Consider the following 44,910-nt stretch of genomic DNA (forward strand, 5'->3'; position numbering starts at 1 on the left):
AGACTCGCTTTGCTCGTCTTCTGAGCCATTCGCTCGTTCCCTGCGGTCACTCACGAAGACACCGGACGCGCCGTCGGCGCGTCCGGCTTTTTTTAGCGTAGCTTTTCCGAGGAGGGGTTCCCACAGGCTGCCTGCGGCAGCCGAGGAAACCCCGACGAGAAAAAGGTACGACATCACGTTCCGCCGCGACGAGCGGACCAAGCGCCCGCGCGTCAACAAGCCGGGCAGCCAGCTCGATCGCGAACAGAAGAAAAACGGCGAGTACTACTACTCAGCGTAACCCCGTTTTCCACTGTCTTCCCGCCCGACACCGACGTTCGAGCGGTGCCGCCGGCGCGCGTTCAGTCCAACGACGAGTGACGGCAGCGAGTGATTCGTTCCTGTCACAAGAGCGCGGTCGGCAGCGCGCGCGAGTGGTCGTGTAGAGTTTTGACACAGGTTCGAATTTATAACCCCTCGGCTATTCGCGGCAGAACCCCCGACATCACCCCCACGTTCGAAAACCGATAAGTTATGGATATTATCCGTGACGTGATTCCAAACCTACGGATATTCTATCTTGCGCACTACCCACAATACTATTATAGGGGGATAGCTTGAGATTCGGTTGTCAATGAACGCAACGCGAACACGCGGGTACGTGGTGGTTGACCGATGTTAGGACTCGAATCGCTCGGCCCGGCGGGACAGGCGATCCAGAACGTCGGCGCCGTCCTCCTGGAAGCGATGGTACTGTACGTGGTCTACGGCGCGGTCACGACGGCAGTGTCCGGGAAGCTCAAGAAATTCCTCGGAGGAAGCTGACAGTGGCGATGGAACTGTTCGGCATCGCGGCGACGCAACTCGGCCTGTTCGTCGGGTTCGGCCTGCTCATCGGAACGCTCTTTGGCTTCTTCGGGATGGGTGGATCGTTCCTGGTGACGCCAGCGCTGCTGGTCATGGGATACGACTCGACGACCGCGGTCGGGTCCGGCCTGGCGTTCGTCTTCGGGACCTCCGTCATCGCAGCGCTCCGGCACCGCGATCACGGCCAGGTCGACTACAAGCTCGGGCTGATGTTCATCGTGGGCATGACCGCCGGCATCGAGGTCGGGAAGGAGATCGTCTATCTCTTGAAGGGGCTGGGCTTCGCCGACCTCGTGGTGAGCCTCTCGTACATCGGCCTGCTGGCGACCGTCGGCCTGTTCATGCTCCGTGACGCACGGACGGAGGACACGGGCGAAAGCGGCGAAGACCCAGCGATCGCACAGAAACTCCAGGCGTTCGAGATTCCGCCGATGGTGACCATCAAGGGCGGGACGCAGGTATCGCTGTGGCTGGCGCTGGCCATGGCGCTCGTCATCGGCGTCCTCTCGGGCTTTCTCGGGGTCGGCGGCGGCTTCCTGCTCATGCCCGCGATGATGTACGGGCTGGGCGTCCCCGCCGCCGTCGCGGTCGGGACCGACGTGTTCCAGATCACCGCCTCGGGCGCGTTCGGCGCCTTCACCTACGGGATGTCCGGCGCCGTCGACCTCTCGATCGTCCTGCCGCTGCTCGCCGGAAGCGCGATGGGTGCCCGCATCGGTGCTGGTGCGACCGCCCTCGTGGACGAAGACGAGATCACGGGCTACTTCGCGGCGATGTTGCTGGCGGGTGCGGCCGCCGTCGCCAGCAAGAACCTCGGCAACACGTACAACATGGAGATCCTGAACCAGATCAGCATGGCGCTGATCTTCGGCGCCGCGCTCCTGGTCAGCAGCGCGATCATCTGGGCCAGCATCAAAAGCATCCGCGAACAGACCGACGGAGGCGAGCAGAACGACACGTCGACCGCCGCCGACTGAGTTCGGTCGCTTTTCTCACGCTTCTAAGCCGTATTCGACGTCCAGCGGGTCCTGCATGTCGCCCATCACGGCTTCGAGCGCGTCGGTCGCCGTGAGCGAGCCGACGACCTCGCCGTCCGCGAAGACGAGCGCGAGTTCCTGCCGCTCGGCCTGGAACTGGTCGATGGCGTCGCTGATAGTCGTGTCCGCGGCCATAGTCATCGGCGGTGCCGCGATCTCCTCGAACGTCGTGTCGCCGGCCCGGAGCCGATCGATCGCGTCGATCACCTTCGGAGCGTACACGATGCCCCGGAAGTCCTCCACGTCCTCACTGACGAGCGGGAACCGGGTGTGCGGACTCGATCCGATACGGTCGAGGTTCTCGTCGACGGACGCGTCGGTCGAGAGGAAGACCACGTTCTCGGCATCGGTCATGACGGCGCTGATCGGTTCCTCGCCGATGCGGAAGGCGTTGCGGATCTCCTCGCGGCGTTCCTCGGGAAGTTCTCCCTGTTCGAGGAGGTAATCCAGGCGCTTGCGCAGATCAGCGCGGGTTTCGATCACGTCCGTCTCGGTTTCGAGCCACGCGCCGGTCATCTCGACGCCGAACAGCTTGAGCGTCCACTTGGCGACGCCGTCGCCGATCTTGATGGCCGGCGAGACGAGCCACGCGAACCAGTACAGCGGCGTCGCGCCGTAGCGGGCGACGAACTTCGTCCGCTCGACGCCGAGGTACGTCGGCGTCTGCTCGCCGTGGGTCAGGTGGAGGAGGTTGATGATGAGGAAGGCGATGAGCCCGCCGGCCCCCACGGACGCGAGCGTCGTGTCGCGGAAGACCGGCTCGAACAGCGCCGCCAGCGCCGGTTCGGCGACGATCCCCACCGCGATCGAGGAGGCGGTGATCCCCACCTGACAGCTCGTCAGATAGATTTCGAGGTCCTGGGTCATCTGCCAGGCGCGGCGCAGTCCCGGCTCGTCGAACTCGGCTTTCGGGTACTGGCGAACGCGCGTCAGCGCGAACTCGATGGCGACGAAAAAGCCGTTGGCCAGGATCAACAGCAGCCCCGCACCCAGCCGAATCCAGAGTTCGAGGGAGTTCATATGGAACCGTTCGTGCCACTGACCTGATATACGTGCTGGTCCCGGGTCCTGAGCGACTCGCCCGAACGCGGCCAGCGCCCGTGACACATCGACGTCTGAAACGCAACAACCAGTTATCCGGTCCGCGGGCGAACACTGCCCCCACGAGATGGACCGGGATTACCACGTCCATTCGACGTACTCCGACGGCCGCTTTCTGTTCCAGATGGTCCGAGCAGCCGCCGAAGCAGACCTCGACGGGGTCGGCATCGCGGATCACTGCAGCGTCTCAGATCGCGAGGAGATCCAGGAACAGAAACACCTGCTGGGGTTCAATCTCGATCAGACCTACGAGCGGCGACGAGAGGCCATCGAACGGCTCCGCGAGGAGACGGACATCGCCATCTACGACGGGGTAGAGATGGATTATCACCCAGCGGAGGAGGGCCAGATCCGGTCGTTCCTCGACCGAGCTGGGTTCCAGTACGCCATCGGCAGCGTGCACCACCTCGAAGGCGTCAACGTCCACGTCGAGCGGTACTTCGAACGGCAAAGCGACGCCGACTGCGAGGCGCTGGTCGAGCAGTATTTCGATCAGCTCGTCGCCCTCGTCGAGTCCGAACTGTTCGACATCGCGGCCCACATCGACCTGATCGAGCGCAATCCGGCCCTGCGAGGATACGCCACCGAGAGCCAGTACCGCCGGGTCGCCGAAGCGTTCACCGACTCGCGGACGATCCCCGAGTTGAACGCCGGCCGTGCGCTCGGCGAGTACGGCGAGTTCCATCCCAGTCCCGAGTTTCTCGACGTGCTCGCGGAGTACGAGGTCCCGGTTACTGTCGGGACTGACGCACACAAACCGGGCGAGGTCGGCGAGCGCGTCCGGCACCTCGAACGCTATCTCGATCGGCGGAACATCCAGCCGGTAACGGTCGAGTTCTGAACGGTGGTCAAGTCGATCAGATCGTGCCTCGTTATTCGTCGTCGGATTCGTCGTCCCGATACGGATCGAGGAGTTCGTCCAGCAGCATACAGCGCGGGTCAGTCGACGGATAGTTCGTGTCGATGTACTCCTCGGCGGTGTCGAGTTCGCCCCGAATGGCGAACTGACGGACCCGAGCGGCCGTCTGGTAGAACTGATCGTCCGCCTCGGTGGTCCCTTCGGCTTCGCTGATGAGCGTCGTGCTCGGCAGCACCTGCTCGCGGAGTTCGTCGAAATCGAGCATCTCCGGTTCGTAATCGGCGACCTCCGAGAGCACGAGTTCGACGGCGAAGCGCTGGAACTCCGACTTGCTGGAAAACGACTCCTCCGAGACCATCTCTTCGACCCGGTCCATTACCGTCTCGGAGAATCGAACTGTCGACTTGACCATGTGTAACACACTACTCGCGTGGTTCCATGTAAGAATATCCCTTCGAACGACACGTGACAGGGACTCGATACCGGGTCTCCGTCCGATCACTGGGAGTTCGTCTCGGACCAGCGAGCGATTCCAGGCGTCCGAAAATCACGGCTGATACCTGCAGACTGCGAGTCGAGGTCGCACGAAGCGAGCGACGCTGGCGCGACCACAGCGGTCAAAGCGGGGAGACCCGGCGGCGGCGACCAGTCAGCGGAACTCGACGCCCAGGTCGTGCATCCCGTCGTTGTACTTGGCGACGTTGATGAGCAGCGGCGTGATGGCCTCGATCTCGGCGGCGTTGGCGAGCGGGCCGCCGTCGACGGGGCGCAGTCCCTCGATGTCACCGGCGAGTTCGCTGACGAAATCGACCGCGTCCTCGTCGTCGCCGACGACGACCGTGTCGATGCCCAGGTCGGCGTCGAGATTCGCCAGACGCGCGGCCGGGAGGTTGTGGAAGGCACCGACCACCGGCACGTCGTCGGGCGCGGCCCCCGCGGCGAGTTCCGTGACGCTGCCGGCGCCGGGCCGGTTGTAATGGAAGCCGTCTTCGTCGCGTTTCATCCCCACGGCGGGGCTGACGAAGATCGTGTTCTCGTCGACCTCGTCGGCGACGGCCTCGATGGTGTCTGCGAGGTGGTACGCGGGGACGGCGAGGACGACCACGTCGGCTCTGGCCGCGGCCTCGTCGTTTGCCAGGCCGGCGATGTCGACGTCGACGCCGCGGCTGTCGAGTTCGGTTTCGTACTCGTCGGCCTTGGCCGCGGCGCGGTCGGCCTCGCGCGACCCGACGATGACGTCGTGGTCGGTGTCGTAGGCCCACCGGAGCGCCAGTCCTTCGCCGATGTCGCCAGTCCCGCCCAGGAGTGCGATTCGCATATCCTACAGTTCGGCGTCTGCACGTTAAGCGTTGTGCGAGCGGCCGACGTTGCCGGTCTTCACTTCGTGATCGCCGTCGCGTAGTCACCGGTCGAGCCGATGCGAATAGCCAGCCACGACACCAGCCCGAACGGCACCAGGAACACCAGTCCACGCGCCGTGATCGCAGTGACGCCCGCCGTCGGAACGGGAACGAGCGCCGCGGCGAGGACGCTCGTCAGCGTGACGATGACGAGATACGGGAGGGGAACCCACGAGCGCTCCTCGTGGTTCGCCACGTCGTCGGCGTCGAGGACCAGATACACCACCGGCACGACGATCAGCAAGAGGGGTGCCGCGACGGCCAGTTGGGTGCGAGGGTTCGGCGGCGCGACGGCGGCCGCCCCGGCGAACGCGAGAAAGACCCCGAAGCCGAGCGCCCACGCCAGCACTGCGGGGTTGACGACCACCGGCTCGCGGTTCATACGAGCCATAGGCGACGCGAGGAACCTGTCAGTTTCGGTGGTTCACCGGCCGTCTCAAGAGGAGTCGAGCACGCTGGGCAGATCGTTGACCGAATCGAGCACCAGCGAGGCGCCCGCGCGCTCGTACTTCTCGCGTCCCGATTCGCCGGTGAGTCCGCCCGTCAGCACGCCGATGCCGTGGTACGACCGGTCGGGGTCGGCGTCCGCCGCGTTGACTGCCGTCCGGACGTCGTCGAGCGTGTCGCCGGTGAACGTCACCGTCTCGGCGTCCAGTCGGTCGGCCAGCGTCGTCAGCGCGCGTGGATGGGGTTTGCCCTCTTCCCAGTCGTCCATGGTGAACCGGTGGTCGTCGGGGACGTCCAGGCCGACCCGGTCGAGCGCGATGTCGGCTTCGGCAGCGGGGCGACCCGTGAGGACGCCGACCGCGAACGCGTCAGTGAGCCGGTTCACGGTCTCGGGGTCGATCAGCACCGGTTCGTCGTTGATGAACCCCGACGCGTCGAGGTCCGGGTCGCCGCCTTCGAGGTCGCGGTACAGGTCGCTACCGAGGTACAGTTGCTGGAAGACGTCCCGGAGTCGCTCGGTGTCCCAGGCGTCGTAGATCCGCTCGCGCTCGGCCGGTCCGACGGCGTCGACGACGACCGTCTCGGCGGCCGAGAGTCCGCCGCCGGTCGCGGCGATCATGTCGGTAAAGCCCTCGACGTCGCGGTCGAACCCGTACTGACGGGCGAGCACGAACAGCGCCGCCGCGTACGTCAGTTCCCAGTCGTTGTTGAACCCGCCGGCGTCCTTGAACTGCTGGATGTCGGCCCGGCTGATGGTGTCACTGTAGACCTGCTCGATCGATTCGACGATGGCCCGGCGGTACGAGTCGGCGACGTCGACGAGCACCCCGTCGATGTCGAGCACGACCGCATCTGCCTGCATGGACGGGCAAAGGAACTGGGGGTTGAAAACCGCTTCTGGTCTGTCGAGCGCCGATGGCGTCACTCGGGACCGGTGTCGTCGGCCACGAACAGCGTCCCGACCGGGAGCGTCTCCCGGCGGACGGGGACCAGCGGTTGCTCGCCACCGAGCGTGGTAAAGAGGAAGGCAGCGCCGTGCTCACGGGCGAGTTCGAGCGTCGGGCGGTGGAGTTCCGGCGGGAGATTGCGCGCGTAGATGGCGTCGGCGTCGGCGTACACGTCGGCCGCCGGCTCGGTGACGTCGTCGCGGACGAACCGGACGCCGTCCGGGACGGACTGATCGTAGACGTCAGTGGCGACGACCGAGCAGCCGCGGTCGGCGAGCGCGGCGGCGACGTCGGGCCGGTTGCCGACGCCGATTTCGACGAGGGCGTCGAAGGGAGCCAGTCGAGCGACGAGTGCGTCGTTACGAGAAGCGGACACGGCGGGATGTTTATGGGTGGTCCCACCATAGGCGTTGGCATGCACGTCGACATCGTGCCGGTCGGAGACGTCCCCGCAATGGTCAAACGGGAAGCCTCCGCCGGGCTGCGGACTGTCTACGACTGTGACGTGACGGTCCACGACGCCCAGCCCGTCCCCGACGGGTCCTACGATGCTAATCGCGACCAGTTCCGTGCCGAGGAGTTCATCGAACTCGCGAGCCGCACCGGCTCGGGGGAGAAGAACATCGCGATTACGCCGAAGGACCTGTTCTACCGCCGGCGCAACTACGTATTCGGGCTGGCGTATCTCGACGGGAACGGGAGCGTCATCTCCACGTATCGCTTACAGACGTCCTCCGACGGCGGGTTCTCAAACCGGTCGGCCGGCGACATCTTCTCGGATCGCGTCCGGAAGGAAGTCGTCCACGAGATCGGTCACACCCTCGGCCTGGAGCACTGCGACAACAAGCGCTGTGTGATGAACTTCTCGCCGACCGTGCGCGAAGTCGACGTCAAAGAAGAGAACCTCTGTGGGTCCTGCGCGCAGCTCGTGCTGTAACCGTCCCGTCTCGTTTTTCACCCGTCTAGTAGCCGCCCGGCCGCCGTCGAGTCCAGTCGCTCAGGCGGTGGCGAACGCCGGAAAACGGACGCCCGGTCAGGCGCTGGCTTTTTCGAGCGCTGCTTCGAGGTCGTCGGCCTGCGTGACGCCGACGAAGCGATCGACGATGCCGTCGTCGTTCTCGACGATGAGCGTCGGCAGGGAACGTACCTGGTACTCGTTGGCCACGTCCTGTTCCTCGTCGACGTTGACTTTCTCGAACTCGACCGACTCCCACTCGTCTTCCAGTTCATCGAGGATGGGGTCCTGCGTCTTACAGGGACCGCACCAGTCCGCGTAGAAATCCTTGAGCGTGACTGTCATTGGCCTACGCGGAACGTTGTCCAGCGGTCCCGATAAGGGTTTCCACTGTGGAGATATCGTCGGGATTCTCGAGCGCGCAAGGCGAAAAGCTTAGGCACCGGGGACGGCGATGGATCAGTATGAGTAGTCAAGACGGTGGCGGCCTGATGTCGAGTGCCGGGCTCGTCCGATACTTCGACGCCGAGGATCGGAACGCGATTCGGATCGACCCACGAACGGTCGTGGCGTTCGGTGGTCTGTTCGGGATCGGCGTTCAGATCCTGAACCTGATAATGTAGGCAGCCCGTTTTCGCGACGTTTTCAAGCGTTCGTTTCGTAGCCGCGCGTATGCATTTCGACCAGCGGACACAACAGGCGCTCCGCGAGGCCGGCCTCGACACCGACGAGATCGAGGCTGCCTCGGCGTCTGTCGTCGACGCCACGCAAGAAACGGCCGCGGAACTCGAAGCGTTCTTCGACGATCTCGACGCCGTTCACTCCGACATGGACATGGCCCACAGCAGCAGCGACGTCGTCGAGCACACCGTCGAGTACGTCGACCTCTACACCCACGGCGCCGACCTCCGCGGGTACCTCAAGTTCGACGGCTGGGGCGTCTACGTCGAGGACGGCCGCGTCCTCACCGACGACACCGTGGAGCTGACGCTCGGACCGACGGTCCACGACCGCGTGAAGTTCACCACCGACCCCGACGCGCTATGAACGTCCGCGTCCGCGGCATCTACAGCACCGCACTGACCGGCCTGCTCGCCGATCACGCCGACCTCTCGGTGGTCCAGCCCTCGCCGGCGATCGACGACCGGTTCGAAAGCGAGTTCGAACTCGTGCCGGCGGACGCGGCCGTCGAGACCACTGACGACCGCCAGGGCGTCGGCGTCACCGGCGACGGGGACGCGGTCGGCAGCGTCGGGGCGCTCCTCGCGGACGTAGGCCTGGACACGTTCGTCTGGACGGACCCGCTCCCGCGCGACGCGGTGTTCAACGGCGTGGTCCGGGAAACGCTGGGCAGCGGTGCCGTCGTCGACCTCGGCGACGGCGTCGGGCCGACCCCGCAGACTGGGGCGGCGTCGGTCGCCGCCAGCAACGGCGAGGGGTTCCTCCCGTTCAACAATTCACCGGACCACGTGACCGAGGGAGACCGCGTCCGCGTGCAGGTTCGCGAGCCCGCCGCCCCGTGGGGATCGGACCGGCCGCTGCTGGACGCGGACGTCAAACTCCCCGGAACGCTGGCCGGCCTGGTCCGGGGCGGGCGGCAGCGAACCGGGACTGGCCCCGCAGACATCGTCGATCTCATCGGCAGCGACCCGCTGGACGGCTGGGCCGTCCGCTGGGGGCGACTGGCCGACGACGCGGAGTTCAGTGCGCTCGACGACGCGCTGGCAGCGACGAACGCGAGGGCCGAGCGCATCGACGACGCGCTCGCGGAGGCGCCCGATCCCGACGACGAGGCCCCGGCCTGTCTCTGGGACGGCGCGGCGACGCTGTGGTGCTGGTTCGGCCGCGACGCGCGCTTCGCGCTCGACGAGGAGCGAGCCGCGAGCGTCCCGACCATGCCCGGCCACCACCGCATCAAGGCCGGCGACGACAGCGCCAGCGCGGCCGTCGACTTCGCGGAGGCGATCTGTGGCGACGTCGACGGGGACGGGGAGTCGAACTTCCCGTTCGACGTGGTGACCCGACAGTTCGGCCCGCGCGCCGACGACAGCGTCGAGATCGGCCACGGCAAACCCGACGGGAGGTACATCAGCCTCGGCCGGGGCGACGTGGCCGAGTTCGATCCCGCGGGAACGCTCACGTTGCGTCGGGAACTCACGCCCGGCGGCACCCTCGACGCGCTCGGCGTGGACATCGAAGCCGGCGACGTCGCGGTGACGAAGTTCAAGGAGGGGCGCTGGTGGTACGCGACGGTGTACCGCGACGCCGACAACGAGCGGAAGGGAACGTACGTCAACGTCTGTACGCCCGTCGAAGTGTTCCCCTCGACCGTCCGCTACGTCGACCTCCACGTCGACGTGGTCAAACACGGCGACGGCACGGTCGAGCGCGTGGACGACGACGAACTCGACGCGGCCGTCGACGCCGGACACGTCGCCGCGGACCTGGCCGAGAAAGCACGCGGCGTCGCCGCAGCCGTCGAGAACGCCCTCTAGCGGCGACGCCGCCAGGCCTCGATCCCGAGCCCGGCGAGTGCCGCGGTGACGTCGAACCCGGGACCGCTGGCGTCGGTCGTCGATCCTGCTCCTGTCCCCGTCCCTGTTTCTGTGGCCGTCTCGTTGCCCCGGAGAGACGCTGCGGCCGCGTCGGGGATCGGGAAGGTGTAGAGGCGATCCGTGATGGTGACGTCCTGTCGGCGATCGATCCCGCTGGGTGCGACGATGGCCTCGGTAGCGACCTGCGCGTTCCAGAAACTCGCCGCCTCCGAGTCGCGCCACGCGGCGACCTCGGTGGGACTCGCGGGGTCGCTCACGTCGAACACCTTGATCCCGCCCTGGTACCAGGACGTGTAGAGGTGGTCGCCGGCGAACTGGAAGTTGTGTGAGGTGGTCCACTCGCCGCTGTATCGGGGGTCCGACGACGGGGGCGGCGCGATGGTCGAGAGCCGACTGGGCGCCGTCGGGTCCGAGACGTCCCAGAGTTCGACCCCGCCCGGGCCGCCGCGGCCGTCGCCCTGTTCTGCGTCCCAGGATTCGATGCCGATACCGAGCACGGACGCGTCCTCGTCGACGGCCACGTAGTGGTCGTTGCCCGGCGGCTGGAGGGCTTCGAGGCCGCTCTGGGCCTGCCCCAGCGACGCCAGGGCGTCGGCCGACCGACCGCGGACCTGGGAGAGCAGCGAGGGAGAGCGCGGGTCCGAGACGTCGACGATCCAGGTACCGGCGTCCCAGTGTGCGAGATACGCTCTGTCGTCCTGCACGTAGACGTCGTGGACCGGCCACAGGCCGGGCCAGACGTCGCCCCACCGCTTCGACCGGTCGAAGAGCGACCAGGACCCGACCTGCGTCGGCTCGTCGCCGACTTCGACGAGCGTGAGACCGTTGCGCTGGTAGCGGTTGGCCGAAAGGTAGGCGACGCCGTCCGCGAAATAGCAATTGTGAATCGGATAGCTGGTCTCGTGGACGCCGAGTCGCTGCGGGTCGGCAGGATCGGACACGTCGTAGAAGATCGCGGCGTTGAGGGCGTTCTGTTTCGGGTTCGCCGGACCGACGACGACGAGTCGGTCGCCGTCGACCTTGGCGTCGTAGATCTGGGACAGTGGACCGGACGCGCGATCGGCGAGGAGGTTCCGTCGGTCGGCGAGGACGGTCGGGTTCGCCGGGTCGGCGACGTCGATCGTGGCGAAGCCGTCCGTCGCAGCCGCGTAGACGGTCGTCCCGTCGGGACCGACGACTGCCTCTTTGATGCCGTCGACCGCGACGGTACCGAGCGGGGCGAACGCGTCAGCCGTCGGTCGAGAGCGAGTGGAGGGCGCTCCGATCGCGACGCCGGAGCCGAGCGAGACGCCGACGGACGCAGATACGAACTGGCGGCGGCGCATACAGCGTAGTCGGTCGTGGCGCACCTATGGATTGTGGTCGGCCACGCCGTGCCGCGTCAGGTACAAACCCGCCAGTGTGCTAGACGGAGACATGGACGAAGACGAGCAGACGGACGCGGCCGCGGCCCTGACTGAACAGGAACGCGAGGCCCTCCACCAGGTCGAACTGGGACTCGAGTGGTTACAGCGGGCACACGGACACCTGATCGAGTTCCACCACAACACGGGGCACGCGATGGACCACCTGGCCGATGCAGAGACGATGCTCCGGGAGTGTGGGTACGAGGAGCTGGCGAACGCGCTCCGGGACCAGTACCTCCCCCGGGGCGTCATCGACGAGGACCGCTGGTCCTACGACGTGCTGGAGTGTTTCCAGGAGGACATTCTCGCAGACATCCGGACGTTCGAGACGGAAACGCGCGAGGCCGTCGCGGACGGCCAGCGTCACGTCGCAGAGCGGACCCAGAAGTGGGAGTGGCGAGAGCGGGCCAGGCGGGACTGATCAGGCGTCGATCTCGACGTCGTCAGTGACCAGCCGACTTCGGACGTAGGCGTCTAGCTCCTGGCGGACGACGTCGACGTCCACGTCGTCGATCGTCGCCTGCCGGAGGATCGCCCCGTCGATCACCGTCAGCAGCATCTCGGCGGTTCGGTCGGGATCGACGTCACGGAACGTTCCCTCGTCGATGCCGTTCCTGACGATCTCGGCCAGTTTCGACTGGATGAACTCCTCGTTGGCCGTGAACTGGCGCCGGTACGTTTCGTCGGTCGCCGCCTGGGCGCGCAGTTCCAGCACCGCGCGCAGGAAATCGGGTTCCTCGAACAGTTCGCCGAACGCGTGACGGAACGCGGACATGAGCTGATCGTAGGCGTTCCCCGACTCCTGGATGGGAACGTCGGCCTCCATCTGTTCGAGCATGAACCCGAGGAAATCGACGAGCAGCGCGTCCTTGCTGTCGTAGTGGTGATAGAGGAGCGACTTGCTCTTGTTGAACTCGTCGCTGATGCGCTGGATCGTCAGGTCCGCGTAGCCGTGTTTCGCGAGCGCCGCGTACGTCGCCTGCATGATGGCCTCGCGAGTACTCGTCGGCTCGTCGTCGAACAGCTCCATCGGCGGGGCCATTGTTGACTGAATATTCAATCACCCACAAATAACCTTTCGCATCACCGGACGTCCTGTACCTAAGTGGAAAGTTTTTTGTATTGAATGAACGTTCAATCAGAGCAAGTAGCTGAATGAACGTTCAATCAAAATCATGAGGGGTTCACAGATCGCGGTCGCACTGGTAGTCGTATCGTTGCTCGTGCCGACGTCGGTAGTAGCGTCGGTCAACGGGAGTCCAGAGTTCAAAGTCTCAGTTCCGAACGAAAAATTAACGCCAGACGAGAGTACGGACCTGACGGTCAAACTGACAAATCAAGGACAGCTCCAGGTGAGTTCGACCAGGAATCCCAGTCTGAACAACGAAGTGACGACTGCACGGGGTGTGGAAGTGGAACTGAAATCCAATGGGGCACCGATCAAAGTCCGAGACAACGCACAGACGAAGGCCCAGATAGCCAAGGGAACGTCGGCACCGTTCGATTTCGGGGTGACAGTCGCAGAGGACGCCGAGCCGGGGACCTACGAGATGGAAGTCGTCGTCGAGTACAAACACGCCATGACGGTCGGGGAACTCGAGGGCGGAGTAAACGAGAAAACGACGAAGCGACACTTCGACGTGGAAGTCGAGATCGAGGACAGAGCACGCTTCGAGATCGTCGACACTGAGACCAACGTCCGGGTCGGATCGTCGGGGACCGTGGACATGACGATGGAGAACGTCGGCACCGAGGCGGCCAGCGACACCACGGTCGCGATGCAATCGCCCAACGGTGACCTTACCTTCGGGAACGGAGCGAGTTCGGCAACGCGATACAAAGGCACCTGGCGGCCCGGCGAGCAAAAGACCGTCTCGTATCAGGTCAGAGCCTCTGAAGACGCCAAAGAACAGAGTTACGCCTTCACGGCAACCACTGAATTCGAGGACACCGACGGAGTGAACTATCAGTCCGACCCGCTCAAACTGGGCGTGACCCCGCTGCCGGAGATGGAGTTCTCCCTCAGCAACGTCTCGAGCGACCTCCAGGTGGGGGAAGAGCGGACGTTACGGGGAACAGTTACGAACGACGGGGAAACCGTCGCTCGCGACGTCGTCATGCGACTTACGACGGAAAACGAGAACGTCAATCCGACCGAACGAGAGTACTCAGTCGGCAATCTCGAACCCGGCGAGTCCGCGAACTTCGACTTCGCGGTCGAGATCAGCGACGGGGCCGAATCCGGCCCGCGACAGTTCTCCTTCGTCGCGGAGTACCGTGATAGCGATGACGAGATCAGAAAGAGCGACTCCCTGACGACGCGCCAGAAGGTCGGCGAGAAAACCGACACCTTCGACGTCGACGTCAAGAAGGGGAGCCTCTCGAACGGCCAGACCGCGAACCTCGAGGTCGTCGTGACCAACACCGCGAGCGAGACGATGACGGACATCTCGGCGAAGTTGTTCGCCGACGACCCGATCTCGGCCGGTGACTCCGAGGCGTACATCGACGAGTTGCAACCCGGGAACTCGACGACGATCTCGTTCACCGTCTCCGCCAGCGGCGCGATCGCGAAGGACTACCCGGTCTCGATGGACTTCCAGTACGACGACGAAGACGGCGACACGTTCGTCTCGGACACGTACCGGGAGCCGGTGACTGTCACCGAGAAACAGGGCGGCGGAAGCGGCGGCTTCCCGCTCGTGATCGTCGGGATCGGCGTCGCGGCGGTCGTCGGCATCGGCGGCTACTTCCGGTTCCGGTAACCCGCGGAGATTCGTTTCATACATGGACTACCAGCGCATCATCGACCGCGTCGACGAGACCATCGTCGAGCGGCCGGGCCGAATCATCCTGGCCTTTCTCGTCCTGACAGTCGTGTTCGGGACGGGGCTGGGCAGCGTCGGCACCTCGGCCGGAACGTCCCAGTTCACCACCGGATTGCCCGCAGAGAAAGCCTACACTGCAGTCAACGAGGACTTCGAGGACCCGTTCGCGACCGACACCGGGAACACACAGCTCATCCAGTCGAGTCAGAACGTCCTCTCGAAGCCCGCCTTGCTCCGGATGCTCCGGACCCAGGAACAACTCGAAGACCAGCAGGGGCTCCGCGTCTCCTCGACGTCGAGCGCTGCGGGCCTCGTCGCCCAGCAGCTAGACCCGAAGGCCAGCACCCCCGCCGAGCGGGTCGACGCCGTCGAACAGGCCACGCCGTCACAGGTCGAGGCTGCCGTCGCGCGGGCGGCCGAACAGAACCCCCGGTTCACGACGCTCGTCAGCACCGACTTCAACCGCCGCTCGGCGTCGGCGTCGGCGACGATCGGCCTCGTCGAACACGACGTGCCGGCCGGCATCTCCCAGAGTTCGGGCCAGGGTGGGTCAAGCCCCCTGACGCCGCTCCAGGAGCAGAGCCAGTTCATCGTCGAATCGGCCGACAGCGGCGACAGCATCGACGTGTTCGGCTCGGGGATCATCGCGAACGAGTTCTCCAACGTCATCACCGACTCGCTGCTGATCGTCGTTCCCGCGGCGGTCATCTTCATCACGTTCTTCCTCGTCATCGCCTACCGCGATCTGATCGACCTGCTGTTGGGAGTCGTCTCGCTGGCGATGGCGATCGTCTGGACGTTCGGGTACATGGGCCTCGCGGGAATCCCGTTCAGTCAGATGCTCATCACCGTCCCGCCGCTGTTGCTGGCGGTCGGGATCGACTTCGGGATCCACGCGGTCAACCGCTACCGCGAAGAGCAGGTCCAGGGGAAGGACGTCGAGACCTCGATGCGCATCACGACCGACCAGTTGATCGTCGCCTTCTTCATCGTCACCGGGACGACCGTGATCGGCTTCGCGGCCAACCTCACGAGTTCGCTCCCGCCGATTCAGGACTTCGGCGTCGTCGCATCGGTCGGGATCGTCTTCACGTTCCTCATCTTCGGCGTGTTCCTCCCGGCGGCGAAGGTGTACGTCGACAAGATACGCGAGCGCTATCCGATCCCGCAGATGAGCACGACGCCGCTGGGATCGGAAGGATCGGCGTTCAGTCGCGTGCTCCGGGGCGGCGTCGTCATCGCCGACCGCGCGCCGGCGATCTTCCTCCTGCTCATGCTCGTCACGAGCGGAGCGGCCGGGTACTACGCGACGGGCGTCTCCACCTCGTTCACCCAGGAGGACTTCCTGCCGCCGGAGGACAACCCCGACTGGGTCATGCAGCTCCCCGAGCCGTTCCGTCCCCACGACTACACGGTCACCGAGCAGACGAACTTCCTCGAAGACAAGTTCGCCTCGACGCAGAGCGACTCGGCGACGGTCTACGTCCAGGGAGCGATGACGAGGGACACGGCGCTCGAGGACATCCACAAGGCCGGCGAGAACCCGCCAGACAGCATCGTCACCGACGACCGACGCGCCGACAGCACGAGCATCGTCACCGTCATTCAGTCCCACGCCGAGCGGGACGAGGAGTTCGCCGCACTCGTCGCGCGCAACGACCGCGACGACGACGGGGTGCCCGACGACAACCTGGAACAGGTCTACGACGCCCTGCTATCCTCCCCGGCGCGCGACCAGGCGCTGCGGTACATGACCGAAGACCGCCGGAGCGCCCGCGTCGTCTACACCGTCGAGGCCGAGGCCAGCCAGGGCGAGATCACGGCGGACTCCCGGGAGCTGGCTGACCGCTACCGCGACACAGCGATCGCGACCGGACAGATCGTCGTGTTCCAGGCCGTCTCGGACGTCATCTTCGAGTCCGCGATCCAGAGCCTCGCCGTTGCACTCCTGGGTGCGACGCTGTTCCTGGTGCTGGTCTACTGGGTACTGGAAGGCGAGGCGTCGCTCGGCATCGCGAACACCATCCCAATCGTGGTGACGGTGGCGCTGCTGGCCGGGACGATGCGTTTCCTCGAGATCCCGTTCAACGCGCTCACGGCGACGATGCTGGCGATCACCATCGGCCTGGGGATCGACTACTCCGTCCACGTCGTCCACCGCTTCGCCGACGAGCGCCAGGAACGGCCGCTCATGCCCGCACTCGACCGCACGGTGCGCGGCACCGGGGGCGCGCTGATGAGCAGCATGTTCACCACCGTGTTCGGCATCGGCGTGCTCGCGCTCGCGCTGTTCCCCGCCATCGGCCAGTTCGGCATCCTGACGGCGATGAGCATCGTCTACGCGTTCCTCACGTCGATTTTCGTCCTCCCCGCGGTGCTCGTCCTCTGGGACCGCTACACGCCCCACGACCTGGGCGCCGGCCAGCACTCGGCCCAACCGGAACTCGGCCCGGAACCGGCGACGGCAGTCCCCGGTCCCGAGATGGACGGCGAGAGCGACTGACGTACCGATTTCCTCGTGGGGATGCGCTCGCTCCGCTCGCCCACTACTCCTCGCAAAAATCTACGCTAAAAATGGCTGCTGGCTCGGTCTTCGTCGTCGGCGCGTAGCACCGGCTACCAGAGGGACCTTCGGTCCCTCGCTGACCTCGCCAGCAGTGAACCGCCTCGCTCGCGTTGCTCGCTCGGCGGATGCTGACGTGCGCAACACAGCACCGATACTGGGCAGCGAGCGTCCGTGTGACTAGCGACAGAGCGGGGCGAAAAATCCCGACGATGAAAAGAGATGGGACCCAAGGAGAGGTATGCTCGCACCCGACCTCTCCGGACAGACGGCACTCGTGACTGGCAGCGCGAAAGGCGTCGGCCGCGAATTGCTCCTCGCACTCGCTGCCTGTGGCGCAGACGTGGCCGTCCACTACCGGACGAGCGACGACGAAGCCGCCGAAGTGGCCGGGCGCGCCCGAGAGAGCGGCGTCGACGTGACGACCGCACAGGCCGACGTCACGGACCCCGACGACGTGGACGCGCTGTTCGAGACCGTCGAGGCGGAGTTGGGAACCGTGGACGTTCTCGTCAACAACGTCGGTGCGTTCGCGCCCGAGCACTGGGAGGACATGGATTTCGAGACGTGGAATACGGTACTGGAAACGAATCTGAACGGCACGTACCTCTGCTCGAAGCGTGCGCTCCCGGGGATGCGCGCCCAGGGGGCCGGCCGGATCGTCAACGTCGGCTATGCGAGCGCGGAGCGAGCGCTCGTCAGCCCGAAGAACTTCCCGTACTTCGTCGCCAAGACGGGCGTAGTAATGTTCACGCGGATGCTCGCGGCCGACACCCAGTCAGAGGGCATCACGGTCAACGCCGTCTCGCCGTACGTGGTCGAGAACTCCGACGAGTTCCCCGACGAGCTCCCGCGCGGGCGCCCGGCGAGTTTCGAGGACGTGATACAGCCCGTACTCTTTTTTGCTGCTCCTGATAGCGACTACGTCAGCGGTGCGAACGTGGAGGTTTCCGGCGGGTGGCTCCCCGAAACGGTTTGACAAATCCCTTACAAGCTCCGGAACGCTTTTTTTATATCGGGTCGGCCCTCCGGTGTGGCAGCAACGAACCCGGACGACAGTGACGGAGGTATCGCCGAGTCAGTTGTCGAGTTCCTCATCGAGCGCGTACTCACGTTCCCGTGGGCCGGTGGCCTCGTAGCGGGGAGCGGAGCGTTCGTGCTCGGATATCTACTCCTGGGCGCGTATTATCTCGCCGGGGTCATCAAGGAGCTTCCCGGTGCCGCGTCGGAGAAGGCGATGCAGCTGGGCTTTATTCTCTACAACGCACACACGATAACGCTCATTCCCGAAGCAGCGGAGCCACTCCCGTCCGGGCAGTCGATCGCGCGAACGCCGTTCTCGCTGCTCGCGAACGCGACGGACGCCGGCCTGTACTACGCCGTCCCGATCCTCGCGATCCTGGGGGTCACCGTCGCCTTCACGTACTGGCACGACCCGGACGAGCGGAGCGTCGCACTTGCGGTCATGACCGGACTGTCGATGACCATCGGGTACCTCCTGCTCGCGCTCGTCGGGACGTTCCTCTTCGTGCAGACCCAGCAGACGAACCCGGCAAACGGGACCTCCATTGCGATCGCGTTCCACCCGAACCGCGTTCAGACGCTGCTCTACGGAACGCTGTATCCGCTCGTGGTCGGGACCGTCGCCAGCCTGCCGACGCAGGCCATCGTCACGAACGAGGGGTGAAGAGAAAGAAGCGACAGCAGCTCAGAGCGGACGAATCGTCGGGATTAGCTGCCGTGGCCGCTGATCGCGTTGACGAATCGGTTGAGCGTCCCGTCTTTCTGCTGCTCGTTTTCGACCGGGATCGACTCGTCGTCGTCGGCTGCCGACGCGGCGTCGGCCGATGTCTCCACGTCGTCGGCCGGCGAGTCCGCGTGAATGTCGTCGACGGTCGGCGCGTCCCCAGGCGAGTCGCTGGCAGCGTCTTCGGGGACTGGTTCGAGCGTGCTGGTGATCCGCGGCGTCTCGCCCTCGCCGATGTCGAGGACGGCCGCGGGGTCGGTCGCGACGTCGCGACCGATGAGCAGGCGGACGACGAGCGTCCGGTAGGGCCGAAGCGGGTCGACGCCGGGAGTGTCGAGATCGGGGATGGTCGCGAGATGGTCGACCCCGACGATGTCGAGAATTTCCTCGTCAGAGAGACCAGGGGCGTGTCGAGAGATGATGAGACCGCCGACGGTGCCGCCGACGGTATCGACGAACTCGACGGTTTTCTCCGCGTCGAGGACGGCTGCCTTCGTCGGCGTCGTCATCACGAGGGTTTCGTCGGCCACCGCGATGGGGACCGCTGTTTCACGAGTGATACCACTTGACGTGTCGAGGACGACAGTGTCGTACTGGTTGGCGAGGTCCTCCACGACGCCGGTGAGCGCTTCCGGATCAGCGGTCGCGAAGGCGTCGAGTTCAGTCGCGCCTGGTAAGACGTCGAGTCGACCCGGCGTGTCCAGGACGTCTTCGGACTCCTCGATGATAGCCTCGTCAAGCGAACACTGGCCGCCCAGGACGTCGTGAATCGTCAGCTCGTGGGTCAGCCCGATCACCTCTTTCAGGTTAGACATGGCGAGGTCCGTGTCCACGAGCACGACCGCCCGGCCGGTCGCCCGCAACGTGGCCGCCAGATTCGCTGCCGTCGTCGTTTTGCCGACACCACCCTTGCTGCCGGCAACTGCATACACTGTTCCAGGCATCATCTGTGATATTCCCCGCACGCACAATAAAGAGGCACTACCGTTCGTGTCATTCAATTCCTGATTCTGGCCATTTACCGCGGTGAGAACCCATTTTCACCGATGATATCAAACGGTAGCGCCACTCTCGTTGCAGTCCTGGTTATCACACGTGAAAACTGCCAGTGGGCGTGAACGATGGCCGAACACGCACCGTTCACGGTCGGATCGCTGGGCGTAGGTGGTGGTCGGCCGGGGTGGCGGGCAACCCACGAGTACGACCGCGTCGACGAGGGGAACCGACAGGGTTTCACTGGGTGCGCCCGTGACAGCGCATAGATGACCAGAGAGAACATCGAGGTCCGCGGGGCTGAGGAACACAACCTCAAGGACGTCGACGTGACAATCCCGCGCGAGGAGTTGACCGTCGTGACGGGACTGTCGGGGTCGGGGAAGTCCTCGCTCGCGTTCGAGACGATCTACGCCGAGGGCCAGCGGCGCTACATCGAGTCGCTGTCGGCATACGCCCGGAACTTCCTCGGCCAGATGGACAAACCACAGGTCGAGAACGTCGAGGGGCTCTCGCCCGCGATCAGCATCGACCAGAAGAACGCCGCGAACAACCCCCGTTCGACCGTCGGGACGGTGACGGAGCTCCACGACTACCTGCGACTCCTCTACGCACGGGTCGGCACTCCGCACTGTCCCGAGTGTGGCCGCGAAGTCGGCGAGCAGAGCGCCCAGCACATGGTCCGGCGGGTGCTCGAACTCCCGGAAGGCACGAAAGCCAAGCTGGCTGCCCCGGTCGTCCGCGATCAGAAGGGCGCGTTCGAGGACCTGTTCGACGAGCTGGTCAGCGAGGGGTACAGCCGCGTCGAGGTCGACGGCGAGAGCTACGACCTCACCATGGACCGCCCCGACTTAGACGAGAACTACGACCACACCGTCGACGTGGTCGTCGACCGCGTGAAGGTCAGCCCGGACGCTCGCTCGCGCATCACCGACTCCGTCGAGACCGCCCTTGAGAAAGGCGAGGGGGTTCTGAAGGTCATCCTCCCGAACCCACCGGCAGACGTGGAACTGGGGGGCGCGACGGCCCGCGCGACCGGCGATCTCGCCGACGACGAAGCGGCCGAGAACGCAACCGACGACGATCGGCTCGTCGTCGAGTTCTCCGAGGACCTGGCCTGCACTCACTGTAACATCGACATCTCGGAGATCGAGACGCGCAGTTTCTCCTTCAACTCCCCCCACGGCGCGTGTCCGGAGTGTGAGGGCATCGGCTCCACGAAGGAGGTCAGCGAGGACCTCGTGATCCAGGACCCGTCGAAGCCGCTCAAGCACGTCTTCGAGCCCTGGAGCTACAACCGGACGTACTACTCGCGCCAGCTCGACAACGTCGCCGAGCACTTCGGCGTCAGCCTCGACACGCCGTTCGAGGACCTGGACGAGGACGTCCAGCGGCAGTTCCTCTACGGCACCGACGGCGTGGTCCACTTCGAGTGGACGACCAAGAACGGCACCCGCGAGAAGACCGAGCGCTTCGAGGGCGTCATCAACAACCTCGAACGCCGGTACGTCGAAACCGACAGCGACCGGGCGCGCGACCACATCGAGGAGTACATGGCCGTCACCACCTGTCCCGAGTGTGAGGGAACGCGGCTCAAGGCCGAGTCCCGCGCCGTTCTGGTCGAGGACACCGACATCACGGAGGTCAACCGAATGTCCATCGGCGACGCCCTGGAGCACTTCGAGGGCATGGAGGAACACCTCGACGAGCGCGACACGAAGATCGCCGAGGAGATCTTAAAAGAGATCCGCGCCCGCCTGGGCTTCATGTGCGAGGTCGGCCTCGAGTACCTGACCCTGGACCGTGAGGCGTCGACGCTCTCCGGTGGGGAGAGCCAGCGCATCCGCCTGGCCACGCAGATCGGCTCCGGGCTCGTCGGCGTGCTGTACGTGCTCGACGAACCCTCCATCGGCCTCCACCAGCGGGACAACGACCGGCTGCTGAACACCTTGGAGGAACTCCGCGACATCGGGAACACGCTGCTGGTCGTCGAACACGACACGGAGACGATGCGCCGCGCCGACAACATCATCGACATGGGCCCCGGCCCCGGCAAGCGCGGCGGCGAGGTCGTCGTCAACGGCGACTTCGACGAGGTCGTCGACTGCGAAGAGAGCACCACCGGCGAGTACCTCGCGGGCGAGCGGACCATCCCCGTCCCCGAGGAACGGCGCGACCCCGACGGCCACATCACCATCGCGGGCGCCCGCCAGCACAACCTCGACGATCTGGACGTGGACCTCCCGCTGGGTTCGTTCACCGCCATCACGGGCGTCTCGGGCTCCGGGAAGTCCACCCTGATGCACGACATCCTCTACAAGGGACTCGCTCGCCGGATGAACGACAACACCTCCGTCGATCCCGGCGAGCACGACGACATCGAGGGCCTCGACGAGATCGAGACCGTGCGCCTGATCGACCAGTCGCCCATCGGGCGCACCCCGCGCTCGAACCCCGCGACCTACACGGACGTGTTCGACCACATCCGCGAGCTGTTCGCCGAGACCAGTCTCGCGAAACAGCGCGGCTACGAGAAGGGTCGCTTCTCGTTCAACGTCAAGGGCGGCCGCTGTGAGGGCTGTGGCGGCCAGGGCACGGTGACGATCGAGATGAACTTCCTCTCTGACGTGCAGGTGCCCTGTGAGGAGTGTGACGGCGCGCGCTACAACGACGAGACGCTGGACGTGACGTTCAAGGGCAAGACCATCGCGGACGTCCTCGACATGAGCGTCGCGGAGGCCTACGAGTTCTTCGAGAGCCACAGCCAGATCCGCCGCCGGCTCAAGCTCCTGAAAGACGTCGGCCTGGGCTACATGCGACTGGGCCAGCCCTCGACGACGCTTTCGGGCGGGGAGGCCCAGCGGGTCAAGCTCGCCGAGGAACTCGGAAAGAAAGACGCCGGCGAGACCCTGTACCTGCTGGACGAGCCGACCACCGGGCTGCACCCCGAAGACGAGCGCAAGCTCATCGACGTGCTCCACCGGTTGACCGACAACGGCAACACCGTCGTCGTCATCGAGCACGAACTCGATCTCGTGAAAAACGCCGACCACATCGTCGACCTCGGCCCCGAAGGCGGCGAGAACGGCGGCGAGGTCGTCGCGACGGGGACGCCCGAGGCCGTCGCCCGCTCAGAGGACTCCTACACCGGTCGCTACCTCCGTGACCTGCTTCCGGCCGTCGATCTGGAGGGACCGCGCGCCGACCGGGAACACGCCGCCGCGGTGACCGACGCCGAAACGGAGACGGAAGCCACCGGCGCGGGCGACGACTGACCACGACGCGAATTTTTGCTGTTAGACGCTGTCGTCGGTGACGGCCTCGTCTGACGGAGCTGTTTCCGTCGTCTCGGCGATCAGTTGTTCCGCGGTTCGGAGGGCCGACGCGCTGAGGCGCGGGCCGACCTCGTCAATGGAGAGCAGGAGCGCCGTGGCCCTCGCGGGGTCAGCGTCGCCGCGTTCCGCGGCTCGGATCAGGACCGCGAGTGACCCGGCCACGGGAATCGAGAGGGTCCGACAGCACTTCCGTAGCGGATTGTCGTCAGTAATGACGACGGCGTCGGGAGCGGCGAGCGCGTGGGCAAGCAGCAGGATGTCTCCGTTGTAGGTAACCCGATCGACGTCGCGGCCGAGATGCATCGCCGCGTACTGGACGTACTGGTCGGGCGGTGGGGCTGCGATCTGTAACCAACCAGCGTCGACGGCTCTCTCAAGCACTGTCGCAGCCGGTCGGCCGACGATCTCCTGGTCGACCGGCACTGGCATCCACAGCACGCCCGCCATCGTCCGCAGAAGGTCCGTCGCACCGATCTCGGCGAAGGTGATGAACACGTCAGCGTCGATCAGGAGCGTTCGGTCGGTCCGATTCATCGGAGCACCTTGACGTCCCGTTCGATGTCCGTCGCGTCGTCGTTCGAGAGGGTGTCCCGGTCGTTGGCTGCCGCCATCATCTCACCGATGGTGAGGCCTGCGAGTTCGGCCGCTCCTCGCATGCCGACCTCTCCGTTTCTGTAGCGTTCCAGCGCAATCTCGATCAGTTCGTCGCGAACGCAGGTGCGGATCGCGTCTCGAACGACGTCGTTCCGACTGCCACCGCGAATCTCGACCAATCGATCCAGCAGCGCCACCTCCCCTTCCCGCAGTCGGGTAGTGACGGTCTCCATGCCTACTAGGGTGGGCGCTCGGAGGTATATCGCCTCTTGCCGGCGGGTTGCCGTCTGCCCACTGATGGTCAGGATTCGTCGAAACGCTCAGGAGGGAGAACGTCCACTGAGAGGTATGGACGCTGATCGACGGGCCGGCGTCATTATGCTGCTGGGCCTCACCAGCGGCGTCGGCCTCTTCCTGCTCATGGGCCAGTTCGGCTACACGGGCCCGCTCCGCTGGGCCGCGCTGGCGCTGGGCGTCGCCGTTCCGAGCGGGATCATCGGACATTTCCAGGATCGGGAGCCACCGGGTGCTGACTGACAGCCACGTACTGATCCAAGCAGTCGAGGAACCCAGGCGCCGAGACGGCTATCCGTCTAGGAGTGCAATTCGTTCGCATGACTCGCATCTACGCCGCAATGGCGGACTCCCTGCTCGTGGCGACCGAAGAAGCGGGGGACGTCCGCGTCACCGAGCGGCTGCGAACCCACGACCTCAAGTGCGTACTCGCGACGGCCGCACGACCCGACCGCGTGCTCGTCGGCACCTTCGACGACGGACTCTACCGGAGCACTGATCGCGGCGACACTTTCGAGCGAGTCGGAGCAGACACCATCGAGTCGTCGACAGTGATGTCACTGGCAGCCAGTCCCGCTGACCCGGACGTGGTGTGGGCCGGAACGGAACCCAGCGCCGTCTACCGGTCGACGGACGGCGGGGAAACCTGGCGCCGACGACCGGGGGTGACCGACCTGCCGTCGGCAGCCGGGTGGTCGTTTCCGCCGCGGCCGTCCACCCACCACGTCCGCTGGCTGGAGGTCGATCCACGCGACCCCGAACACCTCTACGTCGGGATCGAAGCGGGCGCACTGATCCGGACGGACGACGGCGGCGAAACCTGGCGGGACCACCCCGACGGAGCGCGCAGGGACAATCACTCGATGGCGACGCACCCGGATCGCGAAGGCCTCGTCTACACGGCCGCGGGCGACGGGTTCGCGGTCTCCAGAGACGGCGGCGACACGTGGTCGCATCCACAGGACGGGCTGGACCATCGATACTGCTGGAGCGTCGTCGCAGACCCGGGAGATCCGGACCGACTCGTCGTGTCCGCCGCACGCGGCGCACGGACGGCCCACTTTCCCGGCGCGGCCCAGTCGTACGTCTACCGGCGCGACGGGCGCGACGCGGCGTGGCAGCGCGTCGACAGCGACGTCTTGCCGACCGGTGAGGGAGTCCTCCGCGCGGTGCTCGCGACGACGGGGGAAGCAGGCGTCGTCTACGCGGCGAACAACCACGGCCTGTTCCGCTCTGCCGACGCCGGCTCGTCGTGGGACGCTCTCGACGTCCCGTGGCCGGAGCGGTTCGAGTCACAGACGTGCCGCGGACTGGCGGTCGTCGCATAGCGAACAGGGGACACGGCGGCTCCGACGGACGGTGTGTCCCACGACCGCGACCCGTCCGCCGGCAGGAGTCAGGTCACGTCGCGGGCTGGTCCCGTCCACATACGTGAACTTTCGCTGGCGAAGGGGCGCAGGGCAGGGAACAACGAAAGTATTTGTCGCACGAGACGGACTCCAGTGACATGTACGACTTCGTCGTGGTGGGTGCCGGGCCGGCGGGTTCGCGGTTCGCCCGCCGGGCCACCGAGTGTGGGCACGACGTCCTCGTCTTCGAGCAGGGAGAGGTGGGGAAGCCGCTGGCCTGTTCGGGCCACGTCAGCACGGACGTCTGGGAGTACACCCCGCCGGGGGCGCGTGAGGAACTCCTCCAGAACGAGGTGTCCGGCGCACGGTTCCACCGCGGTGGCCCCGAGAGCGACGCGCATCCCTTCTACAAGGACGAGGTGATCTCGAACGTGATCGACCGCGTCGGCCTGGACAAAACACTCGCGGACGCGGCCCGTGACGCCGGTGCGGACCTCAGAGAGCGACACACGGTCCTGTCGGTGCGCGAGCGGCGCGACCACGTGGAGGTGACGGCCCGCGGACCGGACGGGACTGATACGTATCAGGCGCGCATGGTCGTGGGCTGTGACGGGCCACGGTCACGCGTCCGGACCGAACTCGGCCTCCCGGAGCCGGGTGAGTTGCTCCACGGCGTCCTCGGATTCACCGAGGAGCCCGACCACGACGATTTCGTGGACGTCCACCTGACAGTCCCGACGTTCTTCGCCTGGCGCATCCCGCGCGGGGACGCCGGCGTGGAGTACGGCCTGGCGACGCCGCCCGGCGACGACGTGCGCGCCGAGTTCGAGGCCTTTACCGACGCGTACGGCGCCGAGACGACCCGTCGCTGTTCGGGACTGATTCCAATCGGCCCACCGAAGCGCGTGACGGGGCGGCGGGGGTTCCTGATCGGGGACGCCGCCGCCCAGACCAAGCCGTTCACCGGGGGCGGCATCCTCTACGGGATGACGGCCGCCGACCACGCTGCACGGGAGATCGATCCGACAGATCCGGGGTCGCTCGGGGACTACGAGCGGGCCTGGCGCGACGACCTGCGCTCGGAGATTCGCCTGGGCCACCTCGTCAGGGCCGGCTACTCGATGCCGGGACCGGTTCAGGAAGTCGGCATGCGAGCGTTCTCTGGTGAGATCGGCGTCCACATGGACCGACCGAGCACGATGTTCTCGACGGAACAGTTGAAAGCGCTGCTGTCGCGCACCTGAGACTGAGCCTGAAGGCGCTCCCGGCCGTGTGACGAGACATGCGCGCTTCAAGATTCACACTGGCTGCGGCCGTCCTCGCACTGCTGGCCTGCCCGCTGGCGATCATCGCTCCCTTCGCCCTGAACGTCCCGCCCGGGCCGCGCGGCGGGATCTCGCTGTCGGGACTCGTCGGCGGCATCTTCGCAGGATACAACGTCTACGCGGTCTGGCGAAGCGGCCGACCGCACTTCGCAGCGGCGGTGATGGCGACTGTCTTCGGCGTCTGGCTCATCCTCGCGCCGCTCCAGTACGACGTGGACGCACCCATGATCGCGACGACGCAGTTCGCCGGTATGGTGCTCGCGTCCTTCGGCGGCTTCTCCGCGCTGGAGGCAGTGCAATCGCGCTGGGTCGACGCCGGCGAGCGGGCGACAACGAGAGACTGACGAGTACCGCGGTCCAGCCCTGGCTCCCGTCGTCAGTCCTCGTCGCCGTCGGACGAGAGGTTCTGGACGACGCCGACGGTTCCCTGGAAGCCGTTGTCGAGCGGGAGCAGGGAGATCGAGAGGTCGGCAGTCAGGTGCTGGCCGGACGCGTCCCGGGCCGCGACGGTCATCTCGCAGGTCCGCCTCCCCGTTTCGAGGAGTTGACGAATCGCCGAGCGGCAGCGCTCGACGTCTCGATCACGGAGCAGAACTGAGACGTGTTCCCCCACGAGCGACGCCCGGTCGTAGCCGGCTGCCGACGACAGCGCGGCGTTCACGTACGTGAACCGACCGTTGCTATCGAGCGTGTAGATCGGCACGCCAGCGACCTCGACGACCGACCGAAAGCGTTCGACCGCGTCTTCGGAGTCGAGGGGAGTGACACACATGAGCGAAACTCGCCGAACGGTAATTATAGCCTTTTTGTAACCGTGGTCGACCCGGAACCGCTCACTCGGCAGCCGGATACGTCGGCAGTCGCGCAGAGGCGTCCGACCCGTCGACGAACGGGAGGTCGACGACGGACGCGGCCACGTCCTCGCCCGCGACGCGGACGGTCAGGTCCTCGGCGTCGGTCTCGAAGTCGACGAACGCGAGCGCGATCGGCTCCTCGCGGTCAGGGCTGTCGACGGCGCGCGTCACTTCGCCGACGGCGCTGTCACCGGCGAAGACGGCTGCGCCGGCGTCGGGGACCGCCTCGACGGTGAGCCCGACGAGTCGCTGGCTGGGTCGGCCGCGGTTCTCGACGCGGGAGACGACTTCCTGGCCGACGTAACAGCCCTTCTCGAAGTCCAGGGCGTTGCGGACGCCGGCGACGTTGGGAATGCGGCCCTCCAGTTCCGTCTCGAACAGTGGCGTCCCGGCCTCCAGGGTCAGCGTGTCCCAGGTTCGGTAGCCGAAGGGAGCGGCGTTCATCCCGCGGTTGACGAGCGTATCGAACACGTCTTCGGCAGCGTCGGCGGCACAGATCACCTCGTAGCCCTCCTCGCCGGCGAGGCCGTCGCCGCGAACGACGGTGACGCCGGCGTCGACCATGGACCCGCGGACGAACGAAAGGTGTTCGTCGGGCGAGGCGGCCTTGTTGAGGACGCTGGCGATCTTCTCGGTCGCCTTGGGGCCGTGGACGCCGAAGACGGCGAAGTCGTCAGTGGCGTCGCGGATCGACACGTCCTGGATGAACGTCTTGCTCTCCCAGTCCTCGGCGACGGCGTCGGTCCGTGACGGGGGCACGAAGACGAGGAGGCGCTCGCCGGCGTTGTAGACGTACATTTCGGTCGTGATCGCGCCCTGTGGGTCGAGCAAGAGTGCGTAACAGCCCTGGCCGTCGGTCGCGGGGACGCGGTTGGAGACGGCGTTGTCGACGAACTCGCGGCGGTCGTCGCCGTCGACGACGAGGACGCCGTAACCGAACTCACAGACGCCGACGACCTTGCGGACGGCGCGGTGGGTTCGCTCCGGACGACCGTAGGTGTCGACGACGCGGCGACCGCCACGTTCCGTGAACGTCGCTCCGTGATCCTCGTGGACGTCCTGGAGGACAGTCATCACCGAGAAAAGGACCGTCGACGGCGTTAAAGCACCGGTTCGGGACGGTCCGTTAGCGGCCGAGCCACGCGCGAATCTGGTCCAGCAGGGACTGGTCTTCCTCGGGGTCGTACTGCCCGATGGCGTGGTCCTCGGGGACGATCACTGTGCGGTCGTCCTCGTCGGTCGCTTCGATGAGTCCGTCGGCTTTCAGGTCCGCGAGCGCGGTTTCCAGTTCGTCGATGTCTGCGTCCACACGGGAACGTAGCTCGAAAACGGTCATGCCCTCGTCCCGTCGGTCGGCGAGAGCGTCCAGCACCGCGACCTGCGTGTCGCTGCGGTTGCGGTACTCCCGCTTTGCCCTCATACTCCCCCGTTCGGCCGGGTGGGTCTTACAGTTGTCCCTCGGCCCCACCGTGACGGCCTGTACCCAGTCGCAGCGTGCGCGGTCTCCTCCGCCGCACGGAACACGGTCACATCCGGACGCAGCTAAACTGCGTGCCAGCTATTTTCGAAATAATGACTCATCACATCTGGCAGATGTCAGGTCGATAAGCAGTACGCTTATTTACCGCACGGCGGCAATATCGTGTCAATGGGTATCAAGTGTTCGCTACTCGGGCACGATTTCAGCGGTTCGAAAGTCGAAGAGGAGCGAGAGGAACAGGGTAGCGAAGTCCTGATCACGATCAAGGAGGTCGAAACCTGTGATCGCTGTGGCAAACAGCGCGTCGTCTCGGAGAACAAGGAAGTCACGTCGCTGGAGGCCGCGGAGGACGCGGCGGCCGACGACGCCGAGGAGATCGAGGACGCGACCGACGACGACGCCGAGGAACCCGAGACGGGTTCGTCCCCGTCCGGAGTGACCCCGACGCCGGACATCGACGCGGCCGAGGACGACGCCGAACTCATCGGCGAGGCCGAAGACGAGGACGAGGCGCCCGCCAGCGACGACAGCGACGCCGAACAGGAACCGGACCACCAGCCCGACCCGGCCACGACGGGCGAGGACGAACCGGACCAGTCGGTGACTGCGGCTGACGACGACGCGGTCATCCTCGGCGATGACGACGACGACGAGCCGGACCGGGAACCCGGCGAATGGCCCGACGACGAGCCGGATCACGGCGTCGAAGCGGACGCCGAGTCCGAATCGACGGCTGAACAGAACGAGGAGGAGACGACGACCACCGAGGAGTGGCCCGACGAGTTCGGTCACGACGAAGCGACGAAGACCGCCCCGGAAGTCGAGTGGCCCGAAGAGGACGAGCCCGCCAAAAGCGAGTGGGAACCGACGGAGAACCTCACGAAACAGATCGACGGGGCCGACGTCGAACCGGCGGGGAGCGCAGCCATCACCGTTCCCGAAGGCGAGTTCGAGTGTCCCGAATGTGGCTTCAGGACCTCCGTCGAGGAGTCGTCGCTCCGTGCGGGCGACTTCTGTCCGGACTGTCACCGTGGGTCGCTCGAACACCGCGCGGAAGATCAGACGCGAAAAGAGTAAAACGGCTCCTGTGTATACGTCCGTTCATGCGGGAGTACAAGATGCGTCGGGGCGAACATCTAGAAGAGCGCGTACCAGACATGAAAGCGAAGATCGAGGAGACCTTCGGCCCGGTGAGCGGCACCGAGGAGTACAAGGGCAGTGATCTGTACGTCGTCGAAGACCCGGACAATCCCGTGTTCGAGCGGATCACGGCGGGCACTGTCGAATACAGCGGCAAGAAAGACAAACTCGGCGTCGACTTCGAGGAGCGACCGGCCGAAGAAGTCATCGCCGCGGGCGAGGCCGAGGCCGCCGCCGACGCCGTCGACGCGAAAAACGACTTCCTCCTCGAATGTACCGGACGTGACGCGAAAAGCCGGCGCGACTCGATGAAACGCGCCGTCGAAGACGACGCCGACAAGCCCGACAACGTCTGACGTCGTATCTCCACCGCGTTTTCAACCCCTCAGCTAACGGATAGCTACGCGTCACTCATTTATACCTGGCTGTCATAGGTTAACATACGCCTCGCCCGGAGGCGGTCAGAAGTATCCGGTCGCCGAGTCGGTCCCGTGTTCCCGCGTCGTTACTGACAGAGACGAGATCGGATGGATGGTTTGGTTTGGATTCGCCCTGCCGGGGGCGAACACTGGCAGTCGTGCGTCACCACGACGTCAGCACAGTATCCGGCTCACACGCCATTTGCATATGCTTTCTGGTAGTATCGAACCGCTGAGAAGCGACGCGTCGTCAGGTGGCTCGCGGCGAGTGCAGGAGCTACCGTTCGGCCGCGAAGATGCCGTAGGTCCAGAGGCCGTCGTCTAAGGTTTCGTGCTGGTAGCGAGCGGCGACGCGGTTTTGCGCCTGGGTCTCGGTGCGCAGGCCCGTCTTCAGCATGACCTTCTCGATCGGTGCGGCGAGTCGGCTGACCCAGTAGAGTCGCTTCGAGGAGGGCATGACGTTCTCGGTGGCGTCCTCGAACCGGATGTCGTCGAAGCCGCGTTCGTCGAGTTCTTCCCGGAACGTATCGGCACCGGCGAGGTTCGGGACGGCCCACCCGTCGAGCCACTTGTCCATCGACTCGCGCTCGTGGGGCGTCATCTGGTCGACTGCCCGGAACCCGTCGGAGAGAACGAGCCGGCCACCGTCGTCGAGCAGCCGCGCGGCCTCCGCGATGAAGTCCGCCTTGTCCTCGGCGTGGCAGATGGCCTCGATCCCCCAGATCACGTCGAAGGAGTCGTCGGGGTACGCGGTGTTCGTGAAGTCCTGCCGTGAGAACGAGACGCGGTCGTCGACGCCGCGCTTGCTGGCGAGGTCCCGAGCTTTTCGGAGCTGCATCGGCACGAGGTCGATCCCTTCGACGGTCGCACCGCGGTGGTCGCCGAGCCAGACGGAACTCCCACCGACGCCGCAGCCACAGTCCAGGACGCGATCGTCGGGACCGACGTCTACCTTGTCCGCGAGCACGCGGTTCATGTTCTCGACGGCCGCCCCGTGTGTCGAGTACTCCTCATCGTGGTAGCCGGCGTGGAGCCCGTGACTGACGGGCAGTTGCCAGATGAGTTGATAGTCGATGTGGCTCTCGGTGTAGTACTCTGCAATCGTCGCTGTGTCCATGCTCCCAGCCCCCATGGCTGTATAATTAACATAAATGCAGCAGTAACTAACTTTCGGTGCGCGAGAATTCTACTTGGAAAAGTTCGGAATTAATTTGAGATCCTACTCGTCCGTCTTCGGAGTGGAGAGGAGACAGGAAGTCGCAAAACGACAGACAGTGGTTCGATCGTCGGTCAGACTAGACGGCGGACGGCCGGGTTCACTCCTCGTCGTCGACGATCTTAATGCCGCGGTTGTTCACCGCGGACGGGTCAAGGCCGACTTCGTTGAGGAACGTTCGGTATTCGCGTTCGCACTGTTCGGCGTCCTTCTGTTTGTCCGAGGCGTGGTCACAGAGGTCCGCGAGTTCCACCGGGACGTCGTTGGTGTAGACGATCCAGTGGTTGACCAGGTCCGACAGCCGGCGGATGGGGCTGGTGAAGTGGCCGTAGATCTCGAAGTTCAGTGCGTGGTGGCCGCCGAAGGGGTCGGACATGTACTTCGCCCGGGGCATCACCTTCATCACGGCGCGCTGGATCTGGTGGAGCTGTCGGTCCGGCGCGTCCTCCAGGGTCTCGTTGACGGCGATCCGCGGGTCGTCGTGGCTGGCCGAGACGGAGACGCCGTCCAGGTCCTGGATCTCTCGGAGTGCCTCGTTCCACTGGTCGGGCGTCGGCTGTGGGTGGACGCGGTACATCGCCTCGAGCCCGCGCGACCACTGGAGCTCGTGCGTGACGGCCTTGTTGGCCTTGAGCATGCACTCCTCGATGATGGTATGCGCGCGGTCCCGTGCGGGGTTCAGGACGAGCGAGCCGTCCTCCTTGCGCTGTTCGTGGAGTCGGTCGGCGAGTTCCCACACCTGCTCGCACTTCGTCGCGAGGTCCACGTCGGCGTCCTCCAGCAGGTCGTCGGCGCTGTCCGGATCGTCGAGCAGCGTCTCGGCCTGGGAGTACGTCAGTCGCGCGTCGCTCCGGATGACGGACTTGTAGATGTCGATGGTCTCGTAGGAGAGCGTCTCCGGGTCGAGGTGCATCTCGACGGTGTGGGCGAGGCGATCCTCGTGAGGGACCAGCGAACAGACGGTCTCGGCGAGGATCGGCGGCAGCATGTGGATGGTGTAGCCCGGGAGATACACCGTGTTGGCGCGTTCGAGGGCTTCGGTCCACATCTCGCTGTCGGGGTGGACGTAGTGGGTGACGTCGGCGATGTGGACCCAGAGGACGATCTCGTCGTCGCGAACGTCGATCGAGATCGCGTCGTCGAAGTCCTGGGCGTCGACGGGGTCGGTCGTCCAGGCGGTCATGTCCCGGAGGTCCTCCCGGTCGTCGATTTCGTCCTCGATCTCCTGCTGGACGTCCTCGGTGCGTTCTTTCGCTTCGTCCAGCACTGCCTGCGGGAACTCGTCGCGAATATCTAACTTCTCGAACAGTTCCTCGCGCTTGTTGGCGAGGTGGCGGGCCATCTCCGCGTCGATCTCGACGGGGCCTTGCCCCTCCGCGGTCCCGGCCTCGGCCTGGTCGCTCATGACGGTCGGTACGACTAGGCCACAATTAGGTTTGTCGAACGAACTGACCGCAGCGAACTGCCGATCAGGACTCCGGTGGGGAGTCGCGCTCCCGTTCGATCAGTTCGTGATACCGGGCGAGGAACGCGTCCTGGTCACACTCGCCGGCCGCGCTCTCGACGAGCAGCGATTCCAGGCCCCTGCGCGGCTGGTGACAGAGGTCACGATGGCAGCGCTTACAGAGGTGCTCGAACTCCTTGTTCTCGCGGTCCCATCGGTCGCCGTGTTTGTCGTACTCACGGGCGTTACTCCGGGCGACCGACCTCCCGCAGGCGATACAGGTGACCTGCGAACCGTCCCGGGTTCGCCGGGAACCCCACATACCAACCGGTTCGACTGGGTCCTACTTAGCACTTTTCGAGCCGGCACTGGAACTGTATGGGGCGAAAATCACCGCACGTCCGACAGCGCCACGGCGTGGTCGCGGTCGGCAGTGAGCCAGGCAGTATACAGGCTGTCTACTTCGTCCGTCGAGAAGATGGTGACCTCCGACGGGTCGTCCCAATCGTCGTACATGCACTCCAACTCGAACGCGGGTAACTGGTCGAACGGAACGTCGGCTTCCTGTTCGGACCTGTCGACAACACTCATAGCTGGCTCACCTCTGTGTCGGCGCCCTGCCGACCAGTCTGGCCAGCAGTCGGCAACGCGGCCCACCGCTCGACCGGCTGTGACGACGAGGGCGCCATCTAGCCGAACGTGTGAGATGGATTGACAAAATACTTCGGCGCACAGTATCATATGTGATAATTGGAGGTGGATGGAAGCGCGGAGCGGTCGATTTATGCGGTGAGCGGGCACACGGTCGGGTATGCAGGTCAAGTCTCGACACCATCTTCGCGCGGACGCCGTCTCCGACCTGGAGACGGCCCTCGGAGAGCAGTTGGGCGTCGATCTCGACGCCGACACCTACGAGAAGGTCGAACTGGAGGGGACGGCGTTCGACATCGTGCTCGTCGACGGCGAGCCGGCAGTGGTGTACATAGATGATGAGCCGTTCCTGACGGTCCAGGGCGCAAACGAGTACGACCCCGAGCGCAGCATCGTCACCGTCGACGCCGGCGCGATCTCGTTCGTCAGCGACGGCGCGGACGTGATGCGGCCCGGGATCACCGAAGCCACCGACGACATCGCTGAGGGTGACCTGGTCGTCATCGCCGAGGAGACCCACGGCAAGATTCTGGCTATCGGTCGCGCCCGAACGAGCGGTGACGACATGGTCGGCGACGAGGGCAAAGTCGTCGACTCCATCCACCACGTCGGCGACGAGCTGTTCGAATTCTCGGTCTGAGAGTCGGTTTCGGTCGCGACACAGTGACGGACGGCGTAGCGCTCGCAAACCACGAAGCGGCAGACGATTCGGAGACGAACTGTGGCAGGTGCAACGCAACTCATCACGCTGGTCGTCACGATCATGGGTCTGGGAGTCGCTTCCCAGGTCATCGCCGACAGGCTCAGAGTCCCGAGCGTCCTCTTTCTGATCCTTGCTGGCGTGATCGTCGGGCCGGAGGGACTGGGCTACATCACCCCAGCGGAGTTCGGTGGCGCTCAGACGCTGCAGGCCATCGTCGGCCTCAGCGTCGCCATTATCGTCTTCGAGGGCGCCTTCCACCTCCACCTCGAACGGCTCCAGGAAGCGCCCAGAGAGACGATCCGGCTCGTCACCGTCGGTGCCGTGGGCACGTTCGTCGGGACGGCCGTCGTCGTCCGCTACGCCCTGGAGACCGGCTGGGATCTGGCCTTCCTCGTCGGCTCCCTGCTGGTGGCGACCGGCCCGACCGTGATCACGCCGATCGTGAACGTCGTCCCCGTCCGCGAGCGGGTCGCCTCCACGCTGGAGACCGAAGGCGTCGTCAACGACGTCACCGCAGCCATCCTCGCCATCGTGATGTTCGAATTCGTCGTTCTGCAGGACAACGGGCTCGAAACCGTCGTCGTCGAGTTCCTCCGACGGCTCGGAATCGGCATCGCCGTCGGCGTCGCCGTCGCGGCCATCGTCTGGTTCCTCCTTCGACACGTCGACCTGTCCGTTGAGAACGCACCGCGGAACGCCCGGCTCATCGTCCTCATCGCGGCACTTGCGGCATACAGCGTCGCCGAGACGTTCGTCACCGAAGCAGGTATCGCCGCCGTCGCGGCCAGCGGGTTCGTCCTCGGAAACGTCGAAATTCCCTACCGCGAGGACATCGAGCAGTTCAAAGGCGACGTGACGCTGCTCGTGCTCGCCTTCGTGTTCATCGTCCTCGCGTCCCTGTTGTCGCTGTCCGACCTCCGGGCGCTGGGCATCGGCGGGCTGCTCGTCGTCGTCGGCGTGGCGGTCATCCTCCGACCCGTCCTGGTCATGCTCTGTACCGTCGGCGACCGACTGACGGTTCGAGAGCGGCTGTTCGTCAGCGCCATCGGGCCGCGGGGAATCATTCCGGCTAGCGTCGCCACGCTGTTCGCGCTCGAACTCCAGTCCCAGAACCCCAGCGCGGCGACGACGCTCGTCGGCACGGTGTTCCTCGTCATTCTCGCGACCGTCGTGTTTCAAGGGGGCCTGGCACGACACATCGCACAGACACTGAACGTGATTCCGATGCGCGTCCTGATCGTCGGCGGCGGTCGCGTGGGCAAAGCACTCGCAGAGCGACTGGAAGACCGCGGGGAAGACGTCGTCATCATCGAGAAAAACGAATCCAAGGTCGACCAACTGCGCACGGACGGGTTCACCGCCCGGCAGGGCGACGGCACCAAGCGCGAGACACTGCGAGCGGCGGGCGCCGAGAACGCCAAAGTCGTGGCCAGCGCGACCCGCTCGGACGACGTGAACCTGCTGGTCGGGCAACTCGCCAGGAACACGTTCGACGTCGGAACGGTCGTCGCCCGCGTGAACGAACCCGCCAACGTCGACGCCTTCGAGGACCTCGACATCGAACCGATCTCGACGGGAATGTCCGTCGCCTGGTCGATGGACAACGTGATCGAGCGGCCGGCGATCGCCCGCTGGATGACCGAACTGGACCGCACCGGCGACGTCCAGGAGGTCGAGGTGACCGCCGCCGCCACTGCGGGCACGACCGTCTCGGAACTCGCCGACGAGCTGCCCGACGACTGTTACATCGCACTCATCAGTCGCGAGGACGACAACCGCATCCCACACGCCGACGAGACGATCGAACGCGGCGACCACCTCACGTTCATCGGCCGCAAACCCGCCGTCCGCGAAGCGATCTCCTACTGCCAAGCCTGACCGGCTACTCCCCGGTCGGCCAGCGGTCGCCGCAGGAACCACCGTCCCGAAGCGCGCCCGACCTAGTCTCATATTATTTATATATGTCTGACGAAAAACCTATACTTTTCCCGGAGAGTTTGCGGTGTATGGGCTTCATGAACAAACTCATCGGGGACGCCGGGGCGTCACGGCGAACGGACGACTACGTTGAACTCGATGGGGTCAACGCACCGGAACCGGAAGCAGAAACGCAGGTCCACATCGCTCGCATCAGCGAGAAGCAGGACGTCATCGACATCAAAGACACCGTCTACGCCGGTGACATCGTGATCGCCGACATCACGCGGCACACGACCCAGGACCGGACGATGGATCAGATCACGGACGAACTGCAGCAGGTCGCTCGCGGCGTCGGCGGCGACATCGTCCAGAAGGACGAAGACCAGATCATCATCACCCCTCGCGGCGTCAAGGTCAGCCGCGAGAAGCTCGGGCGGTAACGCGGCGCTCCGAGGCCCGTTAGATCGCGCGAAGCCACTTTTCTGGGGGGGTCACTCGGCTACCGGTACGTTTTCGTCGGCCGGCGTCCAGGCGAAACAGAGGATACTCCCGACGCTCGCGACGACCATGCCGACGAGGAGCCCACCGAACGCGACGGGGAACGAGATCGTCGCCAGGACGAGCCCGGCGAGTCCGATCGCCGTCGAGTACTCGGGGCGCGTAAGCACGCCGACGCCGAGGAAGACGAGCAGCGCGCCGACGACCACACCCAGACTGACGACCGACTGGCTCTGGAGCATGCTCGTCTGCAGGAGAAACTGCAGCGACGGCCAGGCGATGACGAGACCGCCGGCGATGAGGGCCAGTGCCCCCCAGAAGGGGCGGGTCGCTCGCCACTCGCCGAACGTAATGGTCTCGTCGCCGGTCATCGACGCCTCGGTCTCGCTCACGGCCCCATCGCCGCTCTGCGTTGAGGAGAGTGACACGATCATAGTCAGTCCGTCATGGTTCCGTTCAGGCAGTTCGACGGCGGTTCCGTGGGGTGTGCGTCCGCCACCGGGCGATCACGCTTGCCCGGCCTGACTTTTAGCTTGAAGTTAGTCAGCGTCGTCTTCGTACTCCCGAGCTGGTGGCCAAGCAGGGTCGCGTCCTTGCCGTCGGTGAGCGTCGGGTTCGAGTCCACTTTGAATCGGATGTCGTTGATCGTCCCCTGCCCGGACTCGTTTTGAGGCGTACAGGTCCAGTAGTCGACGTTGTCGACCTTGATCCCGGGGTCCTCGATCAGCGGGATGTCCACGAGGTTCAGCCGCGCCTCGTTGTTCTCGGCGCGGTACTCCGAGATGTACACCGACACCGCCCGAGGGTCCTCGCCGTCCTCCGTGTCGGCGATCGCCTGCGTCGCCGAGAGTTCGACGTGTTCGAACGTGTTCTTGTCCCGGTTGTAGAAGTTCTTGAAGATGAGGAAGTCGTTGATGATGACCTTCCGGCCCTTCGCGCTGTCCAGTTGCTGGCGCGCGACGCGGTCGAACGAGCCTGCCGCCCGCTCACTCGAATCGACGTTTGCGTCGAGACACGGCTCGGTGAAATCGAAGTCGATCGGCATCGTGATCAGCGGGTCTTCGGGCTGCGGGCAGTTCGCCTGATAGCTGTAAAAGCCCGCGTCGAGCGTTCCCTGGTCGAGGACGAGTCCACCGAGTTCGCCCTGCTGCTGGGGGACCCGCTCCTGTGCAGTCACGGCGGGCGCACCGTTGAGGATCAGGAGCGCGACCATGCCGACGACGAGCAGGGACCGCCCGTGGCCGAGGACGGAGTCGAACCGGCCGAAGCGAACGGCCGGTCCGCTCGCCCGCCACCCCACACAGAGGACCGCGCCGACGCCCGCGACGAGCAGTGCGGAGAACACCACCTTCGGATGCTCGATCGGGGTCGGGGCGTACAGCATCCCGACGACGTCCGCCAGCGCGACGCCGCCACCGATCGCGCCCGCGACAGCCGAGTGAGCAGGGCGGGCGACGACGACGAGGGCGGCGACGAACGCGATCAACGGCGCCGCCACGCCCGCGATGCCAGCCGGCGTCACGCGTGACAGCGAGGCACCGCCCAGCAGCGCAGTCGCCTGCCAGGTGAGCACCAGGCTCCCGAGTGCAAGGAGGAGCGCACCCGCAGACGGCCGACCGCTCGCCCACGCACCCAATCCCGATCCGGTGGGAGCGTCTGCCGGCGAGTCGTCAGCGTTCGTCTCGTGGTCCTGCGCGCCTCGGTCGGTGTCCGTGTTACGTGCCATACTCGTAATCCCCGTCGCTGTTGACGTCCCACTGCACCCGCAGGTCGAGGTTCGACAGCTGGACCTGATCGGCAGTCAGACTCGACATCTCGATTCGTGCGTTGTACAGCTGGAATCCGGGCTTCTCACTCTTTTTGACGGCGCCCGGCGTGCTCCCGCCGACTTCCATCGGGTCGTCCGTGTTCGGCGCGTCTTCCGGGTTCGGCCCCGCGTACGAGTAGAACTGCTCGAACCGCGACTCGTTGTAGCGCTCGTCGAGGACGAACCCGCGCCAGCGTGCGGTGCTGGCCGTCAAATCGTTCGTCCTGAACGTCACGCCCTGCAGCGTCGCCGTGTCACTCTGGATCAACAGCCGCATCGTCCCGTTGAGACCGGGCACGTCGCTCACGTCGAGCGTCTTCTTCAGCGTCAGATACTCCGCGTAGCTCTTCGTAATCCGGAACTTCGCAGCGGGAACGCCGGTCGTTCTCGTTTTCGACGCCGTCGAGATCGATTGCTCCGCACCCAGATAGTTCGCCTCCACGACGAACCCCCCCGACGGGGACAGTGGTGCCGAGACAGCTAACCCCACCCCGGAACTCATCACCAGCAGTCCGACGAGCGCCCACAACGAGAGCAACACGCCAACGCCGCTGGCTAATCGTTTGGTGTCGTACATGCGTCAGTCCTCACAGACCTGCCGCGAGTCCCCGACCACCGACCAGTCAGCAGCACCAACGCCGAGCACAGCGACCGATCCACTGCGAGATACCCGGCTACCGCTTTGCACACTGCGCGCTACGACGATGTGGTGCCGTCCCCCCGGTAGTTAGCTCGGTCGCGGTCACTTCGTCCACGGACCGATCGGAGCCAACTCGCGTTCGGTCTCTTGGCCCCGACATGGATACCAAGTTACATCAATGTTCCGACCAGGAAGGAAAATTCGAATGCGGGAAGTTTACGAATTAACTGTACCGTACGGCAGAAAACAACCCCCAAAGACGGAAGGGAGTTCGTACTGCTTAACCGCTCGCGACCACAGGTTCCGGACATGCCGCAGGCAATTCGGGCCCGAGATCTCGAGAAGGATTACGGCGACGTGCGGGCCCTCGACGGGCTCGATCTCGCCGTCGAATCCGGCGAGTTCTTCGGCCTGCTTGGACCGAACGGTGCCGGAAAGACCACGTTCATCAACATCCTCGTCGGCCTGGTCCACAGCACGGACGGCGACGTGAGCGTATTCGGCCACGACGTCGAACGCGAGTACCAACAGGCGCGGGACGCCATCGGACTCGCCCCCCAGGAGTTCAACGTGGACCGGTTCTTCCCGATCAAGGAAGTCCTCGAACACAAAGCGGGCTACCACGGGATTTCCCGGGCGGAGGCCAGCCGCCGGGCCGAAGAAGCGCTCCGAACCGTGGGCATCTACGACAAGCGAGACACCCGATTCGACTGGCTCTCCGGCGGGATGAAACGCCGGTTCATGCTCGCCCGCGCACTCGTCTCGGACCCGGATCTGCTCATCCTGGACGAGCCGACGGCCGGCGTCGACGTCGAACTTCGACGCGACCTCTGGGACCTCATTACGGATCTGAACGACGACGGTACCACGATCTTGCTCACCACCCACTACATCGAAGAGGCAGAGCGGCTCTGCGATCGCGTCGCCATCATGGATCAGGGCCGGAAAGTCGAGGTCGCCAGTCCCGACGAGCTGATGAATCGCGGGACCGATAAGCTCACGATCGGTTTCCGGTCGCCACCGTCGACTGCGCCCTCGCTCGGCCTTCCCGACGTCCGCGACGTCACGCTGACTGACGACCGGCTCGTCGTGACCGCTGCACGCGGAACGGCCATCGTCCCGGACGTGCTGCGCGAACTGGAGTCACAGGGGTACGAAGTGAGCGACCTGGACATCAAACGTGCCTCCCTCGAAGAGGTGTTCGTCGATCTGACCCGCACGGAGAGTGCCATCGAAGCGTGAGTCGAGATTCCACCGACGCGCTCGCTGGTAACGGCGAGCGTCCGACCGACGCGCACGGCGACGCGGAGTCGAGCGTCCTCGATCGCCTGTTCCCGACCGGGTTCCGGACGCTGTTCCGACGGGAAGTCCTGCGGTTCGTCCGTCGGCCGCGCAACACCTTCCTGCCGCCGGCCATCACGAACGTCCTCTACTTCTCGGTGTTCGGCGTCATTCTCGGCGGTCGCATCGACCAGATCGCCGGGTTCTCCTACATCGTGTTCATCCTGCCCGGCCTGATCGTGCTCGGCGCGATCTCGAACGCCTTCGAGAACGCTTCGTTCTCGATCTTCCACGGCCGCTGGAACGAGTACATCCACGAGGTGCTGACCTCACCGCTCCCGTACACGTCGATGGTGCTCGCCTACATCTTCTCGTCGGCGCTCCGGGGCGTGCTGGTCGGGATCATCATCGGCCTGGTCGGCCTGGGCTTTACCTCAGTGAGCGTCGCCCAGCCGCTGTATCTCGTCGCGTTCATGCTCGTCATCAGTCTGCTGTTCGCGGGCTTCGGCGTCATCGGCGGCCTCTGGGCGCGGGATTTCGACTACCTGACCGTGATGAACCAGTTCATCGTCCGCCCGTTGACGTTCTTCGGCGGCGTGTTCTACTCGCTCGACATCCTGCCGCCGCTCTATCAGACGCTCTCGCTCCTCAATCCGATGGTGTACATGGTCAACGGCGTCCGCTACGGCTTCCTCGGGTACTCGGACGTTAAGCCCGGCCTGTCGCTCGTCGTCCTCACCGGACTGACGCTGGCGGTGATCCTCGTCGACATCGCACTGTTCCGACGCGGGTACGGCCTGGTCGACTGAGCACCCGCACGATTCCTTTTGTGGGACGCGCGCGTACACGCGAGATGATGAGTCCCGTCCTCGCGGTCAACCGACGGAACCTCAGTGCGCTCGGGGTCGTGTCCGGACTGTTGGCCGTCGTCTACCTCCTGGTACCCCACCCGGTCGCACAGTACGGCGCGTGGCTCGTCGTCTTCGTCGTCTGGATGGCGTGGTTCGTCCTCGCCGGCATCGACTGGCTCTCGCAGGCCGACTTCTGACGGGAGAGCAGTATTGTCCGGATCGGTGATAACCACCCACACACGAGTGGCAAGTCGTGAGGGCTTTGTACCCTGGGTAGGTACGTCCTACTGTCACGGGACGGCAACGGAACCACCCCACATTTCCCCCACCCCCCACATCGACGTCTCGTGACGCCATCTGGCTCTTCACTCGAGCCGGTTACCACACCACCTCTCTCTTTCCACACTGTCTATTAGTCACCGACTACCTGTGGGACGGCGGCCAATTGTTTTTGCGCGCGTGGCCCGAATACCGGGTATGGGAGAGATCGACCCCGACACGCTGCTTCCGAGCGAGCGCATGCGCGAACAGGCAGTCGCCGGCGACGTGACGCAGATTCATCGCGGACAGCAGTACGCCGACGTTGGCGATACGTTTACCGTCGGCGAGACGACGTTCGAGATCGTCGAGGTAACCGATCGCACGCTCGGCGACATGACCGACGCCGACGCTCGTGCAGAGGGAGCCAGAGACCTCGCCCATTACAAAGAGATCCTCGAACACGCCCACGACAATTTCGAGTGGGACGACGAGTCCGAGATCGTCTGTCACCGCTTCGAGCCCCAGTAAGTCACCGCTCGGTGACGAGGAACTCCCGGCCCTCCGGCATCCGAGTCGTTATCTGCGGCGACACCGGCGGCTCTCCGTCGTCGTCACCGAGCCAATACAGTTCGTACTCACGACCGATCGTCGCGAGGACGAGCTGCGCCTCCAGCAGCGCGAACTGGCGACCGATACAGATGCGCGGGCCGCCGCCGAACGGCGCGTACGCGAAATCGTGCAGGTCGGTCCGGAGGTCGCCAGCCCACCGCGAGGGCCGGAACGTATCGGGCTCCTCGAAGAAGCGCTCGTCTCGCTGGACGACGCGAATCGGGAGGGTGACGACCGAGTCCTCTGGAATCCGGTAGCCGTCGACGACGACGTCGGCGTCCGTTTCCCGCGGCAGCATGTAGACGGGCGGAAACAGCCGCAACGTCTCTGTGACGATCCGCTCCGTGACCTCGAGGTCGTCGACGTCAGCGATCGTCGGTGGCCCGTCGAGGGCGTCCACCTCCGCGTGAAACCGTTCGCGGACCGTCGGGTTCGTCGCCAGCGCCCAGAACGCGAACGTCAACGTCGTCGCCGAGGTGTCGTGTCCAGCGAAGATGAGAGTCACCAGCTGATCGCGGAGCCGCTCGTCCGACAGCATCCCGCTGTCGGTCGCCCCTGCCTCCCGCAGTCCGACGAGCAGGGAGAGGAGATCCGTCGCCGCCGCCGGCTCCGTCGAGCCATTCCCAGCCGCGGCGTCGAGCAACCGGTCGGCTTCGGCCCGGAGCGTCCGTTTTCCCCGTTTGAACCGTCGACGCGCCGGCGTCGGCAGCCACTGGGGAAGCACGTACGAGGTGGGCCGAAACCACTCGTTCAGCGCTTCGGCCGCCTCCCGGAGCCGCTCGTCCCCGTCGAGTTCGAGTTCGCGGCCGAGCACCGTCGCGAACAGCACGTCCAGGGCCATGTCTCTGCACTCCTGCTGGAGTGCGAGCCGCTCCCCGTCGGCCCACCGACGGGTTCGACGGCGAATCTGCTCTACCATCCCGTCTGCGTACCCCGTCACGCTCTCCCGCGAGAACAGCGGCTGGAGCACGTCCCGCTGTTTTTGCCACTCGTCTCCCTCGACGGTCAGCAACCCCTCACCGAAGGCGATGCGGAAGTCCTCGCTCTTGCGAAACCGCTCGCGGTCGGTCAGCAACGCGCGCTTTAGGTAGTCGGGATGACCGAGTCCGTACACGTCCCCTTGACTGGGGATGCGAACCCGGACGACGTCCTGCGTCTCGAACGACCGCTCGATGAACCCGAACGGGTCGTACATCTGACGGACGAAGTGCAACTGCGGCGGTCCGAGGTTCGGAGGATAGGGCGGTACGGGCAGGTCGTCGCTGTCCCGGTCGCTCCCCACATCCCCTGACCCCGCTGTCTCTCTCCCGCCCCGGAACCACTGACCGAAGTCTGAGAGCATAGCATCACAATCGTCGGCCAGTCAAAATAATCCCGATGTCAGCAGAGATAAAGAGCGAGGGCGTCGTGACGATCAGTCCGTCGCGCTGTCGAACTGGGCGTCCTCGTGGCCGCGCCAGGTCGTGGGATCGTACAGGCGGCTCATCTCGCCACCCTGCTGACGGATCGCGACCGCGGTCGCAAAGAGGAACGCGGCCGCGAGGACCCGGCCAACCAGGACGAAACTGGTCGCGACCACGGCGTCGCCCAGTCCGTAATAGAGGCTCTGTTCGGCGACGACGACCGCCGCGAACGCGACGAGCGCCGGCGTGAACTGTCTGGTGACGGCTGCGATGCTGGTGCCCTCCTGTTCGCGAACGGTCGCGATCGCACACACGAGCGTGTACACGACAGCGATCGCCAATCCGACGGTCTCGACGAGCGCGACTGCCAGCGGCGGGCCGAGTAGATACGCGGCCCACCACGTGAAGACGAACGTGCCGAGCACGGCCGGCAGGACCCAGGTCGGCAGGTCCCGTGACGCCAGCACGCCGTCGTTGCCGGTCGCAGTCCGGTACATGGCCCGGACGCCGACGGCCCCGAACAGGAAGAAAAACAGCGTGGCACCCAGGCGAAACGTCCGCGCGCCGGCGACGAGACCCTCGCTCGTGGCGAGCAGTTCGACGAGTCCCGCGACCGCGTACACGCTGGCAGCACCGATCCCGACCGCGAGATACCGCCAGCGCTCGCGGTACGGCTCGGCCAGCACGTGATTCCGATAGCGCAGCAGATAGAACAGCAATACCCCCGTAGCAACGAGTACTGCAGCGAACCCGAGGACGCTGACCAGCGCCAGCGTCGCCGCCGACTCCGTGGCACCACCAGTCGCCAGTGGTCGTGCCGCTCGGAGCATCCGAGCGGGCGATACGAACTGGGCCAACGCGAGCAGCATCGCTATCATCGTACCTGACGATAACGCACGGGAGTACTTCAGCAGCCAGCGGATTCCCACCCGGTGAGAACCCGGCCCAGCCGAGTAACGAGTACGCGGACAGAATCCACCTGAACGACGGTGAGAATCCAGGGAGGGAACACGACGAACGCGACGCAACCGCACGCACCGTGACAGTGCCTGCTCGTCGTCGATCGGGTACCGGCAACTGATCGAACCCATCTTCCACGAGAAGGTAACGGTGCAATGAACTCGCAGGGAACGAAGCGGCCTGCCGTTTTGC

Annotated in this window: 52 protein-coding genes; 28 read left to right on the plus strand and 24 right to left on the minus strand. The window is 65.4% G+C overall.

What is annotated here, in order from left to right; translation table 11 throughout:
• From ACFR9U_RS12115 to ACFR9U_RS12125, 3 genes are all read left to right on the plus strand, one after another.
• Window positions 1-280, plus strand: a 280-nt coding sequence (locus ACFR9U_RS12115) for a hypothetical protein (RefSeq protein WP_379814406.1), incomplete at its 5' end; no start/stop codon positions are given.
• Window positions 281-654: 374 nt separating this feature from the next.
• Complete coding sequence (locus ACFR9U_RS12120; RefSeq protein WP_247380741.1) at window positions 655-804, plus strand: DUF7512 family protein; 150 nt, start codon at window positions 655-657, stop codon at window positions 802-804.
• Window positions 805-812: 8 nt separating this feature from the next.
• On the plus strand, window positions 813-1,823 hold the full coding sequence (locus tag ACFR9U_RS12125; RefSeq protein ID WP_247380930.1) for a sulfite exporter TauE/SafE family protein: 1,011 nt from the start codon (window positions 813-815) through the stop codon (window positions 1,821-1,823).
• A 15-nt stretch (window positions 1,824-1,838) separates the two neighbouring features.
• Here the strand turns inward: ACFR9U_RS12125 and ACFR9U_RS12130 are convergent, their stop codons facing one another.
• On the minus strand, window positions 1,839-2,903 hold the full coding sequence (locus tag ACFR9U_RS12130; protein ID WP_247380740.1) for a CNNM domain-containing protein: 1,065 nt from the start codon (window positions 2,901-2,903) through the stop codon (window positions 1,839-1,841).
• A gap of 148 nt (window positions 2,904-3,051) precedes the next feature.
• Between ACFR9U_RS12130 and ACFR9U_RS12135 the strand changes: the two genes are divergently transcribed.
• Complete coding sequence (locus tag ACFR9U_RS12135; protein ID WP_247380739.1) at window positions 3,052-3,825, plus strand: histidinol-phosphatase HisJ family protein; 774 nt, start codon at window positions 3,052-3,054, stop codon at window positions 3,823-3,825.
• A gap of 31 nt (window positions 3,826-3,856) precedes the next feature.
• Here ACFR9U_RS12135 and ACFR9U_RS12140 read toward each other — a convergent pair whose 3' ends face one another.
• From ACFR9U_RS12140 to ACFR9U_RS12160, 5 genes are all read right to left on the minus strand, one after another.
• On the minus strand, window positions 3,857-4,255 hold the full coding sequence (locus ACFR9U_RS12140) for a transcriptional regulator (protein ID WP_247380738.1): 399 nt from the start codon (window positions 4,253-4,255) through the stop codon (window positions 3,857-3,859).
• 237 nt (window positions 4,256-4,492) lie between these two features.
• Entirely contained in the window at window positions 4,493-5,161 is a 669-nt protein-coding gene (npdG, locus tag ACFR9U_RS12145) for an NADPH-dependent F420 reductase (protein ID WP_247380737.1), read from the minus strand.
• A 59-nt stretch (window positions 5,162-5,220) separates the two neighbouring features.
• Window positions 5,221-5,625: a hypothetical protein gene (locus ACFR9U_RS12150; RefSeq protein ID WP_247380736.1), complete on the minus strand. Its 405-nt coding sequence runs from the start codon at window positions 5,623-5,625 to the stop codon at window positions 5,221-5,223.
• A gap of 54 nt (window positions 5,626-5,679) precedes the next feature.
• Window positions 5,680-6,552, minus strand: a complete 873-nt coding sequence (locus ACFR9U_RS12155) for a TIGR01548 family HAD-type hydrolase (protein WP_247380735.1) — start codon at window positions 6,550-6,552, stop codon at window positions 5,680-5,682.
• A 59-nt stretch (window positions 6,553-6,611) separates the two neighbouring features.
• A complete protein-coding gene (locus ACFR9U_RS12160) occupies window positions 6,612-7,013 on the minus strand; it encodes a UPF0146 family protein (RefSeq protein WP_247380734.1) in 402 nt (133 codons plus the stop codon).
• A gap of 39 nt (window positions 7,014-7,052) precedes the next feature.
• Between ACFR9U_RS12160 and ACFR9U_RS12165 the strand changes: the two genes are divergently transcribed.
• Window positions 7,053-7,574 carry an archaemetzincin family Zn-dependent metalloprotease gene (locus tag ACFR9U_RS12165; protein WP_247380732.1) on the plus strand — a complete coding sequence of 174 codons (522 nt, stop codon included), beginning with the start codon at window positions 7,053-7,055 and terminating at the stop codon, window positions 7,572-7,574.
• 96 nt (window positions 7,575-7,670) lie between these two features.
• On the opposite strand, the gene ACFR9U_RS12170 is transcribed toward ACFR9U_RS12165, so the two are convergent.
• The gene (locus ACFR9U_RS12170) at window positions 7,671-7,937 is read right to left on the minus strand and encodes a thioredoxin family protein (protein WP_247380730.1); all 267 of its coding nucleotides are present in this window, start codon (window positions 7,935-7,937) and stop codon (window positions 7,671-7,673) included.
• 119 nt (window positions 7,938-8,056) lie between these two features.
• Between ACFR9U_RS12170 and ACFR9U_RS12175 the strand changes: the two genes are divergently transcribed.
• From ACFR9U_RS12175 to ACFR9U_RS12185, 3 genes are read left to right on the plus strand one after another with little or no spacing between them, the layout of a single operon-like run.
• The gene (locus tag ACFR9U_RS12175; RefSeq protein ID WP_247380729.1) at window positions 8,057-8,215 is read left to right on the plus strand and encodes a preprotein translocase subunit Sec61beta; all 159 of its coding nucleotides are present in this window, start codon (window positions 8,057-8,059) and stop codon (window positions 8,213-8,215) included.
• Window positions 8,216-8,264: 49 nt separating this feature from the next.
• Window positions 8,265-8,639 (plus strand): DUF7532 family protein, encoded by a 375-nt coding sequence (locus tag ACFR9U_RS12180; protein ID WP_247380727.1) that lies wholly within the window; start codon window positions 8,265-8,267, stop codon window positions 8,637-8,639.
• Window positions 8,636-10,087 (plus strand): ribonuclease FAU-1 family protein, encoded by a 1,452-nt coding sequence (locus tag ACFR9U_RS12185; RefSeq protein WP_247380724.1) that lies wholly within the window; start codon window positions 8,636-8,638, stop codon window positions 10,085-10,087. Before ACFR9U_RS12180 ends, ACFR9U_RS12185 begins: the two co-directional genes overlap by 4 nt.
• Here the strand turns inward: ACFR9U_RS12185 and ACFR9U_RS12190 are convergent.
• Window positions 10,084-11,472 (minus strand): LVIVD repeat-containing protein, encoded by a 1,389-nt coding sequence (locus ACFR9U_RS12190; protein ID WP_247380723.1) that lies wholly within the window; start codon window positions 11,470-11,472, stop codon window positions 10,084-10,086. The genes ACFR9U_RS12185 and ACFR9U_RS12190 overlap by 4 nt on opposite strands.
• Before the next feature lie 91 nt (window positions 11,473-11,563).
• Here ACFR9U_RS12190 and ACFR9U_RS12195 point away from each other — a divergent pair, with 91 nt between their 5' ends.
• Entirely contained in the window at window positions 11,564-11,974 is a 411-nt protein-coding gene (locus ACFR9U_RS12195) for a hypothetical protein (RefSeq protein WP_247380721.1), read from the plus strand.
• Here ACFR9U_RS12195 and ACFR9U_RS12200 read toward each other — a convergent pair whose 3' ends face one another.
• Window positions 11,975-12,595, minus strand: coding sequence for a TetR/AcrR family transcriptional regulator (locus ACFR9U_RS12200; RefSeq protein ID WP_247380719.1), 621 nt, complete (start codon window positions 12,593-12,595; stop codon window positions 11,975-11,977).
• Window positions 12,596-12,905: 310 nt separating this feature from the next.
• Between ACFR9U_RS12200 and ACFR9U_RS12205 the strand changes: the two genes are divergently transcribed.
• The 4 genes from ACFR9U_RS12205 (at window position 12,906) to ACFR9U_RS12220 (ending at window position 18,631) form a co-directional block, all read left to right on the plus strand.
• Window positions 12,906-14,318 carry a COG1361 S-layer family protein gene (locus ACFR9U_RS12205; RefSeq protein WP_247380718.1) on the plus strand — a complete coding sequence of 471 codons (1,413 nt, stop codon included), beginning with the start codon at window positions 12,906-12,908 and terminating at the stop codon, window positions 14,316-14,318.
• Window positions 14,319-14,340: 22 nt separating this feature from the next.
• Window positions 14,341-16,884 carry an efflux RND transporter permease subunit gene (locus tag ACFR9U_RS12210; RefSeq protein ID WP_247380717.1) on the plus strand — a complete coding sequence of 848 codons (2,544 nt, stop codon included), beginning with the start codon at window positions 14,341-14,343 and terminating at the stop codon, window positions 16,882-16,884.
• Between the two features lie 301 nt (window positions 16,885-17,185).
• The gene (locus tag ACFR9U_RS12215) at window positions 17,186-17,923 is read left to right on the plus strand and encodes an SDR family NAD(P)-dependent oxidoreductase (protein ID WP_247380716.1); all 738 of its coding nucleotides are present in this window, start codon (window positions 17,186-17,188) and stop codon (window positions 17,921-17,923) included.
• Window positions 17,924-17,977: 54 nt separating this feature from the next.
• Window positions 17,978-18,631: a DUF7978 family protein gene (locus ACFR9U_RS12220; protein ID WP_247380715.1), complete on the plus strand. Its 654-nt coding sequence runs from the start codon at window positions 17,978-17,980 to the stop codon at window positions 18,629-18,631.
• Window positions 18,632-18,675: 44 nt separating this feature from the next.
• On the opposite strand, the gene ACFR9U_RS12225 is transcribed toward ACFR9U_RS12220, so the two are convergent.
• The gene (locus ACFR9U_RS12225) at window positions 18,676-19,635 is read right to left on the minus strand and encodes a MinD/ParA family ATP-binding protein (RefSeq protein WP_247380714.1); all 960 of its coding nucleotides are present in this window, start codon (window positions 19,633-19,635) and stop codon (window positions 18,676-18,678) included.
• Window positions 19,636-19,812: 177 nt separating this feature from the next.
• Between ACFR9U_RS12225 and ACFR9U_RS12230 the strand changes: the two genes are divergently transcribed.
• Window positions 19,813-19,953 carry a hypothetical protein gene (locus ACFR9U_RS12230; RefSeq protein WP_379814416.1) on the plus strand — a complete coding sequence of 47 codons (141 nt, stop codon included), beginning with the start codon at window positions 19,813-19,815 and terminating at the stop codon, window positions 19,951-19,953.
• Window positions 19,954-22,959: an excinuclease ABC subunit UvrA gene (uvrA, locus tag ACFR9U_RS12235; protein ID WP_247380713.1), complete on the plus strand. Its 3,006-nt coding sequence runs from the start codon at window positions 19,954-19,956 to the stop codon at window positions 22,957-22,959. It begins immediately after the preceding gene.
• A 21-nt stretch (window positions 22,960-22,980) separates the two neighbouring features.
• Here uvrA and ACFR9U_RS12240 read toward each other — a convergent pair whose 3' ends face one another.
• Together ACFR9U_RS12240 and ACFR9U_RS12245 are read right to left on the minus strand one after the other, a co-directional pair.
• Window positions 22,981-23,553: a PIN domain-containing protein gene (locus tag ACFR9U_RS12240; protein WP_247380712.1), complete on the minus strand. Its 573-nt coding sequence runs from the start codon at window positions 23,551-23,553 to the stop codon at window positions 22,981-22,983.
• Window positions 23,550-23,846, minus strand: a complete 297-nt coding sequence (locus tag ACFR9U_RS12245; protein WP_247380711.1) for a UPF0175 family protein — start codon at window positions 23,844-23,846, stop codon at window positions 23,550-23,552. The genes ACFR9U_RS12240 and ACFR9U_RS12245 overlap by 4 nt, the downstream gene beginning before the upstream one ends.
• A 115-nt stretch (window positions 23,847-23,961) precedes the next feature.
• On the opposite strand from ACFR9U_RS12245, the gene ACFR9U_RS12250 reads away from it, so the two are divergent.
• The 4 genes from ACFR9U_RS12250 to ACFR9U_RS12265 all read left to right on the plus strand — a co-directional run bounded on the left by ACFR9U_RS12250 (window position 23,962) and on the right by ACFR9U_RS12265 (window position 26,925).
• Window positions 23,962-24,150 carry a hypothetical protein gene (locus ACFR9U_RS12250; protein WP_247380709.1) on the plus strand — a complete coding sequence of 63 codons (189 nt, stop codon included), beginning with the start codon at window positions 23,962-23,964 and terminating at the stop codon, window positions 24,148-24,150.
• 77 nt (window positions 24,151-24,227) lie between these two features.
• Window positions 24,228-25,235: a WD40/YVTN/BNR-like repeat-containing protein gene (locus ACFR9U_RS12255; protein ID WP_247380707.1), complete on the plus strand. Its 1,008-nt coding sequence runs from the start codon at window positions 24,228-24,230 to the stop codon at window positions 25,233-25,235.
• Between the two features lie 179 nt (window positions 25,236-25,414).
• Window positions 25,415-26,500: a geranylgeranyl reductase family protein gene (locus ACFR9U_RS12260; protein WP_247380704.1), complete on the plus strand. Its 1,086-nt coding sequence runs from the start codon at window positions 25,415-25,417 to the stop codon at window positions 26,498-26,500.
• Window positions 26,501-26,538: 38 nt separating this feature from the next.
• Window positions 26,539-26,925, plus strand: coding sequence for a hypothetical protein (locus tag ACFR9U_RS12265; RefSeq protein WP_247380702.1), 387 nt, complete (start codon window positions 26,539-26,541; stop codon window positions 26,923-26,925).
• Between the two features lie 32 nt (window positions 26,926-26,957).
• Here the strand turns inward: ACFR9U_RS12265 and ACFR9U_RS12270 are convergent, their stop codons facing one another.
• The 3 genes from ACFR9U_RS12270 to ACFR9U_RS12280 all read right to left on the minus strand — a co-directional run bounded on the left by ACFR9U_RS12270 (window position 26,958) and on the right by ACFR9U_RS12280 (window position 28,855).
• On the minus strand, window positions 26,958-27,353 hold the full coding sequence (locus tag ACFR9U_RS12270; protein WP_247380700.1) for a PAS domain-containing protein: 396 nt from the start codon (window positions 27,351-27,353) through the stop codon (window positions 26,958-26,960).
• 61 nt (window positions 27,354-27,414) lie between these two features.
• On the minus strand, window positions 27,415-28,509 hold the full coding sequence (gene ygfZ, locus ACFR9U_RS12275) for a CAF17-like 4Fe-4S cluster assembly/insertion protein YgfZ (protein ID WP_247380698.1): 1,095 nt from the start codon (window positions 28,507-28,509) through the stop codon (window positions 27,415-27,417).
• A gap of 52 nt (window positions 28,510-28,561) precedes the next feature.
• Window positions 28,562-28,855, minus strand: coding sequence for a DUF6432 family protein (locus ACFR9U_RS12280; protein WP_247380696.1), 294 nt, complete (start codon window positions 28,853-28,855; stop codon window positions 28,562-28,564).
• A 228-nt stretch (window positions 28,856-29,083) separates the two neighbouring features.
• Between ACFR9U_RS12280 and ACFR9U_RS12285 the strand changes: the two genes are divergently transcribed.
• Both ACFR9U_RS12285 and ACFR9U_RS12290 read left to right on the plus strand, forming a co-directional pair.
• On the plus strand, window positions 29,084-29,992 hold the full coding sequence (locus ACFR9U_RS12285) for a DUF7093 family protein (protein ID WP_247380694.1): 909 nt from the start codon (window positions 29,084-29,086) through the stop codon (window positions 29,990-29,992).
• A 26-nt stretch (window positions 29,993-30,018) separates the two neighbouring features.
• Complete coding sequence (locus tag ACFR9U_RS12290) at window positions 30,019-30,411, plus strand: DUF5611 family protein (protein WP_247380692.1); 393 nt, start codon at window positions 30,019-30,021, stop codon at window positions 30,409-30,411.
• Between the two features lie 340 nt (window positions 30,412-30,751).
• Here ACFR9U_RS12290 and ACFR9U_RS12295 read toward each other — a convergent pair whose 3' ends face one another.
• The 4 genes from ACFR9U_RS12295 to ACFR9U_RS12310 all read right to left on the minus strand — a co-directional run bounded on the left by ACFR9U_RS12295 (window position 30,752) and on the right by ACFR9U_RS12310 (window position 33,725).
• The gene (locus tag ACFR9U_RS12295) at window positions 30,752-31,591 is read right to left on the minus strand and encodes a methyltransferase domain-containing protein (RefSeq protein WP_247380690.1); all 840 of its coding nucleotides are present in this window, start codon (window positions 31,589-31,591) and stop codon (window positions 30,752-30,754) included.
• A gap of 199 nt (window positions 31,592-31,790) precedes the next feature.
• The gene (locus ACFR9U_RS12300; protein ID WP_247380689.1) at window positions 31,791-33,095 is read right to left on the minus strand and encodes an RNB domain-containing ribonuclease; all 1,305 of its coding nucleotides are present in this window, start codon (window positions 33,093-33,095) and stop codon (window positions 31,791-31,793) included.
• A 64-nt stretch (window positions 33,096-33,159) separates the two neighbouring features.
• Window positions 33,160-33,456: a DUF7562 family protein gene (locus ACFR9U_RS12305; RefSeq protein ID WP_247380687.1), complete on the minus strand. Its 297-nt coding sequence runs from the start codon at window positions 33,454-33,456 to the stop codon at window positions 33,160-33,162.
• Between the two features lie 68 nt (window positions 33,457-33,524).
• A complete protein-coding gene (locus ACFR9U_RS12310; RefSeq protein WP_247380685.1) occupies window positions 33,525-33,725 on the minus strand; it encodes a DUF7511 domain-containing protein in 201 nt (66 codons plus the stop codon).
• Window positions 33,726-33,945: 220 nt separating this feature from the next.
• On the opposite strand from ACFR9U_RS12310, the gene ACFR9U_RS12315 reads away from it, so the two are divergent.
• The 3 genes from ACFR9U_RS12315 (at window position 33,946) to ACFR9U_RS12325 (ending at window position 36,848) form a co-directional block, all read left to right on the plus strand.
• Entirely contained in the window at window positions 33,946-34,425 is a 480-nt protein-coding gene (locus ACFR9U_RS12315) for an RNA-binding protein (protein WP_247380684.1), read from the plus strand.
• A 123-nt stretch (window positions 34,426-34,548) separates the two neighbouring features.
• Window positions 34,549-36,366 carry a cation:proton antiporter domain-containing protein gene (locus ACFR9U_RS12320; RefSeq protein ID WP_247380928.1) on the plus strand — a complete coding sequence of 606 codons (1,818 nt, stop codon included), beginning with the start codon at window positions 34,549-34,551 and terminating at the stop codon, window positions 36,364-36,366.
• A gap of 128 nt (window positions 36,367-36,494) precedes the next feature.
• Window positions 36,495-36,848, plus strand: a complete 354-nt coding sequence (locus tag ACFR9U_RS12325; RefSeq protein WP_247380682.1) for a cell division protein SepF — start codon at window positions 36,495-36,497, stop codon at window positions 36,846-36,848.
• A gap of 51 nt (window positions 36,849-36,899) precedes the next feature.
• Here ACFR9U_RS12325 and ACFR9U_RS12330 read toward each other — a convergent pair whose 3' ends face one another.
• From ACFR9U_RS12330 to ACFR9U_RS12340, 3 genes are read right to left on the minus strand one after another with little or no spacing between them, the layout of a single operon-like run.
• On the minus strand, window positions 36,900-37,334 hold the full coding sequence (locus ACFR9U_RS12330) for a DUF6114 domain-containing protein (RefSeq protein WP_247380679.1): 435 nt from the start codon (window positions 37,332-37,334) through the stop codon (window positions 36,900-36,902).
• 8 nt (window positions 37,335-37,342) lie between these two features.
• A complete protein-coding gene (locus tag ACFR9U_RS12335; protein ID WP_247380677.1) occupies window positions 37,343-38,632 on the minus strand; it encodes a hypothetical protein in 1,290 nt (429 codons plus the stop codon).
• Window positions 38,622-39,290 (minus strand): hypothetical protein, encoded by a 669-nt coding sequence (locus ACFR9U_RS12340; protein ID WP_247380675.1) that lies wholly within the window; start codon window positions 39,288-39,290, stop codon window positions 38,622-38,624. Before ACFR9U_RS12340 ends, ACFR9U_RS12335 begins: the two co-directional genes overlap by 11 nt.
• A gap of 372 nt (window positions 39,291-39,662) precedes the next feature.
• Between ACFR9U_RS12340 and ACFR9U_RS12345 the strand changes: the two genes are divergently transcribed.
• The 4 genes from ACFR9U_RS12345 (at window position 39,663) to ACFR9U_RS12360 (ending at window position 42,274) form a co-directional block, all read left to right on the plus strand.
• Window positions 39,663-40,595: an ABC transporter ATP-binding protein gene (locus ACFR9U_RS12345; RefSeq protein WP_247380673.1), complete on the plus strand. Its 933-nt coding sequence runs from the start codon at window positions 39,663-39,665 to the stop codon at window positions 40,593-40,595.
• Between the two features lie 86 nt (window positions 40,596-40,681).
• Entirely contained in the window at window positions 40,682-41,443 is a 762-nt protein-coding gene (locus ACFR9U_RS12350) for an ABC transporter permease (RefSeq protein ID WP_247380925.1), read from the plus strand.
• Between the two features lie 47 nt (window positions 41,444-41,490).
• Window positions 41,491-41,682 (plus strand): hypothetical protein, encoded by a 192-nt coding sequence (locus ACFR9U_RS12355; RefSeq protein WP_345893405.1) that lies wholly within the window; start codon window positions 41,491-41,493, stop codon window positions 41,680-41,682.
• 280 nt (window positions 41,683-41,962) lie between these two features.
• Entirely contained in the window at window positions 41,963-42,274 is a 312-nt protein-coding gene (locus ACFR9U_RS12360; RefSeq protein WP_247380669.1) for an ASCH domain-containing protein, read from the plus strand.
• Window position 42,275: 1 nt separating this feature from the next.
• Here the strand turns inward: ACFR9U_RS12360 and ACFR9U_RS12365 are convergent, their stop codons facing one another.
• Together ACFR9U_RS12365 and ACFR9U_RS12370 are read right to left on the minus strand one after the other, a co-directional pair.
• Complete coding sequence (locus ACFR9U_RS12365) at window positions 42,276-43,697, minus strand: cytochrome P450 (RefSeq protein WP_247380667.1); 1,422 nt, start codon at window positions 43,695-43,697, stop codon at window positions 42,276-42,278.
• Between the two features lie 72 nt (window positions 43,698-43,769).
• Complete coding sequence (locus ACFR9U_RS12370; RefSeq protein ID WP_247380665.1) at window positions 43,770-44,627, minus strand: hypothetical protein; 858 nt, start codon at window positions 44,625-44,627, stop codon at window positions 43,770-43,772.
• Between the last annotated feature and the right edge of the window lie 283 nt (window positions 44,628-44,910).

Origin of the sequence: Halorientalis brevis, from assembly GCF_042678165.1 — an archaeon.
In the GTDB taxonomy this organism is placed as follows: Archaea; Halobacteriota; Halobacteria; order Halobacteriales; family Haloarculaceae; genus Halorientalis; species Halorientalis brevis.

Bases quoted from the DNA above. Each gene is read 5' to 3' on its own strand.
- ACFR9U_RS12120 (WP_247380741.1), top strand. From the start codon at position 655: ATGTTAGGACTCGAATCGCTCGGCCCGGCGGGACAGGCGATCCAGAAC.
- ACFR9U_RS12125 (WP_247380930.1), top strand. From the start codon at position 813: ATGGAACTGTTCGGCATCGCGGCGACGCAACTCGGCCTGTTCGTCGGG.
- ACFR9U_RS12130 (WP_247380740.1), bottom strand. From the start codon at position 2,903: ATGAACTCCCTCGAACTCTGGATTCGGCTGGGTGCGGGGCTGCTGTTG.
- ACFR9U_RS12135 (WP_247380739.1), top strand. From the start codon at position 3,052: ATGGACCGGGATTACCACGTCCATTCGACGTACTCCGACGGCCGCTTT.
- ACFR9U_RS12140 (WP_247380738.1), bottom strand. From the start codon at position 4,255: ATGGTCAAGTCGACAGTTCGATTCTCCGAGACGGTAATGGACCGGGTC.
- npdG (WP_247380737.1), bottom strand. From the start codon at position 5,161: ATGCGAATCGCACTCCTGGGCGGGACTGGCGACATCGGCGAAGGACTG.
- ACFR9U_RS12150 (WP_247380736.1), bottom strand. From the start codon at position 5,625: ATGAACCGCGAGCCGGTGGTCGTCAACCCCGCAGTGCTGGCGTGGGCG.
- ACFR9U_RS12155 (WP_247380735.1), bottom strand. From the start codon at position 6,552: ATGCAGGCAGATGCGGTCGTGCTCGACATCGACGGGGTGCTCGTCGAC.
- ACFR9U_RS12165 (WP_247380732.1), top strand. From the start codon at position 7,053: ATGCACGTCGACATCGTGCCGGTCGGAGACGTCCCCGCAATGGTCAAA.
- ACFR9U_RS12170 (WP_247380730.1), bottom strand. From the start codon at position 7,937: ATGACAGTCACGCTCAAGGATTTCTACGCGGACTGGTGCGGTCCCTGT.
- ACFR9U_RS12175 (WP_247380729.1), top strand. From the start codon at position 8,057: ATGAGTAGTCAAGACGGTGGCGGCCTGATGTCGAGTGCCGGGCTCGTC.
- ACFR9U_RS12180 (WP_247380727.1), top strand. From the start codon at position 8,265: ATGCATTTCGACCAGCGGACACAACAGGCGCTCCGCGAGGCCGGCCTC.
- ACFR9U_RS12185 (WP_247380724.1), top strand. From the start codon at position 8,636: ATGAACGTCCGCGTCCGCGGCATCTACAGCACCGCACTGACCGGCCTG.
- ACFR9U_RS12190 (WP_247380723.1), bottom strand. From the start codon at position 11,472: ATGCGCCGCCGCCAGTTCGTATCTGCGTCCGTCGGCGTCTCGCTCGGC.
- ACFR9U_RS12195 (WP_247380721.1), top strand. From the start codon at position 11,564: ATGGACGAAGACGAGCAGACGGACGCGGCCGCGGCCCTGACTGAACAG.
- ACFR9U_RS12200 (WP_247380719.1), bottom strand. From the start codon at position 12,595: ATGGCCCCGCCGATGGAGCTGTTCGACGACGAGCCGACGAGTACTCGC.
- ACFR9U_RS12210 (WP_247380717.1), top strand. From the start codon at position 14,341: ATGGACTACCAGCGCATCATCGACCGCGTCGACGAGACCATCGTCGAG.
- ACFR9U_RS12215 (WP_247380716.1), top strand. From the start codon at position 17,186: ATGCTCGCACCCGACCTCTCCGGACAGACGGCACTCGTGACTGGCAGC.
- ACFR9U_RS12225 (WP_247380714.1), bottom strand. From the start codon at position 19,635: ATGCCTGGAACAGTGTATGCAGTTGCCGGCAGCAAGGGTGGTGTCGGC.
- ACFR9U_RS12230 (WP_379814416.1), top strand. From the start codon at position 19,813: ATGGCCGAACACGCACCGTTCACGGTCGGATCGCTGGGCGTAGGTGGT.
- uvrA (WP_247380713.1), top strand. From the start codon at position 19,954: ATGACCAGAGAGAACATCGAGGTCCGCGGGGCTGAGGAACACAACCTC.
- ACFR9U_RS12240 (WP_247380712.1), bottom strand. From the start codon at position 23,553: ATGAATCGGACCGACCGAACGCTCCTGATCGACGCTGACGTGTTCATC.
- ACFR9U_RS12245 (WP_247380711.1), bottom strand. From the start codon at position 23,846: ATGGAGACCGTCACTACCCGACTGCGGGAAGGGGAGGTGGCGCTGCTG.
- ACFR9U_RS12250 (WP_247380709.1), top strand. From the start codon at position 23,962: ATGGACGCTGATCGACGGGCCGGCGTCATTATGCTGCTGGGCCTCACC.
- ACFR9U_RS12255 (WP_247380707.1), top strand. From the start codon at position 24,228: ATGACTCGCATCTACGCCGCAATGGCGGACTCCCTGCTCGTGGCGACC.
- ACFR9U_RS12260 (WP_247380704.1), top strand. From the start codon at position 25,415: ATGTACGACTTCGTCGTGGTGGGTGCCGGGCCGGCGGGTTCGCGGTTC.
- ACFR9U_RS12265 (WP_247380702.1), top strand. From the start codon at position 26,539: ATGCGCGCTTCAAGATTCACACTGGCTGCGGCCGTCCTCGCACTGCTG.
- ACFR9U_RS12270 (WP_247380700.1), bottom strand. From the start codon at position 27,353: ATGTGTGTCACTCCCCTCGACTCCGAAGACGCGGTCGAACGCTTTCGG.
- ygfZ (WP_247380698.1), bottom strand. From the start codon at position 28,509: ATGACTGTCCTCCAGGACGTCCACGAGGATCACGGAGCGACGTTCACG.
- ACFR9U_RS12280 (WP_247380696.1), bottom strand. From the start codon at position 28,855: ATGAGGGCAAAGCGGGAGTACCGCAACCGCAGCGACACGCAGGTCGCG.
- ACFR9U_RS12285 (WP_247380694.1), top strand. From the start codon at position 29,084: ATGGGTATCAAGTGTTCGCTACTCGGGCACGATTTCAGCGGTTCGAAA.
- ACFR9U_RS12290 (WP_247380692.1), top strand. From the start codon at position 30,019: ATGCGGGAGTACAAGATGCGTCGGGGCGAACATCTAGAAGAGCGCGTA.
- ACFR9U_RS12295 (WP_247380690.1), bottom strand. From the start codon at position 31,591: ATGGACACAGCGACGATTGCAGAGTACTACACCGAGAGCCACATCGAC.
- ACFR9U_RS12300 (WP_247380689.1), bottom strand. From the start codon at position 33,095: ATGAGCGACCAGGCCGAGGCCGGGACCGCGGAGGGGCAAGGCCCCGTC.
- ACFR9U_RS12305 (WP_247380687.1), bottom strand. From the start codon at position 33,456: ATGTGGGGTTCCCGGCGAACCCGGGACGGTTCGCAGGTCACCTGTATC.
- ACFR9U_RS12310 (WP_247380685.1), bottom strand. From the start codon at position 33,725: ATGAGTGTTGTCGACAGGTCCGAACAGGAAGCCGACGTTCCGTTCGAC.
- ACFR9U_RS12315 (WP_247380684.1), top strand. From the start codon at position 33,946: ATGCAGGTCAAGTCTCGACACCATCTTCGCGCGGACGCCGTCTCCGAC.
- ACFR9U_RS12320 (WP_247380928.1), top strand. From the start codon at position 34,549: ATGGGTCTGGGAGTCGCTTCCCAGGTCATCGCCGACAGGCTCAGAGTC.
- ACFR9U_RS12325 (WP_247380682.1), top strand. From the start codon at position 36,495: ATGGGCTTCATGAACAAACTCATCGGGGACGCCGGGGCGTCACGGCGA.
- ACFR9U_RS12335 (WP_247380677.1), bottom strand. From the start codon at position 38,632: ATGGCACGTAACACGGACACCGACCGAGGCGCGCAGGACCACGAGACG.
- ACFR9U_RS12340 (WP_247380675.1), bottom strand. From the start codon at position 39,290: ATGTACGACACCAAACGATTAGCCAGCGGCGTTGGCGTGTTGCTCTCG.
- ACFR9U_RS12345 (WP_247380673.1), top strand. From the start codon at position 39,663: ATGCCGCAGGCAATTCGGGCCCGAGATCTCGAGAAGGATTACGGCGAC.
- ACFR9U_RS12355 (WP_345893405.1), top strand. From the start codon at position 41,491: ATGAGTCCCGTCCTCGCGGTCAACCGACGGAACCTCAGTGCGCTCGGG.
- ACFR9U_RS12360 (WP_247380669.1), top strand. From the start codon at position 41,963: ATGGGAGAGATCGACCCCGACACGCTGCTTCCGAGCGAGCGCATGCGC.
- ACFR9U_RS12365 (WP_247380667.1), bottom strand. From the start codon at position 43,697: ATGCTCTCAGACTTCGGTCAGTGGTTCCGGGGCGGGAGAGAGACAGCG.
- ACFR9U_RS12370 (WP_247380665.1), bottom strand. From the start codon at position 44,627: ATGCTGCTCGCGTTGGCCCAGTTCGTATCGCCCGCTCGGATGCTCCGA.